The sequence below is a fragment of the Micromonospora sp. RV43 genome (genome assembly GCF_001029515.1).
Taxonomy (GTDB): Bacteria; Actinomycetota; Actinomycetes; order Mycobacteriales; family Micromonosporaceae; genus Micromonospora; species Micromonospora aurantiaca.
On sequence record NZ_LEKG01000045.1, the window covers coordinates 1 to 41,903 of the forward strand.

Sequence of the window (41,903 nt, forward strand, 5' to 3'; positions counted from 1 at the left end):
CCCCCGCGCCCGCCGAATACCGGGAGCCGGATCTCGCTGCGGCGGACCCGCTCGCGGCCGGCGCGGCGCCGTCGCGGGAGGTCGGCCGTCCGGCGCACCGCGAGGTGACGCCGCCCCGGCAGCGCACGCCGGAACGCCGGAACCGGCCGACCAAGCCGGTCCGGGTCCGCGCCCCGAAGATCAAGTTCGGCGACCGGGATCCGTCGGTCGAGCTGGCCATCACCGAGATCGCCGGGCACCTCACCTTCACCCCCAACACCGTCACCGCCTGGTACTGGCTGCCCGAGGTGCGGTGGGCGTTCCGGCCGGACGCCGAACGCGAGGCCCTGCTCTCGGCGATCTCCGAGCAGTACGCCGGGCTCGCCGGGTTCCGGCTGCACCTGCGCCGCACCACCCGGCCCTTCCCGGCCGACGAGTGGGCCCGCACCATCGACGCGCACACCGCCGCCCCGCTGCCCGACGTACCGGGCACCACCGGCTGGGCCGACCACCTGGTCGCCGCCCAGCGGCACCTCATGGCGGTCAACCACGCCGAGGGCCAGACCTACCTCGGTGTCACGTTCGCCCGCCGGTCGCTCGGCGACTCGCTCACCGAACGACTCCTGCGCACGTTCGGCCGGGGCACCGCCGACGGCGAGCGGCGTCGGCTGAGCCGTACCGTCGAGCAGTTCGACGAGGTCCTCGGCGCGTTCGGCATGCGCGGGCGCCGGGTCACCGCACCCGAGCTGGAATGGCTGCTCTACCGCTCGGTGGCGCTGTGCATGGCCCCGCCCGGCGTCCTGTCCCCGATCACCAACGGCCGGTGGGAACGCGGCGACCTGCTGGCCCTCACCGAGCAGGTCGAGCGCTACCGCACCCCGTACGGCTCGACGGTGAAGCTGGTCAACCGGATGACCGGCGAGGAACGCCACGTCGCCGTGCTCGCGGTCGGCCGGATGGAGCCGCTGGAGATCCCCGAGCGGCACGAGCCCTGGCTGCACTTCCACGAGCGCCTGCCGTGGCCGATGGAGCTGTCCACCCGGGTCGACATCCTCGGCCCCAACGACTCCTTCCGGAACCTCGAACACCGGCTCCGGATGATCCGCTCCCAGCAGCTCGACTACGCCGAGCACGGCATCGACGCCCCGCCCGAGCTGGAACGGCTGGCCAAGCGCGCGCTGGTGATCGGCGACGAGATGACCACCGGTCTGCCCGTCGACTCGGCCCGGGCACACGGCTGGCACCGGATCGCGGTCGGCGGGCGTACCCGGGAGGAGTGCCTGGAACGGGCCCGGCGGCTCATCCAGCTCTACTCCCGGGAGCTGCGGATCTCGCTCCAGCACCCGAAGAACCAGGACTGGCTGGCCCGCGAGTTCATCCCCGGCGAGCCGATCGCCAACACCGGCTACGTCCGGCGGATGCCGGTCAACCTGCTCGCTGCCGCGCTGCCCCAGGCCGCGTCCACAGTCGGCGACCGGCGCGGCGACCTGATCGGGCGCACCGCCGGCACCTGCCGCCGGCCGGTCTTCCTCGACCTGCACTTCCCGATGGAGGTACGCGAGCGCTCCGGCCTCGCCGTCTTCGTCGCCGAACCCGGCGGCGGCAAGTCGACGCTGCTCGGCGCGCTCGGCTACCTGGCCGCGCGCCGCGGCGTGCAGGTGACGCTGCTCGACCCGTCCGGCCCGCTGGCCCGCCTCTGCGCCATGCCCGAACTGGCTCCGTACTCCCGGGTGCTCAACCTGACCGGCTCGGAACAGGGCACGCTCGCGCCGTACGCGCTGATCCCGACGCCGCTGCGCAGCGAGTTCGGCGCCGGTCCGGCGGGCGACCGCGAGTTCGAGATCGCCGTGTCGAACGCCCGCGCCGAGCGCCGGATGCTGGTGCAGGACATCTGCATGATGCTGGTGCCGCCGCAGGTGGCCCGGGAGGCGTCCACCGCCACGCTGTTCCGGCACGCCGTACGCCAGGTGCCCGCCGAGGAGACCTCCACGCTCGACGACGTGGTGACCTGCCTCCAGGGGCTCGACGACGACGCCGGCCGCGAACTGGCACACCTGCTGCTCGACACCGCCGAGATGCCGCTGGCCATGCTCTTCTTCGGCCGGCCGCCGGAAGGGCTGCTCGGCGCCGACGCCGCGCTCACCGTCATCACCATGGCCGGTCTGCGGCTCCCCGACCTCAAGATCGAGCGGGAGTACTGGTCGGCCGAGGAGGCGCTCGCGCTGCCGATGCTGCACACCGCGCACCGGCTCGCCGTACGCCGCTGCTACGGCGGGTCGATGTCCTCCCGGAAGCTGGTCGGCCTCGACGAGGCGCACTTCATGGAGGGCTGGCGGTCCGGGCGCTCGTTCCTGGTCCGGCTCGCCCGCGACTCCCGTAAGTGGAACCTGGCAGCGCTCGTCGCGTCGCAGAACCCGAAGGACATCCTCGGCCTCGACGTGCAGAACCTCGTCTCCACCGTCTTCGTCGGCCGGATCGCCGAGGACAGCGAGATCGCCTCCGAGGCGCTGCGACTGCTGCGGGTGCCTGTCGACGACGGTTACGAAGCGACACTCGCCTCGCTCTCCCAGGCGGACAGCGGATCGGCCAACCGGCTCGGCTTCCGCGAGTTCGTCATGCGCGACGTCGACGGGCGCGTGCAGAAGGTCCGGGTCGACGTGTCGTACGTCGACGGGCTGCTGGAGCACCTGGACACCACCCCCGCCGCGGTCGCCCAGGCCGCCGGGATACTGCCGACCGTCCTGGCTGATCTGGAGGCGTGACATGGCGAGGGCCCGGGCACGGATCGCGGCGCTCCTCCTCACGCTCGGCGTACTCGCCGGGGCCACGATCTCCTGGCCGGTGATCGGGGCGGCCACACCCGCGTACGCCGCCGCGCCGGTCACCCAGGCGCGGGCCGAGCTGTGCAGCACCAAGGAGTGGCAGGCCGACTTCCGGTCCTGCGTCGGCAGGCTCAAGGCGGTCAGCGAGGACCAGGTCGAGTGCCGCAACGCGCCGGTGCCCGCCGCGCCGGACTCGGGCCTGGCCGGCTGGTTCGCGTCCCGGCCCGACTCGGCGAAGGAGCCCGGCCCGAAGGGCCTCTACAGCGACTACGGGTACGCCGGGTACAGCTACAACACGTACGACATCGACGGCGGCTGCGCTTCCTCCGTGCTGCATCCGGACTACCGCTTCACGACGATGGTCGCCAACGGCGAGTTCATGTTCGCCAACGCGGTGATCGGTGCCTCGAACGCGCTGCGCGAGCGCGCCTGGGATCCGCGGACGATGTGGAGCTGGGCCGACCCGCTGGTGGAGCAGGCCACGAAGGCCGTCTACCAGAAGGTGTTCAGCGTCTTCGGCATCATCACCGTCTGCGTGGTCGGCCTCTACCTGCTCTGGCGGTCCCGCCAGTCGGACATGAGCAACGCGATGACCACCGCGGGCTGGGCGCTGCTGGTGATGGTGGCGGTGACCGCGCTGGCCGCATGGCCGGTCAAGTCCGCGAACATCGCCGACAACACGCTGATCAGCACGCTGGGCGTGGTGCACGACGCGGTCGGCCCGTCTACCAAGGACACCCCGCCAGGCCAGTGTGACGACCCAAATCCGCAGGCGTGCAAGGATCACCGTCCCCCCGCCGTGCGCGCGAGCGACACGGCGACCGAGACGATGCTCTACCGGAACTGGCTGCGCGGTGTGCTCGGTTCGGCGGACAGCGAGACCGCGAAGAAGTACGGCCAAGCGCTCTACGACGCGAAGTCGCTCACCTGGGACGAGGCCGCGTCGATCCGGTCCAACCCGGCCACCCGCGACGTGGTCATCAAGGCCAAGCAGCAGCAGTGGGCCAAGGTCGCCGAGCAGATCAAGACCGAGGACCCGGAGGCGTACGAGTACCTCCAGGGCACCCGGGACATGGACCGGATCGGCGCCGGGTTCATCGCGGTGCTGGCCTCGGTGCTGTTCGCCATGTTCGACCTCACGGCGTCGCTGCTGGTGCTGCTCGGCTTCCTGATCTTCCGCTGGGCGGTGATCGCCGCGCCGATCCTCGGCACTGTCGGCCTGATGCGCCCGGCCAGCGCCGGCCTCCGGCGGCTGGCGAACGCGGTGGTCGCCGCCGTCTTCAACATCGCCATCTTCGGCACCGGCGCGGCCATCTACCTCTTCGCCGTCGACCTGATCATGAACACCGCCACGCTGCCCGGCTGGCTCCAGGTGGTCCTGGTCTGGCTCTGCGGTGTGGTCGGCTGGTTGCTGCTGCGGCCGTACCGCCGGATCACCCAGCTCGGCGGCAAGGACAGCAGCGAGGCGGTCAGCTCGGCCGGCTCCTGGCACCGCCGGTTCTTCCGGGACATGCGGATCGCCGCACGGCTGGACGTGGCCGAGCCCGGCGGCACCAACGAACCGGCGATCGGCAAGCGCCGCACCGTCACGGCCGACCAGCGCAGCCTCCGGCCGGAGGCCCGGCACGAGGATCCGGCGCACAGCGCCACACCCGCCGAGCGGGAACGGCCGGACGGGCGGGAAAGGCCGGAGGAGGAGCCCGCGAGCGGACGGCCGGGTGAGCGTCCCGGTGGCACTCCCCGCCCCCGGCGCGCACCGTCGACCTGGACCGAGCCGGACGTGCCGGAGGAGGCGCCCTCCTACGCCGTCTACCGGCCGGACTCGGCGGGCCGCGGCACCGCACCGGCCCGGCCGGCGCCGCGCATCCGCTCCGAGGCCCGGTGAGTCCGGTGCGACGCGCGCTGGAATTCCTCTTCACCCGGGTCCTCCGGTCCCGGATCGGGGTCGCTCTCATGATCGCCGTGCTGGTCTTCGGGGTGATCGGCGCGGCCCGCCTCGTCGCCGGACCCGGCGATCCGGGCCTCGGCCTGACCAGCCGCCCCACCCAGCCGATCAGCACCGCGGACCCGGAGGCCGGTGACGACGGCGTACTCGCCAGCCCGCCGACTGCGGTCGCCCCGAAGACCCGGCCGGGCGAGGACACGCCGGAGCAGGTCGCCGGTCGGTTCACCACCGCGTGGCTGAGCGGCCCGGGCAGCAGCGGCGACGCGTGGCAGGCCCGCCTGCGGCCGCTCTCCACCCCGGCGCTGGCCGAGAAGATGACTGATGCCGACCCGGAGACAGTGCCCGCACGGAAGACCACAGGCACCCCGGCGCTCCGGCCCCGAACCGAGTCCTTCGTGGAGGCGGTGGTTCCGCTGGACAACGGCACGCTCCGGCTCGAACTCGTCGCACCGGACGGACCCTGGCTGGTGGACGCGATCGACTGGGAGCGGTCGTGACCGCCGGCCCGGCCGTCGCCGGACAGGTCCGCCGGAAGCTGCGCCTGGGCGTGGTCGCCACCGCCGTCACGAGCGTGCTCGCCCTGCTCTGCTGCGTCGGCGGGGCCGGCGCCTTCCTCCTCACCGAACTCGGCGGCGACGAGGACGACCCGAAGCTCGCGGCCCTGAACTGCGACCCCACCTACCAGGTGAACCTGACCGGCGACATGCCGCGCTTCGCCGAGTACGGCGAGCGTCAGCTGCGCAACGCCGCGGTCATCATCAAGGTCGGCCAGGACATGAAGCTTCCCGCCCGCGGCTGGGTGATCGCGCTGGCCACCGCGATGCAGGAATCAGCACTGCGCAACCTCGCCAACAGCACGGTGCCGGCGTCGCTCGCGCTGCCGCACGAGGGGGTCGGCGCCGACCACGACTCGCTGGGCCTGTTCCAGCAGCGGCCCGGGTGGGGCAGCGTCGAGCAGCGGATGACGCCCTCGTACGCGGCCCGCAAGTTCTACCAGAAGATGGAGAAGGTGCCGGACTGGCAGCAGCGCCCGCTCACTGTGGTCGCCCAGAAAGTCCAGGTCAGCGCCTACCCCGACGCCTACGCCAAGCACGAGGAACTGGCCGGAGCCATCGTCGACGCGCTGGCCGGCGGCGCCGCCCGGACCGTGGAGATCGCCGGCAAGGCGGTGTGCGACGCCGCGGCTGGAGACCGGATAGCCGCCTCCGGCTGGACCGCGCCGCTGCCCGGCGGCGTGGTCTCCGGTTTCCGCACCACGGCCCGCCCCAGCCACCACGGCGTGGACCTGGCCGCCTCGAAGGGCACGCCGATCCACGCCGCCTCGGCGGGCCGGGTGCTGGTGGCCCGCTGCGACCCCGACCGCTCCGGGCGGCGGGACTGCGACCGGGACGGCTGGCCGAACAAGGGCGGCTGCGGATGGTTCGTGGACATCCTGCATGCCGGCGGATTCATCACCCGCTACTGCCACATGGTCGAACGACCTCGCGTGGTGCCGGGTCAGGCGGTCGAGGCGGGCGAGGTCATCGGGATCTCCGGCAGCAGCGGCAACTCGTCCGGCCCGCACCTGCACTTCGAGGTGCACAAGAACGGCGACCGGTCCAGCAACGGGGCGGAGAACCCGGTGCCCTTCATGCGCAAGCGGGGCGCGCCCCTCGGCGAGACCGGGTGAGGCCGGGCGGATGAGCAACCCCCTGCCCGACCCGTTCGCCGACCGGCCCGACTGGGCGCCGCTGCCGCCCCGGCCGGTGGAGACCGTGCCTGCCACCGGCGGCACCGAGCTGCGCGGCCGCCGCGTGCTCGTCGGCCTGCCCGGCCTCGGCTGGCGTGGCGACCTGCGGGCCGACGAGCGGGTGGTGCAGGGCAGCCGCACCTACGTACCGGTGATCCCGGAACACGAGTGGTACCGGGCCGAGGCCGAGCAGGTGGAGGTGTTCGCGCCGCTGGTACCTGTGGAACGGGTCTGGGTGGAGACCATCGGTGAGCGGCGGCCGGCTGCCGGGGCGAGCGCCCCGGGTCTCCGGCTGGTCTCGCTGGACGTGCCGGAACGCCGGCCACCCACGCCGGTGTTCGAGGCCGACGCGGTGACCGGGCGGCGCGTGGTGCACGTGGACAACGGCGTGGAACGACGCGACCTGCGTGCCGTCACCGAGACCTACTCCGGCGCGGACGGCGACATCTGCGTGCGGGTGGCCCCGGAACTGGAGTGGTACCGATGGGCCTGGCGCGGCCAGGCGCCGACCACGTTGGAGGTGCCGGTGCACCTGCTCTGGCTTGAGTAGGCCTCAGCCGACCTTACTCGCACCGCAGACGCGCCAGCCGTCCTTGTTGTCCGTCAAGTCGAATCGCCACATTTCCCGACGACTACTTACCGATTGGCCATCTTTTGAGCTGGAGATGGCAAGTGTCGTGGTAACCGATTCGCCCGATCCATTGTCGGCTTGAAGCAATGGGCCCCAGCTCACTTTGATCGAGACGCCGAAGTTGGCCTCGCGCTGCTCAAGCTCGGTCCTGAGATCACGCATGCCACCGATCCCGTCACTGTCATTACAAGTGAATTCCTGGGCCTTCGTGTCGTTCCGGTCGATAAGGTAGGCCCGGATGTAGTTGGCCACCACGACGTCGGGGGCGCTTCGGTCCGGGGCGGTCGCGCGGTCGTACAGCACGAACCCGACCACACCGCCCACGGTGCACAGCACCGCCAGCACCCCCGCGACGACAGCGAGCACTGTGCGCACCGGGCGCTTGGGGCGTACCGGGGCGGGAGCGGGCGCGAGGGGCGCCAACTGCTCCGGCGGGGTCCGCTGCGCCGGTACTCGGGACACCTGGGAACCGGCGGGGGGCTGCACTGATTCCACCTCCTGAGGCTATCGGCTGCGCGTCGCGTACCCAATGCCTGGAACCGGCGGATCGTGGCGAACCGCCGGGCGGACGCCGACCGGCGGCGGGGTGAGGCTGCTCACCGCCGACCAGCTCACCGCGCCGACCGACATCCCGGTGGACGGCCGCCGCCTGGGTTACCGTCACACCTCGGGGAGGACATGTCGGCCTCGGAAAGAGAGGTGGACGCGGTGGCGACTCCGAAGGCGCGCGCCGGCCGGGCCGCCGCGCTGCACCGCCGGGCCGAGGCCGCCGCGACGGCGGCGGCGGGCATCCTCGACGAGATCCGGCCCGCGCCGGCCGACCACCACCGGCAGTACGAGCTGGCCGAGCGCCTGCGGGCGGCTGCAGAAGTAGCTGCGCCGGGTTGGGCCGGCGGGCCGCTGGAGTCGCTGAGCGCGACGACGCCTCCCGGTGACGGCCTGCCGCCGCTGGTCCGGGTGGGCACCGCGGCGCCGCTCGACGACGCCCGCTTCCCCGCGCTGGTGCCGTTGCTCGGCAGCGGCCATGTGAGCCTCGACGCCGACGCCTCCGACGCCCGGGTGGCCGGGCTGCTCCGCGCGCTGCTGCTGCGCGTGTTCGCCGCGACCCCGGCGGGCGCGCTACTGGCCCGCGCGGTCGACGACGGTTCCGGTGCGACGTTCGCCGGGTACGCGCCGCTCGCCGACGCCGGCCTGCTGCCACCGCCCGCCACCGACCTCGCCGGGATGCGTGCGGTGCTGGCCGAGGCGGAGCAGTGGGTGGCGGCCGGAACGGCCCGGCAGCGCGGGCACGACCGGACGCTGCTGCTCGTGGTGGCCGCGCTGCCCGACGGTACGACCACCGCCGACCTGGACCGGCTCGCCGGACTGGCCGAGGGCGGGCCGCGCGCCGGGCTGCATCTGGTGCTCGCCGGCTGGCCGGACGGCAGTCCGCTGCCGCGCGCCACCCCGGTCACGGTCCGCACCGCGTACGCGCTGGTCGGCGACCCGCCCGGCGCCGGCTTCAGCAGTCCCGGCGCCGAGCCGCCGGTCGGCTTGAACTCGCCCGTGTTCCTCGACGAGGATCCGCCCGCCGATCTGGTCGCGGACGTGTGCGCGCGGTTGGCCCGGCAGATCGAGGACGGCTCCCGCCTCTCGCTGCGTGACCTGCTGCCGGCCGACGGCTTCTGGACGGCCGGCTCGGCCGACGGACTGAGCACCACTGTGGGTGACGCCGCCGGGCGCCCGGTCAGCCTGGGCTTCACCGAGCTGACGCCGCACTGGCTGGTGAGCGGCCGGGGTCAGGCGGGCCGGTCGGCGTTCCTGACCGACGCACTGTTCGGCCTCGCCGCCCGGTACGGCCCGGACGAGCTGGCGCTCTACCTCGCCGACCTGGCCGACGGCGAGTCGTTCGTGGAGTTCCTCCAGACCGAGCGGGACCGTTCCTGGGTGCCGCAGGTGCGCGCCACCGGGATGGCGGCCGACCGGGAGTACGTGGCCGACCTGTTCGGCGAGCTGGAGGCGGAGCTGCGCCGCCGCGAGGAGGCGTCCCGGCGGGCCGGTGGGCAGCGCTACGCCGAGCTGCGCCAGCACCAGCCGCTCCCACGCATCGTCTGCGTGGTCGACAACTTCCCGCTGGCGCTGCGCGAGCGGGACCGGCTCGCCGCCGACCTGCTGGCCCGGCTGGACGCGCTCGCCCGCGCCGGCCGGTCGTACGGGATCCACCTGGTGCTGGCCGGCGAGGGTGACCTGGGCATCGGCGGCCCACGTGACCCGCTGCTCGGCCAGTTCCCGGTGCGGGTGGCGCTGCCCGGCGGCTCGGCGGTGCTGGAACCGGCGAACGACTCGGCCGCCGGGCTGCCGGTGGGCAGCGCGGTGGTGAACACGGCGGGTGGCCTGGGCGGTCCGCGCGGCGCGACCCGGGGGCACGAGCGGATGATCCGTTTCCCGGATCCGTACGAGGATCCCGCGGTCCTGACCGACCTGCGGCGACGGCTCTGGGAGGCGCGGGACGAGTCGGCGACCCCGCCGGTGGTCTTCGCCGGGTACGCCCGCCCGCTGCTCGCCAACGATCCGCGGCACCGGGCCGCACTCGCCGGCCGGGCCCACGCGCCCGCCGCGTTGCTGGGCCGGGCGGTGGACGTGCGGCGGTCCACCGTGACGGTGCCGCTGGGGCCGGGCGCGGGGCGGAACCTGGCCGTCCTGGGGCGGGACGAGGAGGCCGAGCGGCTGCTGGTCACGGCGGTACGCAGCGCGGCGGCAGCGCATCCGGGCGCGGCCCGGTTCGTGCTGGCGCCGCTGGCGAACGGCTCGGCCGAGCCGGCCGGGGTGCTCGCCGCCGAGCTGGCCGGACGCCACCGGGTGGAGACGGTCGACGCGGCCGGGCTGCGGACCGCCATGGAGTCGGATGAGCCGGGCTACCTGGTGGTGTTCGGGCTGGACGTGCCGGACGCCACCGAGCTGCCGCCCGACCTGCTGCGGACGCTGCTGCTGGAAGGCCCGCCCGCCGGCCGGCACCTGCTCGGCTGGTGGCGGACACCGGCTCCGCTGGCCGGACTGCTCGGCCCGGAGGGCGAGGTGGACAAGCTCACCGCCGTGGCGGTCACCGACGTTCCGGGCGGCCGGCTGGAGCAGCTCTTCGACCGCCCGGTCTGGTGGCGGCCCCGGCCGGGACGCGCGGTGCTCTGGGACGGCCCTGATGAGCAGGGCACGGTCTTCGTGCCGTTCGGCACGGCCGAGGTGGCGACCGCGCGGGTCGAGCCGGACCCGCGGGCGACTGACCGCGCCGGGGAGGGGGCGGCATGAGCGAGACCGGCACGGCCGTACCGGGGCCCCGTGCGGGTGGCCCGACCACAGTGGCGGACCCCGCCGAGTCGGCCTGGGCGGAGTACGTCGCTGCCGCGCGGGCGCTCGACGGCGTACGCCGGGCGGCGGCCACCGCTGCCGGGGAGCAGGCACGGTCGGTGGCCGCGGCCCGCGAGGAGCTGACAGCGGTACGCGAACGACTGGCGCCGCAGCAGTCCCGGCTGCGTGATCTGGGCGTACCGGCGATGTCGCTGGTCCCGACGCCGCCGGAGGTGACCGAGGCGGCCCGGTCGATGGCGGGTGGGCCGTCGGCGGTGCTGGCGGTGCTGCGCGCGGCCGGGGACTGGGCGGACGCGGCGGACGACACGCTGAGCGCGCGTGGCCTGCCGCGGCTGGCCCGGTGGCCGTCCCGCCCCCGCAACCTGCTGGTGTACGGGCCGCTGGCGCTCGTGGTGCCGCTGCTCCAGTTGCTGCTCTACGCGGTCGCCGGTCCGGGGCCGGTGACAGTGCTGGCGCTGCTCGTGGGGCTGCCGCTGCCGGCTGTCGCGTTCATGCTGGGCTGGCTCGCGGTGGGGCGTGTCTTCCGCCCGCGGCCCACCGACCGGGTGGACCGGACACCCCGCTTCGGCGCCCTGGTCTGTCTGGTCCCGGCGGTGCTCACCGCCGCCGGCCTGCTGCTCGCCATGCTGCCCGACTGACGACGGCCGCGCCCTCCCGGGCGGGAGTACGCGGCCGTCGATGTCGGTCGGGAGTCAGCGGGCCATGATCAGCGCCATCGCCTCGGCCCGCGACTTCGCGTCGTTCTGGAGGCCGCCGCGCACGGCGGACGTGATGGTCTTCGCGCCGGACTTCTGGATGCCGCGCATCGCCATGCACATGTGCTCGCACTCCAGCACCACGATCACGCCGCGCGGGGCGAGGCTGGACATCAGCAGGTCGGCGATCTGCGAGGTCAGCCGCTCCTGCACCTGCGGCCGGCGGGCGAACACCTCGACCAGCCGGGCCAGCTTGGACAGGCCGGTGATCCGGCCGTCCGGGCCGGGGATGTAGCCGATGTGCGCGCTACCCCGGAACGGCAGCAGGTGGTGCTCGCAGAGGCTCATCACGTCGATGTCCCGGACGAGCACCAGCTCCTCGTGGTTGGCCTCGAACGTGGTGCGGAGCACCTGCGCGGGGTCGACCCGCAGGCCGGCGAAGAGTTCGGCGTACGCGCGGGCGACCCGGGCGGGCGTCTGCTGGAGGCCGTCACGGTCCGGGTCCTCGCCGACAGCGATGAGGATCTCGCGGACCGCCTTCTCGATCCGGGCGAGGTCGACGCTGTCCTCCACCGGGCCACCGGTGAGCTTGCCGCTGATCAGGCGCGCGGCCACGTAGTCGAGCGCGTCGTCCCCGTCGGGCTCGGTCGCGGAGACGGCCGACTCCCTGTGGTGGGAGCCGGCCGTCGTCGGATCGCTGTTCAGTGCGTACCGTCCGAGTTGTTGCTGGAACCACCGATCGAGGCGGCGGCGTCGGCGCGGGACTGCGCCGCCAGCGCCTCCTTCTCGGCCGGCGTGAGCACCGGCGGCTCGGTGGAGGGCAGACGCTTGCCGAAGCCGTGGTACGGCGCCATCGGCGGGCGCTTGACCACCCGCGCGCAGATCCGGGCCATGTCGGCGGTGGAGAGCGTCTCCTTCTCCATCAGCTCCAGGACCATGTTGTCCAGGACGTCCCGGTATTCCACCAGGATCTCCCAGGCCTCGTCGTGGGCCAGCTCGATCAGCGCGCGCATCTCGCCGTCGATCTCGGCGGCCACCGCGTCGGAGTAGTCCCGCTCGTGGCCCATGTTGCGGCCGAGGAACGGCTCGTCGCCGCTGGTGCCGTACTTGATCGCACCGAGCTTGGAACTCATGCCGTACTGCGTGATCATCGCGCGGGCCAGCTGCGTGGCCTTCTCGATGTCGTTGCCGGCGCCGGTGGTCGGCTCGTGGAAGACCAGTTCCTCGGCCGCCCGGCCACCCAGCGCGTACGCCAGGGTGTCGATCATCTCGGCCCGGGTCTGGGTGTACTTGTCCTCCGTCGGGAGGACGAGCGTGTGACCCAGCGAGCGGCCCCGGGACAGGATGGTCACCTTGTGCACCGGCGCGGCGTGCGGCAGCGCCCAGGCGACCAGCGCGTGCCCACCCTCGTGGTACGCGGTGATCTTCTTCTCCTGGTCGCTCATCACCCGGGTCCGGCGCTGCGGGCCGGCGATCACCCGGTCGATCGACTCCTCCAGGGAGTCGTTGGTGATCGCCCGCTGCTCCTTACGAGCGGTGAGCAGCGCGGCCTCGTTGATCACGTTGGCCAGGTCGGCGCCGCTGAAGCCCGGGGTACGCCGGGCGACCGCGTCGAGGTCGACGTCGGGCGTGAACGGCTTGCCCTTGGCGTGCACCCGCAGGATGGCCTTGCGGCCCTCCATGTCGGGGGCGTCGACCGGGATCTGCCTGTCGAACCGGCCCGGGCGCAGCAGCGCCGGGTCGAGGATGTCCGGCCGGTTGGTGGCGGCGATCAGGATGACGCCGCCCTTGGTGTCGAAGCCGTCCATCTCGACAAGCAGCTGGTTGAGCGTCTGCTCCCGCTCGTCGTGACCGCCGCCCATGCCGGCGCCACGGTGGCGGCCGACCGCGTCGATCTCGTCGACGAAGACGATCGCCGGGGCGTTCGACTTGGCCTGCTCGAACAGGTCGCGGACGCGGCTGGCGCCGACACCGACGAACATCTCGACGAAGTCGGAGCCGGAGATGGAGTAGAAGGGCACCCCGGCCTCGCCGGCGACCGCGCGGGCCAGCAGCGTCTTACCGGTACCGGGCGGGCCGAACAGCAGCACGCCCTTCGGGATCTTGGCGCCCAGGGCCTGGTATTTCGCCGGGTTCTGCAGGAAGTCCTTGATCTCGTGCAGTTCCTCGACGGCCTCGTCCGCACCCGCGACATCAGCGAAGGTGGTCTTCGGCGTGTCCTTGGTGATCATCTTCGCCTTGGACTTGCCGAAGTTGAGCACCCGGGAGCCGCCGCCCTGCATCTGCGACATGAAGAACAGCAGCAGGAGCACGAGCAGCGCGATGGGAAGCAGGTTGACCAGCAGGCTGACCCAGATGCTGTCCGACGACACCTTGGTGTCGACCGGGCCGGTGATGCGGTCCGCCGCCTCGGCCTCGCGTACCTGGTTCCAGACCTGGCCGCCGACCTCGTACGGGAACTGCGCCTCGATCTTGTCAGTGGTGGTGTCGCCGTCGAACTTGGCCTTGTCCTTCAGGTCGAGCTGGAGCGTCTGCTCCTTGTCCTGGAAGACGACCTTCTCGATGCCACCCTTGTTGAGCTGGTCGAGCGCGACGGACGTGTCCACCCGGTGGTAGCTGGGACCAGCGGTGAACAGTTGACTGAGCACAACGGCGCCGAGGATGACCAGGATGATCCAGACCACCGGTCGGCGGAAGAAACGCGTACGTTCCATGCTGTAGTCGGGTGCCGAGGCGCCCGCATCCTCCTGATCGACGTCCTGACCGTCTGAATGGTGTCGCCGCCTTGAGCGGCGGCCGGGGCCGCCGTGCGGGCCGGCCCGACCCCCGGGGCACGCAAACTGCCGCACCACGGTCATTCGACGGTACACCGTACGCGCGACGAGTGAGCTTGCGAGCCCGGCACTTACGCGTAGGGCGAACCCGGGTTTGAGCCGGCGTGGCGGGGAGCTCCCACCCGGCCCGCCCACACCGCACGGTCACGCGGTTCGAGGGGCCGGGCGTGGAGGGTGCCTCCACGTCACCGGTCCCTACCGTAGACCGGAAGACTGAGAGCCCGCTGAATGTCAGCTGACGAAGGGCTCGGCAAACCCTCAGGCCCGCGCGTACACCTCGGGCTTGAGCACCCCGACGTAGGGCACCTCGCGGTACCGCTCGCCGAAGTCGAGCCCGTAGCCCACGACGAACTCGGTGGGGATGTCGAACCCGACGTACTTGACCGGGACCTGCACCTTGACCGCGTCCGGCTTGCGGAACAGCGCGACCACCTCGACGCTCGCCGCGGAGCGCGACTCCAGGTAGCGCAGCAGCCAGGACAGCGTCAGGCCGGAGTCGACGATGTCCTCGACGACCACCACGTGGCGGCCGGCGATGTCCCGGTCCAGGTCCTTGAGGATGCGGACCACGCCGGACGAGGTGGTGCCCTGGCCGTAGGACGAGACGGCCATGAACTCCAGCTCGGCGGGCGGGCCCTGGCGGCCCAGCGCGCGGGCGAAGTCGGCCATGAACATGACCGCTCCCTTGAGCACACACACGAGCAGCAGGCCGTCCTCGACGTGGGCGTAGTCCGCCGAGACCTGCTTGGCCAGCTCCGCGGTCTTGTCGCGGATCTGCGCCTCCGAGATGATCACGTGGTCGATGTCGGCGTCGTACCAGGAGCCGTCAGCCATGCTCCTAGCCTGCCGTACGCCCCCGCGCCGCCGTCGGCGGGGCCGCCCCTTTTGGCGCGGTCCCGCCGGGGATTTTCGGCGCGAACTGAATAAATCACCTCAGCAGGTACGGGAGCGCCAGCGCTGCCCGTCGTCGCTCGGCTTCCAGTCGGCCGAGTCGCGGGTGTCGGCGGTGAACCCGAAGGCGCTGGCGCCGACGAGAAGGAGCAGGAAGAGCAGGAGCAGCAGAACGGTCATGGCGGCGCTCGCTTTCGCATGGTTGAGACTGTTTTCGCCGCCGGTGCGCACCGGACACCATTGATTCTGCGGGCCACCGACCGATCCGGACAGTGGCAGGAATGTCATCGGGCATCGATTTCCTGCCACCTGTCGGGTTACCCTCGTCACATGCTCCGCTCGGTCGCCGTCATCGCCATGGACCACGTCGCCGCCTTCGAACTCGGCGTGCTCGCCGAGGTCTTCGGCACCGACCGCACCGCCGACGGCTTCCCCGGATACCGGTTCGACGTCTGCACCGCCGACGGCGGCGCGGTCCGCAGCCGCTCCGGGTTCCTGCTCACCCCCACCGCCGGCCTGGGCCCGGTCGAGGACGCCGACCTGGTGGCGGTCCCCGCGCACGCCGACGGCACCCCGGTCCCCGAGCCGGTGCTCGCCGCGCTGCGCCGCGCCGCCGACCGGGGCGCCTGGCTGCTCAGCGTCTGCGCCGGCGCGTTCGTCCTCGGCGAGGCGGGCGTACTAGACGGGCGCGACTGCACCACCCACTGGCGGTACACCGACGAACTCCAGCAGCGCTTCCCGGCCGCCCGGGTCCAGTGCGACTCGCTCTACGTGCAGGACGACCGGCTGCTCACCAGCGCCGGCACCGCCGCCGGCATCGACGCCTGCCTGCATCTGGTACGCCAGGAGCACGGCTCCGCGGTGGCGACCCGGCTGGCCCGCCGGATGGTGGTGCCGCCGCACCGCGACGGCGGCCAGTCGCAGTACGTCGAGGCGCCGATCCCCAAGGCGCCGGAGGCACCCACGCTGGAACCGGTGCTGGAATGGTTGATGGGACACCTGCGGCGACAGGTGACAGTGGACGAGCTGGCGGCGCGCGCCGGGATGGCCCCACGTACGTTCGCCCGCAGGTTCCGCGCCGAGACCGGCACCACCCCGCACGACTGGGTGACCAACCAGCGGGTGCTGCTGGCCCGGCACCTGCTGGAGGACACGTCACTGAGCGTGGAGGGCGTCGCCGAGCAGGCCGGTTTCGGCGACGCGGCGGCGCTGCGGCACCACTTCACCCGCCGGGTGGGCACCACCCCGCTCGCCTACCGCACCACTTTCCGAGACCGCCAGACCACCTGACCCGCCCCACACCGCCGGCGCCTCTGGAGCGGTGATCAAGGAGTTTGCGGGCTGGGGAGGGCCGGAACGTGACCAGAAAGCCTTGATCAACGGGGGGCAAGGGGGGCCGTCCGCTCGGGTCAGGGCAGGAGGTGACCCGCGTGGCGGCGTACCTGGTGGTTGCCGGGTAGGTGCACCGGGCCCTGTCCGCGCCACGCCGTGACCAGGGCGTCCAGCGCGGCCACGTGCCTGTGGGACAGCGCGGCCGGCGCGGCGCCCAGCTCGCGGGCCCAGGTGTGCAGCACCCGGGTACGGACGGCGGCCGGCAACTCGGCGAGCCCGGCTACGGACAGCCCGCCCTCCCTGGTCCGGACGTCGGCGAGCGCGGCGTCGGCGAGCGCGTCGAGCGCGGCGTTGTCGGCCGCGAGCAGTCCGGCGGTCCGGGCCAGGTTCGCCACCACCCCCGGCCCGAGCGCGTCGACGAGCGCCGGCAGCGCGTCGGCCCGGACCCGCGCCCGGGCGTACGCGGGGTCGGCGTTGTGCGGGTCCGCCCACGGGTCGAGCCCGAGCGCTTCGCAGGCGGCCCGGGTGTCGGCGCGCGGGACGTCGAGCAGTGGGCGCAGCAGGGGTACCCCGTCGACGTCGCGCCGCTCCGGCATCCCGGACAGCCCGCGCGGTCCGGCGCCCCGGGCCAGCGCCAGCAGGACTGTCTCGGCCTGCTCGTCGCGCGTGTGCCCGAGCAGCACACCGACTGCGTCGAATCGGTGGGCGGCCGCGATCAGCGCCTCGTACCGGGCCTCGCGGGCGGCCGCCTCCGGACCGCCGGGCCGGCCGTCCACGCGTACCGGAAGCACCTCGACCGGGTCGAGCCCTTCGGCGCGGGCCCAGTCGGCGACCGCCTCGGCCCGTTCCGCCGACCCGGCTTGCAGGCCGTGGTCGACCGTCACCAGGCCGGCCTGCCGTCCGAGCCGGGGGGCCACGAACGCGGTGGCGGCGGCGAGCGCGAGCGAGTCGGCCCCACCGGAGCAGGCCACCAGCACCGGGCCGCCGCCGGGCAGGCCGGTCAGCACCCGGCGGACGGCGAGCCGCACGGCGGCGACGGCGGGAGCAGGCGACGGCGAGCGACGCGACCGGGCGCCGGAATCCGCCCGGCCCGCGGAGGAAGCCCGACCGAGCGGACCAGCCGAACCGGCCGGATCAGCCGACGGGCGGGGTGGCACCGGCGGGCCCGTGTACGCGTGACACCCAGGCGTCCGGGTCGCCCAGCTCGTCCAGGCGGGGCAGCGTCAGCGGGGACGAGAAGATCTTGTTGAAGCCCTGCATGCCCACCCGGTCGACGACGCCGTGCACGAACTTGCGGCCCTCGGCGTACTGGCGCATCTTGACCTCGATGCCGAGCAGCCGCCGGATCGCCTTCTCCAGCGGGTTGCCGGACTCGCGGCGGCGGTTGAACGCCGCCCGGATCGACTCGACGCTGGGGATGACCTGCGGGCCGACGCCGTCCATCACGAACTCGGCGTGGCCCTCCAGCAGCGTCATCAGCGCGGTCAGCCGGTCCAGCACCGCGCGCTGCGCCGGGGTCTGCACGATGTCCAGCACGCTGGCCCGGCTCTCCGGGTCCTTGACCGCGTCGGAGAGCGTGGCCACGCCGCGGCGGAGCCGTTCCAGCAGGTGCTCGCCGCCCTGGGAGGCGTCCACGAACGCCTGCACCTCGCCGAGGAAGTACGCGCGCATCCACGGCACGGCGGTGAACTGGGTGCGGTGGGTCACCTCGTGCAGGCACACCCAGAGCCGGAAGTCACGCGAGTCGGCGCCGAGCTTCCGCTCGACCTCCAGAATGTTTGGGGCCACCAGCAGCAGCTGGCCGGGGTCGCCGGCGAAGACCTCGTACTGGCCGAGCACGCGGCCGGAGAGGTACGCCAGCACGGTGCCGGCCTGCACACCCGTGACCCGGGAGCCGATCGCCTCGGTGAGCGCGCCCGGCCGCTTGTCCCCGGAGAGACGCTCGACCAGCGGGGAGACCACCTCACGCAGCCCGGCGATGTTCGCCGCCGCCCAGTCCCGGCGGTCGACCACGCGTACCGGCGGGTGCGCGACCTGCGCACGCAGGCCGGTGTAGTCGGCGACGTGACCGGCCGCCTCCTCGGTCAGCCGGCGCAGGTCGCCGACCACGTCGGTGGCCTCGGCGTACGACACCCGGGGGCCCGACTTGCTCAGCGCCCCCGCTGTCGCGGCGGCCAGATCCCAGTCCACGAACTGCGCCATGAACCCACCGTACCCGCGCCGGAACACCCCCACCCGGGCTCGCGCCGGCCTATCGACGCCCGTCGGTCAGCGGCAGCCGCACCCGGCCAGCGCGGAGCTGATCCGGTCCAGCGCCGCCCGGGTGTCGTCCAGCGAGCCCTGGGTCCGGTCGGTGAGCACGGCGAACGTGAGCAGCCGGCCGTCGGCTGTGGTCACCGTGCCGGCGATCGCGTTGACGCCGCTCAGCGTGCCGGTCTTGGCCCGGACGACGCCCGCTCCGGCGCGGGTCGCCGCCGCGCGGTAGCGCTCGTCGAGCGTGCCGGACCAGCCGCCGACCGGCAGACCGCCGAAGATCGCGGCGAGTTCGGGGTGGCTGCCGTTGCCGGCGAGCGTGATCAGGTCGGTGAGCAGCGAGGGGCTGATCCGGTTGGTGCGGGACAGCCCGCTGCCGTCGGCCAGGCTGATCTCGCCGGCGGGCAGGCCCAGCTCGCCGAGCACCTGGTCGGTGGCGGCCGCGCCGCCGGCGAACGAGCCGGGCTTGCCCTTGGCGAGCGCCACCTGGCGGGCCATCGCCTCGGCGATCACGTTGTCGCTGTCGCTGATCATGATGTCGACCAGCCGGATCATCGGCAGTGATTCGACCTTTCCGAGCTCGGCGCCGGGGGCCGTACCCGTGGCGCCGGACGCGGCCGGCGCGGTGCCCCGGGTCACCTGGGCGGCGCCGCCGGTCAGGCCGAGCAGCTTGGCGAACTGCCGGCCGGCGGTCAGGTCGGGCTGCGGCACCCGCTCGGCGGCGTGATTGGTCTGCTCGGCGGTGCGCCGCGCCTCAGCCGCGTTCTTCCGGGCACCGTCGGTCATCAACGCGGTGATCGCCGCGCCGAAACCGCCGGTGGGGATGTCGGCGTCCCAGCCGGGCTCGAAGACCGGGCCGCTGAACAGCGACGAGTCGACGATCACCTTGGTCGGCGCGGTGCCACCGAGCGCGTCGCGCACCTGGGCGGCGAGGTCGTCCAGCCGGGCCGCGCCCGGGTAGAAGCCGTTCTTGTCCACGGCGAGCGTGGGGTCACCGCCGCCGACCAGGACCACCTCGCCCGGGTTCGCCCCGACCACGGCCCGGGTCGGGATCCGGTAGGCCGGGCCGCGTGCGGCGAGCACCGCCACGCCGGTCGCCAGCTTGGTCACCGAGGCGGGCACTGTGGGCGTGTCCTGACCGCTGCCGTAGAGCGCCTGGCCGGTGCTCACGTCGGCCACCGACACGTGCACCCGGTCGCCGAGCGCGGCGGCGCGGACCAGCGGGTCCAGCGCGGAGCGGATACCGGCCTCGGTGGGCAGCGGGGCGTTGCCGTCCGGCCCGGCCAGCACGGCCTCCGGGGAGGGCTCGGGCGGCGCGGCGACCGCCGTACCCGTGCTGTCGTCGTCGCCCAGCCACCCGGCGACCGGGCCGGGGCGCAGCACGGCGAGCCCGGCCACCGCCAGGGCCAGCACGAGCACGCAGGCGAGCGCCGCGACGAGCCGCCGGCCGCGTCGCGGCCGGCCCGGGGGCGGCCCGGAGGGTACGGGCGGCGCGGCGCCGATCGGCGGGACCGGCGGGCTGACCGGGATCGAGTCCTGCGCGCCGGGCCAGTTCAGGGGAGCCGTCGGGTCGTGGGACGGGCCGACGCGGGCCGAGCCGCTCGCCGGGCCGGAGCCGTGGTGCGGCGGGCCGACGCGGGCGGACCCGGTGGCCGGAGCCGGACGATGGGGGACGTTCGCACCAGGGACGGACACCCGCCCGGTGGCCCCGCCGGAACCGGAACCGGCGGACCCGCGCCCGTCAACCCTCTCGGGGCGGTAGTGTGAATCTTCCCTCCCCACGGCCCCCTCCTCCCCGCTCGAAATCGCCTTGGGCGACACTACTTCGGTCCGAACACTATGCGGCGGCCGGAGCCGACGGGGGGCGTTCACCCCGCGCCGGGGGTGAGCCGCTGGTTGCCGTTAGCCAGCGTGGGCAAACGAGGGAGCGTGGAAGATGGATTTCGACGTCACGGTTGAGATCCCCAAGGGTCACCGGAACAAGTACGAGGTAGACCACGCGACCGGCCGCATCCGGCTGGACCGCACCCTCTTCACCTCCACGCAGTACCCGGCCGACTACGGGTTCATCGAGGGCACCCTGGGCGAGGACGGCGACCCGCTGGACGCGCTGGTGCTGGTGCCGGAGCCGACGTTCCCGGGCTGCCTGATCCGCTGCCGCACCATCGGCATGTTCCGGATGACGGACGAGAAGGGCGGCGACGACAAGGTCCTCTGCGTGCCCTACGAGGACCCGCGTCAGGAGCACCTGCGCGACATCCACCACCTGGGCGAGTTCGACCGGCTGGAGATCCAGCACTTCTTCGAGGTCTACAAGGACCTGGAGCCGGGCAAGTCGGTCGAGGGCGCGACCTGGGTGGGCCGGGTCGAGGCCGAGGCGGAGATCGCCGCGTCGTACCGGCGCGCCAAGGAGGCCGAGGAGCGCGGCGAGACGCTGCACTGACGCTCACGCTTTCACCGGAGGCCCGGGTCGCGCGTCGCGACCCGGGCCTTGCGCGTGTTCAGGCGAGCAGGTCGCGGGCCCGGTCGTAGAGGTCGAGCACCGCGCAGGCCACCGGCACGACCGCGACCACGAGCGCGGTGTCGGTCAGGTCGGCCAGCCGGCCGAGGTACGGGGAGACCGGGCGCCGGGCGTACGTGGCGCCGGCGGTGACCGCCGTGAGTGCCAGGGCCAGCCCGCCCACTGTCAGCGCCAGGCGGCCACCGGGACCGGCCCGCTCGGCCAGCACCACGCCGAGCAGGGCGAACCCGGCCAGCCCGGCGATGACAGCGGGCACCCGGTGCCGTACCGCCACGAACAGGCGGGAGCGCAGCAGCAGCACCCCGCAGGCGACGGCGGCGAGCAGCAGCCCGGCGGTACGCCCGACGGAGACGAGCACCGCGACCGCGCCGACTGCGAGCACCGCGTGGCCGAGCAGCATGCCGGTGAGCACCTCCTCGGCGCGGGCCACCGCCGCGTGCACCCGGCCCCGGTCCGGCAGGTCCCGGGTGCCGGCCGGGCTGGGCAGGGTGAGCGGTGGCAGCGGCAGCTTGCCGACCCGGATGGCCAGCAACGGCAGCCCGCCGAGCGCGAACACCAGCACGGCGAGCAGGACCGCGGCGGTGCCGTCCGGGTCGAGCAGCAGCCCGCCGAGCGCGGCCGCCACGCCTGCCACGCCGACAGTCACCCCGGCCACGGAGACGCGGGACCAGCTGGCCACGCCGAGCAGGCCGAGCACCGCCACCAGCAGCAGCGCCACCGAGCCGACCAGCAGTTCGGGGGCGCCGACCCAGCGCAGGCCGGGGATCGGGCCGACCGGGTCGCCGGAGGTGACCGCCAGCGCACCGGCCGCCGCGGCCCAGGGCAGCGCGTACCCGCCGAGCGTGGCGCCGACCGGGCCGTCCCCGTACGCCCGGGACGCCGCGGTGGCGGTGAGCACCAGGATCAGGGCGACCGCCGCGGCGACCGGCCAGCCGCGCGCGCCCGGCCCGCCCGCGACCACGGCGACCAGGCCGACGGCCAGGGGTACGGCGGCACCGGCGAGCGCCGCGGCCCGGGTGGCCCGGCCCGACCAGGCGGCACCCCGGCGCCGGGCGCCGTCCACGATCGCCTCGACCACGTCGTCGTACTCCAGTTCGGGCCACTGCGCGCGGGCCGGCACCAGGTGCAGCACCTCGCCGTCGCGCACTCCCTGCGGCAGCAGCGCCTGGGCGGTGGCGAGCACCGCCCCGTCGGTCCGGCGCAGCACCCACCCGCCGTGCCGTTCCCCGTCGTCGGCCAGCCCCTCACCGGCGTGCCGGAGCACCTCGGGCAACAGCTCGGCCAGGGGCACCTGCTCCGGGAGGGCCACGTCGACCCGCCGCCTGGGCGCGCTGATCGTGACCCGGGCGAGCCCGCTTGTCATCGAGGCATCTCCATATCGAGCGGAGGGAGTGGGCTGACGGACGAGAGGACTTTACCTACGATGAGCCAGGCTCGGGTTACCCAGAGCCACTTCCGGGGAGGGTGAGTGTCCACTGTCGTCATCAAGCGGCCGCCACGCCGCCCGGCACCGGAGATCCCGGTCGGTGAGCTGCCCGTCGAGGCGCCGCCGGAGATCCCCGCCGCGACCGGTGGGCGCTGGCAGCAGGCGCTGATGGTGCTGCCGATGCTCGGCGGGACGGTGGCCATGGCGATGATGTTCGGCCGCGGCGGCGGGGCCTACTCGTACGTGGTGGGCGGCATGTTCGGCCTCTCCTCGCTGGCGATGCTGGTCACCACCTGGGGCAGCGCCGGGCCGAAGAAGTCCGAGCTGATGGCCGCCCGCCGGGAGTACCTGCGCCACCTCGCCACGCTCCGGCGCCGGGTCCGGGAGACCGCCGGCGCCCAGCGGGCCGGGCTGTCCTACCGCCATCCCGAGCCGGGGCGGCTCTGGTCGACAGTCGACAGTCACCGGGTGTGGGAGCGCCGGCCGGGCGACCCGGACTTCGCCGTGGTCCGGGTCGGTGTGGGCCCGCAGACGCTCGCCACCCCGCTGGTCCCGCCGGTCGCCCGCCCGCTGGAGGAGCTGGAGCCGATGACGGCCGGGGCGCTGCGGCGCTTCCTGGACGCGTACTCGGTGGTGCCGGACCTGCCGGTGGCGCTGTCGCTGCGCAGTTTCGCCCGGGTCTTCGTGCGCGGCCCGGCCGGCCCGGTACGCGGCGCCGGCTCGCCCGCCGCGCAGGCGCTGGCCCGGGCGGTGCTCACCCAGCTCGCCGTCTTCCACGCGCCGGACGAGCTGCTGATCGCGGTCTGCGCCGGGCCGGAACGCCGGACCGCCTGGGAGTGGGTGAAGTGGCTGCCGCACGCCCACCATCCGGCGCGCACCGACGCGCTGGGCCCGGTGCGGCTGGTCACCAGCTCCGCCGCCGACCTGGAACGGCTGCTCGACGACGTGCTCGGCGTCCGGTCCCGGTTCAGCCCGCACGGCACCGCCACCGACGGGCCGCACGTCGTGGTGGTGCTCGACGGCGGTGACCTGACCGGCGCGACCGACCTGGCCGGTGACGGCGGCATCGACGCGGTCACAGTGCTCGACCTGGACACTCCGCCGCCCCGGCTGCTCGACCGGTACGCGCTCCTGCTCGACCTGGTCGACGGCCGGCTGCACTCGCACTCCGCGGAGGGGCACGCCGAGGTGGGCGCCGCCGACGCGCTGGCGCCCGCCGACGCGGAGGCGGTGGCCCGGCGGCTCGCGCCGCTGCGGCTGGCCGGCACGGTACGCGGACCGGACGCGCCGCCCGGCGCCGAGCTGGGTCTGCCCGAGCTGCTGGGTCTCGGCGACCCGGAGAGCTTCACCGCCGAGCAGGGCTGGGCGCCCCGGGCCGCGCGGGACCGGCTGCGGGTGCCGATCGGCGTGGGCGCCGACGGCGGGGCGATCGACCTCGACCTGAAGGAGTCGGCGCAGGACGGCATGGGCCCGCACGGCCTGCTGATCGGCGCGACCGGCTCGGGCAAGTCGGAGCTGCTGCGCACGCTCGTGCTCGGGCTGGCCGCCACGCACAGCTCGGAACAGCTCAACTTCGTCCTCGTCGACTTCAAGGGCGGCGCCACGTTCGCGCCGTTCGAGCGGCTGCCGCACACCGCCGCCGTGATCACCAACCTGGCCGACGCGCTGCCGCTGGTGGACCGGATGGTGGACGCGATCAACGGGGAGCTGATGCGCCGGCAGGAGCTGCTGCGCCGGGCCGGCAACTTCGCGAGCGTGCGCGACTACGAGCGGGCCCGGGCGGCCGGTTCGCCGCTGGCCCCGCTGCCGTCGCTGCTGCTGATCTGCGACGAGTTCTCCGAGCTGCTGTCCGCCAAGCCCGACTTCATCGACCTGTTCGTGCAGATCGGCCGGCTGGGCCGGTCGCTCGGGGTGCACCTGCTGCTTGCGAGCCAGCGGCTGGAGGAGGGGCGGCTGCGCGGGCTGGACACGCACCTGTCGTACCGGATCGGTTTGCGGACGTTCTCGGCGCTGGAGTCCCGGACGGTGCTGGGCGTGCCGGACGCGCACGAGCTGCCGCGCAGCCCGGGGCACGGTTACCTGCGCTCGGGCACCGATCCGCTGGTCCGGTTCAAGGCCGCGTACGTCTCCGGCGCGGTCCGCCGCCGCGGCGGCGGGGCGGGCGCGTCCGGCGCCGGTGAGGCGCGTGTGCTCGCGTTCTCCACCCACCTGGTCCCGGTGCCCGAGCCGCCCGCGCCCGTCGCCCCGCCCGCCGAGGACGACAGCGGCGAGACGTTGCTGGACCTGCTCGTGGACCGGCTGACCGGGCAGGGCCCACCGGCGCATCAGGTGTGGCTGCCACCGCTGGACGCCTCGCCCGCCCTGGACGAGCTGCTCGGCCCGGTCGGCGCCGACCCGGTACGCGGGCTCACGGTGGCGAATCCGGAGCTGCACGGGGCGCTCCAGGTGCCGGTGGCGGTGGTGGACAAGCCGTTCGAGCAGCGGCGTGACCTGCTCTGGCTGGCGCTGGACGGCGCGGCCGGGCACGTCGCTGTGGTCGGCACCACCCGCAGCGGCCGGTCCAGCCTGCTGCGCACCCTGGTCTGCGCGCTCGCGCTCACCCACACCCCGGCCGAGGTGCAGGTCTACTGCCTCGACTTCGGCAGCGGGACGCTGGGCACGCTGCGCGACCTGCCGCACGTGGGCGGTGTCAGCGGGCGGACCGACGGCACCGCGGTGCGCCGTACCGTCGGCGAGGTCGCCGGCCTGCTGGCCGAGCGGGAGCGGCGTTTCGCCGAGGCCGGTGTGGAGTCGATGGCCGCATGGCGACGGCGGCGGGCGGCGGGCGCGCCGGAGGAGTTCGGGGACGTGTTCCTTGTGGTGGACGGCTGGAACACGCTGCGCGGCGAGTACGAGGATCTGGAACCGCTGGTCACCGAGCTCGCCACCCGGGGCCTGGCGTACGGGGTGCACGTGGTGGCGAGCGCGCTGCGCTGGTCGGACTTCCGCCCGGCGATCCGTGACCTGTTCGGCTCCCGGCTGGAGTTGCGTCTCGGCGACCCGGCCGACTCGGTGGTGGTCAAGCGCGCGCTGGCGGCAACCGTGCCGGAGGAGCGTCCGGGACGCGGCATCACGGCGGGAGGACTGCACTTCCTCACCGCCGAACCCCGCGTCGAGGCACTGGGCGCGGAGACCGCCGACATGGTCAAGGCGGTCGCCGGCGCCTGGACCGGTCCGCCGGCGCCCCGGGTGCGGCTGCTTCCGCCGGTGCTGCCGTACGCCGAGCTGGACCAGAGCGCGACGAGCGGGCTGGCGTTCCCGATCGGCGTGGCCGAGGCGGACCTGTCCCAGGTGGTGCTGGACTTCGCCACCGAGCCGAACTTCCTGGTCTTCGGCGACGCCGAGTGCGGCAAGTCGTCGTTCCTGCGGGCGCTCGCCACCTCGATCGTCAACCGGTTCACCCCGGAGCAGGCCCGGGTGATGCTCGTGGACTACCGGCGCAGCCTGATGGGCGTGATCGAGACGCCGCACCTGATCGGGTACGGGACCGCGGCGCCGCACACCGCCGAGCTGATCGAGTCGGCCGCCGGCTATCTCCAGGGGCGGCAGCCGGGGCCGGAGGTGACCCCGGCGCAGCTGCGCAGCCGGTCGTGGTGGCAGGGACCGGAACTGTTCGTGCTCGTCGACGACTACGACCTGGTGGCCGGTGGCCCGACGAACCCGTTGCGGGCGTTGGAGGAGCATCTGCCGCACGCGCGGGACGTCGGGCTGCACCTGGTGCTGGCGCGGCGTACCGGCGGTGCCGGGCGGACCGCGTACGAGCCGATCGTGCAGCGGCTGCGCGAGCTGTCCACGGCCGGGCTGGTGATGTCGGGTGGCCCGGAGGAGGGCGCGCTCGTCGGTCAGGTCAAGGCCGGGCCGCTGCCCCCGGGGCGGGCGCGTCTGGTCACGCGCCGGGAGGGGGTGCGCCTGGTGCAGTTGGCGCATCTCCCGCCCGGGTGATCCGCCTCGCGGAGTTGCCCCGTGACGGTCGGGACAACCGGTAATCTCCGTGCAGCATGTGTCTGACGCGACCGAACGGCTGGGGAATGTGACAGGGGATCGGCAGGGACCGCCCGGTGGGCCGCCCCGGCGTCGCGCCGGACGCGCGCTGCTCGCCGCCGTGTCGGCGCTGGCCACCGTCGCCGGTCCGCTGGCGCCGCCGGCCCACGCCGCGCCCGCCGCCCCGGCCACAGTGGCGCGTCCCTGGGTGTCCCCCGACCGCCTGCTGCGCACCGATCAGGTACGCGACGAGCAGTGGCAGCTGGAGGAGTTGCGGGCGAAGACCGCGTGGCGCACCTCGACCGGGCGCGGCGTGGTGGTCGCGGTGATCGACTCCGGTGTGGACGGCACCCACCCCGACCTGGCGGGCCAGGTGCTGCCCGGCCTCGATCTGGTTACGCCGGACGGCTCGGACGGCCCGGACCCGGTGGGGCACGGCACCACGGTGGCCGGGCTTATCGCCGGGCGGGCCGACGACGACCGGGGCGTGCTGGGGCTCGCGCCGGACGCCAAGATCCTTCCGGTCCGGGTCCTCGACGCCGAGAACCGCTACGACGACGCGCTGATCATCGCCAAGGCGGTGCGCTGGGCGGTCGACAACGGCGCCCGGGTGGTCAACCTGTCGCTCGGCGGCGGCAGCGACAACCCGGCCCTGGCCGCGGCGCTCGACTACGCGTTCGCCCGGGACGTGGTGGTGGTGGCCTGCACCGGCAATCTGGCCACCTCGACGACCACCGAGGTCTGGTACCCGGCCCGGGAACCGGGTGTGCTCGCGGTCGCCGGGCTGGAGCGGACCAGCGAGAACCTCTGGTCCGGCTCGATCACGGGTCACGAGACGGTGCTCAGCGCCCCGGCCACCGGGCTCTACGGCGCCCGGCCGGAGGGCTACTGGCGGGTGCAGGGTACGAGCTTCGCCGCGCCGCTCGTCGCTGCGACGGCTGCCCTGGTCCGCGCGCGGTATCCGAAGATGTCAGCCGGGGACGTGGTGAACCGGCTGATCGCCACCGCCCGGGATCTCGGCCCGACCGGCCGGGACGACCGGTTCGGCTACGGCCTTGTCGATCCGGTGGCCGCGCTCACCGCCGACGTCCCGGCGGTGGGCCACAACCCGCTCGACGACAACGGCTCCCCCGGCGTGGTGGGCTTCGGGCCGGCGCCCGGCGACACGCGGGACACCCGGGCCGCCGCGGCGGGCCGGGGCGGTGACCCGCTGGGGCGTTCCTCGGAGGGCTGGAACGCCCGGCCGGCGGGCCAGACGGACGCCTCCGCCCCGGAACGGCTCTGGACCGGCCTGGCCCTGTTCGTCGCACTCGTCACCGGCACCGCGTTGATGGTTCGCCGGTTCCGGCAGACCCGTCGCTGAACCGGTCTGATCCCGCCCTCGGATGGGTAGGGAGAGCCCCATGGACACCACCGGGGCCACTGTCACGCGGCAGCGGTCGTGGCGGAGCCGCCGCCTCGACCCCGAGCACTCGCTGGGCCTGCGGCTCACCCTGGCCGCGGTCGCGGCGTTCCTGGTGCTGGTGCCGTTCGCCCTGATCGCACTGCTGGTGCTCGGCGCGTGGCCGCCTCTGCTGCGGCTGGACGCCTCGATCGCCGACGCGTTCCACGGGTACGCACAGGACCATTCCGTCTGGGTCGGTGTGATGACGGTCTGGACGCACGTGTTCGGGCCCGGGCCGCTGCGGGTGGCCGCGGTCGTTGTGGTGGTCTGGCTGGTCCGGCGCGGCGCGCCCCGGCTCGCGATCTGGGTGGTCGTCACAATGGCCGCCGGCGGGCTGCTCGGCGCGCTGCTCAAGCTGCTCGTCGGCCGGGACCGGCCGGATCTGCTCGACCCGGTGGCCCGGGCCGCCGGTTACTCGTTTCCGTCCGGTCACGCGCTCAACGCCACGCTGGCGGCGGGTGTGCTGCTGCTGGTGTTCCTGCCGTTCGTGCGGGACAGCCGCCGGGGCCGGGTCGCGCTGTGGACCGCCGCCGTGCTGGTCGCAGTGGTGACCGGGCTCAGCCGGATCGCGCTGGGCGTGCACTGGACCAGCGACGTGGTGGGCGGCTGGGTGCTCGGGGCGGCGGTGGTGGCCGCGACAGCGGCCGGCTTCGCCACCTGGCGCAGCGGATCCGGGCGGCCGTCCGCCCGTGCGCTCCGTGAGGGGGTCGAGCCGGAGCTGGCCGACCAGCGGCCGGAGGGCGGCCGGGCGTAACCGGACCCGCGCCGGGGTACAGGCGTGCCCATGTCCGATGTCGTGATCCGAGTCACCCGGCGTGTCCTGCTGCCGCTGGCCCTGCTCTTCGCGCTGATGGTGGGCCTGGGCCTGCTGGTGACCCGGGTGCTGGCCCGTACCTGGCCGTTCACCGTGGAGGACACGGTCAACCGTGAGCTGGCCGGCGACCGGACGCCGGGGTGGAACGACGTCTCGCTGGTGTTCAGCACGCTGGCCAGCACCCAGATGATCGTCGTGGTGACGGTGCTGGCGGCGCTGGTGCTGCGGCTGGTGCTGCACCGCTGGCGGGAGCCGCTGTTCCTGTGCGCGGCGGTGACCGCGCAGGCGCTGATCTTCCTGTTCACCACCATGGCCATCGACCGGAACCGCCCGGCCGTCGCGCACATGGACGCCTCCCCGCCCACGTCCAGCTTCCCGTCCGGGCACACCTCGGCGGCCACGGCGCTCTACGTCGGTCTCGCGGTGCTGCTGGCGCTGCGGGCGCGCAGCACCCCGGCCAAGGTCGGCTGGTGGACGCTGCTGGTGCTGGTGCCGATCGGCGTGGCGCTCACCCGGATGTACCGGGGCATGCACCACCCGAGCGACGTGGTCGCCTCGTTCCTCAACGGCGGCGCCTGCGTGGCGATCATGGCGCGGGCGGTACTCGACCGCACGCTCACCTGGGGCCGCGCCCGGCTGCCGCTGTCCCGCTCGGGCGACGAGGCGACACCGGCGGGAGCACCGGCGGGTGGCTGAGCGCCGCCGGCCGGCTCAGGTGCAGTCGCCGGTCGCCACTCCCCGGGTACGCTCCGCGCCCGCGAGCGCCACCGGTCGCGCCTCGGCGGCGGTCACCGCGAAACCGGTGTTCGGGTCGTCCGCCGCCGCCGCGAAGATCACGCCGAGCACCAGACCGTTCGAGGAGACCAGCGGGCCGCCGGAGTTGCCGCTGCGCACCAGCGCCCGGATCGTGTAGATCTCCCGGTTGACGTCACCGGCCGAGTAGATGTCCGGGCCGGTGATCCGGTCGACGTCCCGGATCCGGGCCGGGCGGGCGTCGTACGGGCCGTCGAGCGGGAAGCCGAGCACGATCGCGTCAGCGCCGGTGGCGGCCGGGCCGGCAGCGAAACGCAGCGACGGGCCGGGCAGCCCCGGTACGTAGAGCACCGCCAGATCCCGGTCCGGGTCGTAGACGACGACCTCGCCGTCGTACCGCTCGCCGCGCAGTTCCACAGCCACCGAGCGGGTGCCGGCCACCACGTGCGCGTTGGTCATCACCCGGTCGTCGGCGTACACGAAACCGGAGCCCTCGATGCGGCGCGAGCAGCTCGGCGCGGAGCCGAGCACCTTCACCACCGACCGCCTGCTGTTCTGCACCACCTGGGAGTTGGCGAGCGCCGGGTCGGGCGGTGCCACCTGCCGGGCCCGGGTCGGCGCGAGGTCGCCGAACACGTCCGGGAAGCCGTTGGTGTCGACCGTGTCGCGCAGCGCTGTGGACAGGTCCTGCGCCTTGTCCGGCAGCACCTGGTCGACGACGGTGAGCAGCGCGCTGTTGCGGACCGAGGAGGCCAGCCACGGCACCGAGGAGGAGCCGAGCGGCACGGCGACCAGCCACGCCACGAGCATGACCGCGATGACCGAGATGAACGCGCCGCCGACGTCGTCGATCTTCCGGCCGGCCGGGCCGGTGATGGCGGCCCGCAGGTTCGAGCCGAGCCAGCCCGCCAGCGCCTGCCCCAGCACCGCTAGCCCGAAGATCGCCACCAGGGAGATCAGCACGCGTGTGCCGCTCGCCGCGAACTGCTGCGCGATCAGCGGCCCGACCTGGAGGCCGAGCAGCGCTCCGAGGAAGAAGCCGGAGAACGACAGGGCTCCGATGACGAAACCCTGACGGTATCCGCTGATCGCGAACACGAGCATGAGCAGAAGAAGGACGAGATCCACGGCGGACACGCCCCAAGGGTACGGGCACGGGGCCCGTGCTCGGCTCAGCGCTCGCGGAACGTGACCCGGGGATGCGTACGGGTGATCACCGCACCGGGCTCTCGTCGGCCGCCTCGGTGCCCGCCGACGGAGCGGGCGTGGCGTCCACGGGCGGCAGGTCCACCACACGCGAGTGCGGCCAGGGCCGGGACCAGCCGCCCATCTCCAGCAGCCGGTCGATCACGCCTGCGGTGAAGCCCCAGACGAGCATGCCGCGTGCGGAGAAGGCGGGACCGATCCAGCCGCTCGGGTGGCGTACCCGCATGCGGTTGTCCGGGTCGACCAGCTCGGTGACCGGCAGCCGGGCCACGTGCGCGACCTCGGCCGGCTCACGCGGGTGCACCGGGTGCGGGTCGTGCCACCAGGCGAGCACCGGGGTGACCACGAAGTCGCTGACCGGGATCCAGAGCCGGGGCAGCTCGGCGAGCACTGTGACGCTGCCGGGGTCGAGGCCGACCTCCTCGTTCGCCTCGCGCAGCGCGGTGGCGCGGGCGTCGGCGTCCTCCGGGTCGGCCGCCCCGCCCGGGAAGGCCGGCTGCCCGGCGTGGTTGCGCAGCGTCGCGGCGCGCTGGAGGACGAGCACGTCCGGCCCGGCGCCGGGCTCCTCGCCGAGCAGCACCAGCACGGCGCTCTCCCGGCCGCCGCTGGACGGCGTGACGATGCGGGTGAAGTCCTCCGCCCGCGCGGTGCCGAGCCGGCCCAGCAGCGGGTCGAACCACAGCGGCGGCCGTCGGGTCATACCCGCACCCCGAGGTGACGTTCGAGCAGCGCGGCGAGGCGGGCGTCGTCGAGCGCGCCGGTCGCGTCGGTGTGCCGGATCCGGCCGTCGGCGTCGACGAGCACTGTGAGCGGGAACGCGTTGCGTTCGAGCGCGCGCTGAAACGCGTCGCCCTGGTCGAGCAGCATCGGGAAGTCGACGCCGTAGTCCTCGCCGATGGACTGCGCGCCGCCGCGGCTGTCCCGGCTGTTCACGCCGATCACCTGGAACCGGCCGTCGGCCCGCTCGCTGAGCCGCTGGAACGCGGGCAGCTCCTTGCGGCACGGCGGGCACCAGGAGGCCCACACGTTGATCACCGCCGGGCCCTTGACGTCGCGCAGGTTCACCGGCGCGCCGCCGGTAAAGCAGTTGAGCGTCAGGTCGGGGAGCTGGTCCCCGGCCTTCCCTGCAAGCGTCGGGGACGCGGCCTTCCCGGCGGACGTCGGGGACGCGGCGGCGGGCGCGACGGTCAGCGGGGCGCAGTCGGCGAACGGCGAGGGGCGCTCGGCCCGGGTCGCCGGCGCGGGACGTTCCGGCTCCTCGGCGGTGGCGGTACAGCCCGCCGTCGCCAGCAGCAGCGGGACGAGAAGGTACGCGAGCCGGCGCATCACGGCACGTCCGCCGCTGCCGCCTGCTGCGGCACCAGGTCGGGATCGAGGCCGACGGCCACCGCCAGGTCACGGGCGCGGGGGCCCTTGAGCAGCTTGGCCGCGGCGGCCGGCTCGGTCGGCCCGGTGCCGTACGCGGGACACAGCTTCGCCAGCGTGCACGCGCCGCAGGCCGGCTTGCGGGCGTGGCAGACCCGGCGGCCGTGGAAGATGACCCGGTGCGACAGCATCGTCCAGTCGCGCTTGGGGTAGAGCGCGCCGATCGCGTGCTCGATCTTCACCGGATCGGTCTCGGTGGTGAGCTGCCACCGGTGCACCAGCCGCTGGAAGTGGGTGTCGACGGTGATGCCGGGGACGCCGAAGGCGTTGCCGAGGATGACGTTGGCGGTCTTGCGGCCGATCCCCGGCAGGGTCACCAGGTCGTCGAGCCGCCCGGGCACCTCGCCGTCGTACCGCTCGCAGAGCGCCCGCCCGAGGTTGATCAGGGAGATGGTCTTGTTGCGGTAGAACCCGGTGGGCCGGATCAGCTCCTCCAGCTCGGCGCGGTCCGCTGCGGCGTAGTCGGCGGCGGTGCGGTAGCGGGCGAACAGCTTCGGCGTGACCTCGTTGACCTTCTTGTCGGTGCACTGGGCGGACAGGATCGTCGCCACTGCGAGCTCCAGCGCGTTGGCGTGGTCGAGTTCACAGTGCGCGTCGGGGTGCGTCTCGGTCAGCACGCGGCCGATGCGCCGGGCGCGGCGCGTACGACCGAGGTCGGTCTCGGGGGAGCGCGTGGTCACGTCGGCCAGCCTACGTCGCGGGGCCGACGCTCCGGCAGCTCGGCGCGGCGGGCGTGCGCTCAGCCACCCGCCGGTGCGGTGATCTTGCCGGTCCCGTCGAGCTTCGCGCCGGTGTCCGGGAAGTCGGAACGGTTCAGGTCACGGACCAGTCCGAGGCCGCGGTTCTGCCGGTCCACCGAGGGACGGCCCACGCCGTTCATCACGGTGGAGGTGAACGTGCCACCGGCGAACGTCCCGTCGGCGGTGAGCGACACCTTGAGCACGCCGCCCCAGCCGAGCCGGCCGGAGCTGTTCAGCGACTTCCCGCCACCGGCGAAGTTGCCGAGGCTGTACGCGATCAGCCGCCCCTTGTAGAACTCCATCCCGCGCAGCACGTGCGGGCCGTGCCCGATGACCAGGTCGGCGCCGGCGTCGATGACGGTCCGGGAGAAGCGGATCGGGTCGCCGCGGTTCTCGCCGAAGAACATCTCGGTGCCCGGCTTCACCCGGGTCTTGTCCGCCCCCTCGGCGCCCATGTGCACCTGCACCACCACGATCTGGGCCTGCTCCTTGGCCATCTCGACCACCTGCTTGGCGGCGTTCAGGTCGACCAGGCTGTTGGACCAGGGGTACGACGAGAAGCCCACCACGGCGACCTTGATGCCCTTGACGTCCACCACGGTGATCTCGCCCGGCGCGCCGGTGTGCTTGAGCCCGTGCGCCTCCAGCGCCGACTGGGTGTTCTCGTAGCCTTGGCGGCCGTAGTCGTAGCCGTGGTTGTTGGCCTGGTTGAGCAGCTGGAACCCCGCCGAGCGCAGGTGTGCGGCATAGCCGGGCGGCGCGCGGAACTGGTAGCAGTTCTTCGGCTCCGGGCCGCACTTGCCGGCGCCGGTGTCGTCGGTGAGCGGCTCCTCCAGGTTGCCCATCACCAGGTCGCCCTTGAGCGCCGACTTCACGTCGTCGAAGAAGCCCTTGCCGCCGTTCGGGGGCAGCCGGTCCGGCGCGTTGCCCATGATCACGTCACCGGTCGCGGTGAGCGAGATCGACGGCTCCTTCGACGCATCAGGCGCGGCCGGCTGGTCACCGGTGGCCGGCCCGGCCGAGCCGGTCGATCCGCCGCCCTGTCCCGTCTGCCACCTGGGGTCGCCGCCGGACCCGCCGGCGTCGCCGCCGCAGCCGGCGACGAACAGGACGGCGACGAGCGCGGCGAACGCGGCCAGGCGTCGGCCGAGCACCGCACGACGCGGGCCGGGCACGGCGGCTGGCGGTCCGGCGACGGCGGCGCGGAGGGTACGGGGCACAGAGCGGGCGGAAGCGTACATCGTCGGCGACGCTACCGTCCCCGGAACGCCGCGACGAGGGCCGATCGGTCGGAAAACCCGGCGTGTCGCGTGTGCCGGGCCCACGTCAGCCCGCCCGCCGGTCGGACCAGGGCACCACGGTCCCGGCGCCGCCGGAGCGCACGGCAGCGTGCACGGCCCGCGCCAGCGGTGCGCCCCAGGACGACCGGGGACCGCCGTACAGGGCCGGATCGCCGTCGGCCGGGCAGAGCACCGTCACCGCGTCGGTGGGGGTGCCCGTGGCGGGCAGTCCGAGTTCCCAGATCGCCTGGGCCTTCGCCTCGGTGGCGGTGGCCACGGCGTTGACCAGTGCAGCGTCGCCGAGCCGCACCGGGACGTACACGACGATGTTGACGGTGCCGACGTGCTGCGCGGGCCGGGCCGGCTCGCTCGCGGCCGACGGCGCCGGCTCGGGCACGGCGGACGGCTCGGGGGCGACGGTGGCCGGCTCGGGGGCGGCGGCCCAGACCGGCGTGCCCAGGCCGACAGTCGCCCAGACGCGGACGCCGCCGTCCGTGCGGCGGACCACCTCGCTCACGTCCACGCCGGTCAGCAGCCCGACCCCGGGGCCGTCCAGGTCGAGGCCGTGCGCCAGCTCGGCCAGGTGCGCGGCGGGGTCGTCCCGGTCGTACGACATGGGCACCGTCGCGTTCAGCACCCACCGGCGGACGCCGATCCCCCCGCCCAGCGGCGCGGAGCCGACCGCCAGCAGCGGGGCCTCGGCCCGCCAGGCCAGCATCGGGATGTCCCACCCGGATTCGGACCGGCTGGTCAGGAACGGCTCACACAGCACGCCGGTCACCCTACGATCACAGGTGGGAACGGGTGGCGCCGGCCCGTGCCGGGGGCGGGATCTTAGCCGCTCCCCAGGTCGGGTGGGTTACGCCCAACGATCAAGATTCCAGGGGTGCACCTCTGATTCCTGCTCATGTGCGCCTAGACTGGCGGCGCGCGAGGGATCAGCGGACGGCAGACCCGGCCGACGGACGGCACGCGCAGGCGGAGGTGCGCGATGGACGAGGTACTGGCCCGCAGCGGGATCTTCCAGGGTGTCGACCCGGAGGCTGCCGAGGCGCTCGCCAAGGAGATGGAGACGATCGAGGTCCGCAAGGGCGAGATCGTGTTCAACGAGGGCGAGCCCGGCGACAGTCTCTACATCCTCCTGTCCGGCAAGATCAAGGTGGGTCGCCGCGCGGCGGACGGCCGGCAGAACCTGATCGCCGTGATGGGCCCGTCGGACATGGTCGGTGAGCTGTCGCTCTTCGACCCCGGTCCGCGTACGGCGACGGCCACGGCGGTCACCGACACCCGCCTGGTCCGGCTGCGCAAGCAGGCGCTGCGGCCGTGGCTGAACAACCGGCCCGAGATCGCCGAGCAGCTGCTGCGGGTGCTCGCCCGCCGGCTGCGCCGGACCAACGACTCGCTCGCCGACCTGATCTTCACCGACGTACCGGGCCGGGTCGCCAAGAACCTGCTCCAGATGGCCGGCCGGTTCGGCACCCGCGACGGCGGCGTGCTGCGCGTGACGCACGACCTCACCCAGGAGGAGATCGCCCAGCTGGTCGGCGCCTCCCGGGAGACCGTCAACAAGGCGCTGGCCGACTTCGCCTCGCGCGGCTGGCTGCGGCTGGACGGCAAGAGCATCATCATCCTCGACCCGGAGCGCCTGGCTCGCCGCGCGCGGGTCTGACCCTCCGTACCGGCTTCCCGGCCCGGCCCGCCACCGCGCGGAGCCGGGCCGATGCCGTCTTCTGCTGCCGTCTTCTGCGCAGGCCGGGCCGATGCCGTCTCTGCCCAAGCCGGGGCCGTTGCCGCCTCTGAGCGGGCCGGTGCCGTCAGGGCGCGGGACGGCCAGCGCCGGCTCTGCCCGCCGCAGAATCGCTTGGTGCTCCCGCAACGGGGTCGCCAGGCTGGGACGATGCCTGATCGCGTCGCCGTCCTCTCCGACATCCACGGTGTGCTGCCCGCGCTGGAAGCAGTGCTGGCCGAGCCGGACGTGGCAGCCGCCGACCTGATCGTCCTCACCGGTGACCTGGCGGCCGGTCCGCAGCCGGTCGAGGTGCTGGACCGGCTGGCCGCGCTCGGTGACCGGGCCTGCTGGGTCGGCGGGAACGCCGACCGGGAGCTGGTGCAGGCGCGGGCCGGCAGGTCCTCCCCGATCGCCGTCTCGAACTGGGCCGCCGGGCAGCTCCGCGACGACCAGGTGGCCCGGCTGGCGGCGCTGCCGCCGTACGTCACGCTGCCGGTCACCGGTCTGGGCGACGTGCTGTTCTGCCACGCCACCCCGCGCGACGACGAGGAGGTCGTACTCGTGGACTCGCGGCTCGACCGCTGGGCCGAGGTCTTCGCCGGCCTGCCGGCCGAGATCGGCACGGTGGTCTGCGGACACACGCACATGCCGTTCACCCGGCTGGCCGATCGCCGCCTGGTGGTGAACCCGGGCAGCGTCGGCATGCCGTACGGGGGCGCCGGTGCCTGGTGGGCGCTGCTCGGCCCGGGCGTGCAGTTGCGCCGGACCCGCTTCGACGTGGACGCCGCCTGTGCCCGGGTCGCCGCCGAGTCCACGTTCCCTGATGCGGCGGCCTGGGCCGACGAGTACGTCCGCTCCCGCCACTCCGACGCCGACGCGCTCACGGTCTTCGCTCCGCGCGACGGCCGCTGAGGCGTTAACAAGGGGCCCTTCCTCTACCGCAGGCGTTAACAAGGGCCCCCTCCTTTCAGAAAAAGTCAGGCTTGACTGTTTGTTTTGGGCGGGGCACGCTGTCTGCGTGTCGAGCCGAGTTCCGCAGCAGGAGCGCAGCCGTGCCACCCAGGCCCGGCTGCTGGAGGCGACTGTCGAGTGCCTGGTGGAGCACGGCTGGTCCGGCACCACGACGACAGTGGTGGCAGCCCACGCCGGCGTCTCCCGGGGCGCCCAGCTGCACCACTACCCCACCAAGGCCGCCCTGGTGACCGCCGCCGTCACGCACCTGACCGAGCGCCGGGCGGCCGAGCTGCGCGCCGAGGCGGCGCACCTGCCGGTCGGCCCGAAGCGGCTCGACGGCGTGGTCGACCTGCTCGCCGCCTCGTTCACCGGCCCGCTGTTCGTGGCCGCGCTGGAACTGTGGGTGGCCGCGCGTACCGACGCCGAGCTGCGCGCCGCGCTGGTGCCGCTGGAGGCGCGGATCGGCCGCGAGATGCACCGGCTCACCGTCGAGCTGCTCGGTGTGGACGAGCGCAAGCCGGGCGTACGCGAGTCGGTGCAGGCCACCCTCGACCTGCTCCGCGGCCTCGGCGTGGCCAACCTGCTCAGCGACGACTCGCCCCGCCGCGCCGCCCTGCTGCACACCTGGAAACGCCAGCTCGCCGCGCTGCTCACCCCCGAGAGCGAGCGGCACTGATCCCCTGACGCCCCACCCCCGCCCGGAGGCACAATGGTCGACCTGACAGCCCTGCTCGCGGATCTGGCCGCCGAGTCCGAACAGCTCGACGCGCTCGTCGCGGACCTGCCGCCGGAAGGATGGGAGCGGCCGACACCGGCCCCGGGCTGGACCGTCGCGCACCAGGTCGCGCACCTGGCATGGACCGACCACGTCGCCTACCTGGCGGCCACCGACGAGTCCGCGTTCTTCGCCTCGGTGATGGCCGCACCGGACCCGTCGCGCCTGGTCGAGGACGGTGCCGAGTCCTTCCTGGCGCCACCGCCCGCGCTGCTGGCCCGGTGGCGTGCCGGCCGGTCGGCGCTCGCCGGGGCGCTCGCCGCCGTACCGGCCGGGCAGAAGATCCCCTGGTACGGCACCAGCATGTCGCCCACGTCGATGGTCACGGCACGGCTGATGGAGACGTGGGCGCACGGCGAGGACGTAGCAGACGCGCTGGGCGTCAGCCGTACTCCGACCGCGCGCCTGCGGCACATCGCGCACCTCGGCTTCCGTACCCTCGGGCACGGCTTCTCCGCCCACGGCCGCGACGTGCCCACGGCGCCGGTGCGGGTCGAGCTGACCGCGCCCGCGGACGGCGAGGTGTGGGAGTTCGGACCGGCCGACGCGACCGACCGGGTGACCGGCCCGGCGCTCGACTTCTGCCTGCTCGTCACGCAGCGCCGGCACCGCGCGGACCTGGTCCTGACCGCCACCGGGCCGGTGGCCGACGAGTGGCTGGACGTGGCCCAGGCGTTCGCCGGGCCGCCCGGCGACAAGCGCGAGCCGGCGAACGGAACCTCCTCATGAGCGTGCTGCGGATCGGGAACGCGTCGGGCTTCTACGGCGACCGCTTCACCGCCTGGCGGGAGATGCTCGACGGCGGCGAGCTGGACGTGCTGACCGGTGACTACCTGGCCGAGCTGACCATGCTCATCCTCGGCCGGGACCGGATGCGCGACCCGTCGCTCGGCTACGCCAAGACGTTCCTGCGTCAGGCGGAGGACGTGCTCGGCACCGCGCTGGAGCGCGGCGTCACGCTGGTCACCAACGCGGGCGGCCTCAACCCGGCGGGGCTGGCCGACGCGATCCGGTCACTCGGCGACCGGCTCGGCCTCCAGGTCCGGGTCGGGTACGTCGAGGGCGACGCGATCCAGCGGCCGGACGCGCTGACCGCGAACGCCTACCTGGGCGCGTTCGGGATCGCGGCCTGCCTCGACGCGGGCGCGGACGTGGTGGTCACCGGGCGGGTCACCGACGCCTCGCTGGCTGTCGGCCCGGCGATCGCCCGCTTCGGGTGGACCCGCGACGACCTCGACGCGCTGGCCGGCGCGACTGTCGCCGGACACCTGATCGAGTGCGGCGCGCAGGTCACCGGCGGCAACTTCAGCTTCTTCACCGAGTTGCCGGACGGCGGGCACCGGCCCGGCTTCCCGATCGCCGAACTGCACGCGGACGGCTCGTCGGTGCTCACCAAGCACGCCGGCACCGGCGGCGCGGTGACGGTCGAGACGGTCACCGCCCAGCTGCTGTACGAGGTGGGCGGACCGGACTACCTCGGGCCGGACGTGGTGACCCGGCTGGACACGGTACGGCTGGAGCAGGAGGGCCCGGACCGGGTACGCGTGTCCGGGGTGCGCGGCACGCCCCCGCCGGCCACGCTCAAGGTGGGCGTCAACAACCTGGGCGGCTTCCGCAACTCGATGACGTTCGTGCTGTGCGGGCTGGACATCCCGGCCAAGGCGGCACTGGTCCGGGGCCAGATCGAGGAGTCGGTCGGCACGGAGGGGCTGGAGTTCACGCTGGCCCGTACCGACCACCCGGACACCGGCGACACCGAGGCGGCGAGCGCGCTGCTGCACGTACACCTGCGGGACGGTGACAAGTCGCGGGCCGGGCGGGCGTTCTCGGCGGCGGCGGTGGAGCTGGCGCTGGCCTCCTACCCGGGCTGCACGCTGACCACGCTGCCCGGCGACGCGACGCCGTACGGGGTGTTCACCGCCGACACGATCGCGCAGGACGCTGTCGAGCACGTCGCGGTGCTGCCCTCCGGGGAGCGGGTGGCGATCGCGCCGCCGACGGTGACGGGCGGTTTGCAGGGGGCCCCTGTACAACACGAGGCGTTAACAAGGGGCCCTTCCTTGCACGGCACCCGGCGGGGGCCGCTCGGTGAGCTGGTCGGGGCGCGGTCGGGCGACAAGGGTGGCGACGCCAACCTGGGCGTCTGGGCCCGCACCGACGCGACCTGGCCGTGGCTGCGCGACTGGCTGACGGTGGAGCGGCTGGCCGAGCTGCTGCCGGAGACGGCGGCGCTGGCCGTCGAGCGGTACGAGCTGCCGAACCTGCGCGCTGTCAACTTCGTGATCCGAGGGCTGCTGGGGCAGGGCGTGGCCGCGTCCACCCGGTTCGACCCCCAGGCCAAGGCGCTCGGCGAGCTGCTGCGCTCGCGAGTGGTCGATCTTCCGACGGAGGTTCCGGCATGACCATCGTGGACACGCCGGAACGCCGGCAACTGCGCGAGCTGACCCGTTCGTTCGTGACCCGGGAGGTGCTGCCGCACCTGTCCGACTGGGAGCGGGCGGGCGAGGTACCCCGGTCGCTGCACGAGACCGCCGCCAAGATCGGCCTGCTCGGCATCGGCTTCCCGGAGTCGGTCGGCGGCAGCGGCGGCGACCTGCTCGACTCGATGGTGGTCACCGAGGAGATCATCCGCTCGGGCGGGTCGTCCGGGCTGGTCGCCGCGTTGTTCACGCACGGGATCGCGCTGCCGCACATGGTCGAGACCCAGGACGAAGGGCTGATCGACAAGTACGTGCGGCCCGTGCTCGCCGGGACGATGATCGGCGCGCTGGCGATCACCGAACCGGACGGCGGCTCGGACGTGGCGGGCATCCGCACCTGCGCGGTCCGCGACGGTGACCACTACGTCGTCAACGGGTCCAAGACGTACATCACCAGCGGGGTCCGCGCCGACTTCGTCACCACTGCTGTCTGCACCGAGTTCCCCGGTTCGGGCTCGGTCAGCCTGCTGGTCATCGACAAGGGCACGCCCGGGTTCACGGTGGGGCGGCGGCTGGAGAAGCTGGGCTGGCACTGCTCGGACACCGCCGAGCTGTCCTTCGTCGACGTGCGGGTGCCGGTGACGAACCGGGTCGGCCCGGAGGACACCGGCTTCCTCGCCATCATGCAGCAGTTCGCCAACGAGCGGCTGTCGCTCGCCACCCAGGCGTACGCGACCGCGCAGCGCTGCGTGGACCTGGCCGTGCAGTGGTGCCGGGACCGCCAGACGTTCGGCCGGCCGCTCGTCGGGCGCCAGGTCGTCCGGCACAAGCTGGCCGAGATGCACAGCCGCACCGACGCGGCGCGGGCGTACGTGCACGACGTCGCCGAGCGGGTGGCCGCCGGGCAGCCGGTGGTGACCGAGGTGGCGATGGCGAAGAACGTGGCGGTGGCCACCTGCGACTGGGTGGTCGACGCGGCGCTGCAACTGCACGGCGGCTTCGGCTACATGCGCGACGCCGAGGTGGAGCGGCACTACCGCGACGCCCGTCTGCTCGGCATCGGCGGCGGCACCACCGAGATCATGAACGAGATCATCGCGAAGGGCATGGGCCTATGAGCACGACTGTCCTGCAGAGCACCATCGACCCGTCCGCGCCCGCCTTCACCGCCAACCGGGAGGCGCTGCTGGAACGCCTGGCGGAGCTGGAGGAGGCGCTCGACCAGGCCCGGGGCGGTGGCGGCGAGAAGTACGTGACCCGGCACCACGGTCGCGGCAAGCTGCTCCCCCGGGAGCGGATCGAGCTGCTGCTCGACCCGGACAGCCCGTTCCTGGAGTTGTCGTCGGTGGCCGCGTACGGCACGGACTTCCCGGTCGGTGCCAGCACCGTGACGGGCATCGGCGTGGTCGAGGGCGTCGAGTGCCTGATCGTGGCGAACGACCCGACGGTACGCGGCGGCGCGATCAACCCGTGGTCACTGGCGAAGACCCGGCGGGCCGGTGAGATCGCGGCGGCCAACCGGCTGCCGATGGTGAACCTGGTCGAGTCGGCTGGCGCCGACCTACCCACCCAGGCGGAGATCTTCATTCCCGGCGGCCGGGTGTTCCGCGACCTGACCCGGATGTCCGCGCAGCGGATCCCGACCGTGAGCGTGGTCTTCGGCAACGCCACAGCAGGTGGCGCATACGTGCCGGGCATGTCGGACTACACCGTCATGATCCGCGACCGTTCGCAGGTCTACCTGGCCGGACCGCCGCTGGTGAAGATGGCCACCGGCGAGGTCACCGACGACGAGTCGCTCGGCGGCGCGGCGATGCACGCCACCACGTCCGGCCTGGCCGACTTCCTCGCCGAGGACGAGCGCGACGGCATCCGGCTGGCCCGGCAGTGCGTCCGCCGGCTCAACTGGCGCAAGCACGGCCCCCCGCCGCGCAACCCCCACC

General features: G+C 73.9%; 35 protein-coding genes. 20 read left to right on the forward strand and 15 right to left on the reverse strand.

Translation table 11 applies throughout. From position 1 onward, the window contains the following. The 5 genes from ABD52_RS13660 to ABD52_RS13680 all read left to right on the forward strand — a co-directional run. A partial coding sequence (locus ABD52_RS13660) for an ATP-binding protein (protein WP_047892060.1) occupies nt 1–2,741 on the forward strand: 2,741 nt, incomplete at its 5' end. Nucleotide 2,742: 1 nt separating this feature from the next. Further along, nucleotides 2,743–4,686, forward strand: a complete 1,944-nt coding sequence (locus tag ABD52_RS13665) for a hypothetical protein (protein WP_047892061.1) — start codon at nt 2,743–2,745, stop codon at nt 4,684–4,686. Further along, the gene (locus tag ABD52_RS13670) at nt 4,683–5,243 is read left to right on the forward strand and encodes a hypothetical protein (protein WP_047892062.1); all 561 of its coding nucleotides are present in this window, start codon (nt 4,683–4,685) and stop codon (nt 5,241–5,243) included. The genes ABD52_RS13665 and ABD52_RS13670 overlap by 4 nt, the downstream gene beginning before the upstream one ends. After that, a complete protein-coding gene (locus ABD52_RS13675; protein ID WP_047892063.1) occupies nt 5,240–6,415 on the forward strand; it encodes a M23 family metallopeptidase in 1,176 nt (391 codons plus the stop codon). Before ABD52_RS13670 ends, ABD52_RS13675 begins: the two co-directional genes overlap by 4 nt. 10 nt (nt 6,416–6,425) lie before the next feature. Next, a complete protein-coding gene (locus tag ABD52_RS13680; protein WP_047892064.1) occupies nt 6,426–7,025 on the forward strand; it encodes a hypothetical protein in 600 nt (199 codons plus the stop codon). 3 nt (nt 7,026–7,028) lie between these two features. On the opposite strand, the gene ABD52_RS13685 is transcribed toward ABD52_RS13680, so the two are convergent. After that, nucleotides 7,029–7,592, reverse strand: coding sequence for a hypothetical protein (locus ABD52_RS13685; RefSeq protein WP_047892065.1), 564 nt, complete (start codon nt 7,590–7,592; stop codon nt 7,029–7,031). 213 nt (nt 7,593–7,805) lie between these two features. Here ABD52_RS13685 and ABD52_RS13690 point away from each other — a divergent pair, with 213 nt between their 5' ends. Together ABD52_RS13690 and ABD52_RS13695 are read left to right on the forward strand one after the other, a co-directional pair. Beyond that, the gene (locus tag ABD52_RS13690) at nt 7,806–10,388 is read left to right on the forward strand and encodes an FtsK/SpoIIIE domain-containing protein (RefSeq protein WP_200905188.1); all 2,583 of its coding nucleotides are present in this window, start codon (nt 7,806–7,808) and stop codon (nt 10,386–10,388) included. Next, nucleotides 10,385–11,086: a hypothetical protein gene (locus ABD52_RS13695; RefSeq protein WP_047892067.1), complete on the forward strand. Its 702-nt coding sequence runs from the start codon at nt 10,385–10,387 to the stop codon at nt 11,084–11,086. The genes ABD52_RS13690 and ABD52_RS13695 overlap by 4 nt, the downstream gene beginning before the upstream one ends. Nucleotides 11,087–11,140: 54 nt before the next feature. On the opposite strand, the gene folE is transcribed toward ABD52_RS13695, so the two are convergent. The 4 genes from folE to ABD52_RS40185 all read right to left on the reverse strand — a co-directional run bounded on the left by folE (nt 11,141) and on the right by ABD52_RS40185 (nt 15,048). After that, nucleotides 11,141–11,758, reverse strand: a complete 618-nt coding sequence (gene folE, locus ABD52_RS13700) for a GTP cyclohydrolase I FolE (protein ID WP_013288986.1) — start codon at nt 11,756–11,758, stop codon at nt 11,141–11,143. Nucleotides 11,759–11,844: 86 nt separating this feature from the next. Then, the gene (gene ftsH / locus ABD52_RS13705) at nt 11,845–13,857 is read right to left on the reverse strand and encodes an ATP-dependent zinc metalloprotease FtsH (protein ID WP_013288987.1); all 2,013 of its coding nucleotides are present in this window, start codon (nt 13,855–13,857) and stop codon (nt 11,845–11,847) included. 378 nt (nt 13,858–14,235) lie between these two features. Continuing rightward, the gene (gene hpt, locus ABD52_RS13710) at nt 14,236–14,811 is read right to left on the reverse strand and encodes a hypoxanthine phosphoribosyltransferase (protein ID WP_013288988.1); all 576 of its coding nucleotides are present in this window, start codon (nt 14,809–14,811) and stop codon (nt 14,236–14,238) included. Between the two features lie 99 nt (nt 14,812–14,910). After that, complete coding sequence (locus ABD52_RS40185) at nt 14,911–15,048, reverse strand: hypothetical protein (protein ID WP_018786602.1); 138 nt, start codon at nt 15,046–15,048, stop codon at nt 14,911–14,913. 150 nt (nt 15,049–15,198) lie between these two features. Between ABD52_RS40185 and ABD52_RS13715 the strand changes: the two genes are divergently transcribed. Beyond that, nucleotides 15,199–16,158, forward strand: a complete 960-nt coding sequence (locus ABD52_RS13715) for a GlxA family transcriptional regulator (RefSeq protein WP_013474994.1) — start codon at nt 15,199–15,201, stop codon at nt 16,156–16,158. A gap of 119 nt (nt 16,159–16,277) precedes the next feature. On the opposite strand, the gene tilS is transcribed toward ABD52_RS13715, so the two are convergent. The 3 genes from tilS to dacB all read right to left on the reverse strand — a co-directional run bounded on the left by tilS (nt 16,278) and on the right by dacB (nt 19,956). Further along, entirely contained in the window at nt 16,278–17,228 is a 951-nt protein-coding gene (gene tilS, locus ABD52_RS13720; RefSeq protein WP_047892068.1) for a tRNA lysidine(34) synthetase TilS, read from the reverse strand. 106 nt (nt 17,229–17,334) lie between these two features. Next, nucleotides 17,335–18,402, reverse strand: coding sequence for a zinc-dependent metalloprotease (locus ABD52_RS13725; RefSeq protein ID WP_013288992.1), 1,068 nt, complete (start codon nt 18,400–18,402; stop codon nt 17,335–17,337). Nucleotides 18,403–18,468: 66 nt separating this feature from the next. Next, nucleotides 18,469–19,956 (reverse strand): D-alanyl-D-alanine carboxypeptidase/D-alanyl-D-alanine-endopeptidase, encoded by a 1,488-nt coding sequence (gene dacB / locus ABD52_RS13730; RefSeq protein WP_200905189.1) that lies wholly within the window; start codon nt 19,954–19,956, stop codon nt 18,469–18,471. 433 nt (nt 19,957–20,389) lie between these two features. Here dacB and ABD52_RS13735 point away from each other — a divergent pair, with 433 nt between their 5' ends. After that, a complete protein-coding gene (locus ABD52_RS13735) occupies nt 20,390–20,896 on the forward strand; it encodes an inorganic diphosphatase (protein WP_013288994.1) in 507 nt (168 codons plus the stop codon). A 58-nt stretch (nt 20,897–20,954) separates the two neighbouring features. Here the strand turns inward: ABD52_RS13735 and eccD are convergent, their stop codons facing one another. Continuing rightward, nucleotides 20,955–22,337, reverse strand: a complete 1,383-nt coding sequence (eccD, locus tag ABD52_RS13740; RefSeq protein ID WP_047892070.1) for a type VII secretion integral membrane protein EccD — start codon at nt 22,335–22,337, stop codon at nt 20,955–20,957. Nucleotides 22,338–22,442: 105 nt separating this feature from the next. Here eccD and eccCa point away from each other — a divergent pair, with 105 nt between their 5' ends. The 4 genes from eccCa (at nt 22,443) to ABD52_RS13760 (ending at nt 29,374) form a co-directional block, all read left to right on the forward strand. Next, nucleotides 22,443–26,381 carry a type VII secretion protein EccCa gene (eccCa, locus tag ABD52_RS13745; protein ID WP_047892071.1) on the forward strand — a complete coding sequence of 1,313 codons (3,939 nt, stop codon included), beginning with the start codon at nt 22,443–22,445 and terminating at the stop codon, nt 26,379–26,381. Between the two features lie 88 nt (nt 26,382–26,469). Continuing rightward, nucleotides 26,470–27,783, forward strand: coding sequence for a type VII secretion-associated serine protease mycosin (gene mycP, locus ABD52_RS13750; RefSeq protein ID WP_200905187.1), 1,314 nt, complete (start codon nt 26,470–26,472; stop codon nt 27,781–27,783). A 40-nt stretch (nt 27,784–27,823) separates the two neighbouring features. Beyond that, nucleotides 27,824–28,618 (forward strand): phosphatase PAP2 family protein, encoded by a 795-nt coding sequence (locus ABD52_RS13755; protein ID WP_047892073.1) that lies wholly within the window; start codon nt 27,824–27,826, stop codon nt 28,616–28,618. 30 nt (nt 28,619–28,648) lie between these two features. Beyond that, nucleotides 28,649–29,374: a phosphatase PAP2 family protein gene (locus ABD52_RS13760; RefSeq protein WP_030273753.1), complete on the forward strand. Its 726-nt coding sequence runs from the start codon at nt 28,649–28,651 to the stop codon at nt 29,372–29,374. 15 nt (nt 29,375–29,389) lie between these two features. Here ABD52_RS13760 and ABD52_RS13765 read toward each other — a convergent pair whose 3' ends face one another. The 6 genes from ABD52_RS13765 to ABD52_RS13790 all read right to left on the reverse strand — a co-directional run bounded on the left by ABD52_RS13765 (nt 29,390) and on the right by ABD52_RS13790 (nt 34,854). Further along, a complete protein-coding gene (locus tag ABD52_RS13765) occupies nt 29,390–30,568 on the reverse strand; it encodes a MarP family serine protease (protein WP_013289000.1) in 1,179 nt (392 codons plus the stop codon). A gap of 76 nt (nt 30,569–30,644) precedes the next feature. After that, entirely contained in the window at nt 30,645–31,337 is a 693-nt protein-coding gene (locus ABD52_RS13770; RefSeq protein ID WP_013474985.1) for a CoA pyrophosphatase, read from the reverse strand. Further along, a complete protein-coding gene (locus tag ABD52_RS13775) occupies nt 31,334–31,963 on the reverse strand; it encodes a TlpA disulfide reductase family protein (protein WP_047892074.1) in 630 nt (209 codons plus the stop codon). The genes ABD52_RS13770 and ABD52_RS13775 overlap by 4 nt, the downstream gene beginning before the upstream one ends. Beyond that, entirely contained in the window at nt 31,963–32,742 is a 780-nt protein-coding gene (nth, locus tag ABD52_RS13780) for an endonuclease III (protein WP_047892075.1), read from the reverse strand. The genes ABD52_RS13775 and nth overlap by 1 nt, the downstream gene beginning before the upstream one ends. Before the next feature lie 59 nt (nt 32,743–32,801). Beyond that, a complete protein-coding gene (locus tag ABD52_RS13785; protein WP_222947413.1) occupies nt 32,802–33,941 on the reverse strand; it encodes a CapA family protein in 1,140 nt (379 codons plus the stop codon). A gap of 187 nt (nt 33,942–34,128) precedes the next feature. Beyond that, complete coding sequence (locus tag ABD52_RS13790; protein ID WP_047892081.1) at nt 34,129–34,854, reverse strand: adenosylcobinamide amidohydrolase; 726 nt, start codon at nt 34,852–34,854, stop codon at nt 34,129–34,131. Between the two features lie 219 nt (nt 34,855–35,073). On the opposite strand from ABD52_RS13790, the gene ABD52_RS13795 reads away from it, so the two are divergent. The 7 genes from ABD52_RS13795 to ABD52_RS13825 all read left to right on the forward strand — a co-directional run. Further along, complete coding sequence (locus ABD52_RS13795; protein WP_007466162.1) at nt 35,074–35,751, forward strand: Crp/Fnr family transcriptional regulator; 678 nt, start codon at nt 35,074–35,076, stop codon at nt 35,749–35,751. Nucleotides 35,752–35,979: 228 nt separating this feature from the next. Further along, entirely contained in the window at nt 35,980–36,723 is a 744-nt protein-coding gene (locus ABD52_RS13800; RefSeq protein WP_047892076.1) for a metallophosphoesterase, read from the forward strand. Between the two features lie 106 nt (nt 36,724–36,829). Next, nucleotides 36,830–37,441, forward strand: a complete 612-nt coding sequence (locus ABD52_RS13805; RefSeq protein WP_013289007.1) for a TetR/AcrR family transcriptional regulator — start codon at nt 36,830–36,832, stop codon at nt 37,439–37,441. Between the two features lie 33 nt (nt 37,442–37,474). Further along, nucleotides 37,475–38,269: a TIGR03084 family metal-binding protein gene (locus ABD52_RS13810; RefSeq protein ID WP_047892077.1), complete on the forward strand. Its 795-nt coding sequence runs from the start codon at nt 37,475–37,477 to the stop codon at nt 38,267–38,269. Then, nucleotides 38,266–39,942: an acyclic terpene utilization AtuA family protein gene (locus ABD52_RS13815; protein WP_047892078.1), complete on the forward strand. Its 1,677-nt coding sequence runs from the start codon at nt 38,266–38,268 to the stop codon at nt 39,940–39,942. The genes ABD52_RS13810 and ABD52_RS13815 overlap by 4 nt, the downstream gene beginning before the upstream one ends. Further along, nucleotides 39,939–41,078, forward strand: coding sequence for an acyl-CoA dehydrogenase family protein (locus ABD52_RS13820; RefSeq protein WP_013474978.1), 1,140 nt, complete (start codon nt 39,939–39,941; stop codon nt 41,076–41,078). Before ABD52_RS13815 ends, ABD52_RS13820 begins: the two co-directional genes overlap by 4 nt. After that, nucleotides 41,075–41,903 (forward strand): carboxyl transferase domain-containing protein (locus tag ABD52_RS13825; protein WP_047892079.1); only part of this gene is annotated, 829 nt, incomplete at its 3' end. The genes ABD52_RS13820 and ABD52_RS13825, both read left to right, overlap by 4 nt.

Coding starts and splice junctions, on each gene's coding strand:
- ABD52_RS13665 (WP_047892061.1), top strand. CDS start 2,743: ATGGCGAGGGCCCGGGCACGGATCGCGGCGCTCCTCCTCACGCTCGGC.
- ABD52_RS13680 (WP_047892064.1), top strand. CDS start 6,426: ATGAGCAACCCCCTGCCCGACCCGTTCGCCGACCGGCCCGACTGGGCG.
- ABD52_RS13695 (WP_047892067.1), top strand. CDS start 10,385: ATGAGCGAGACCGGCACGGCCGTACCGGGGCCCCGTGCGGGTGGCCCG.
- ftsH (WP_013288987.1), bottom strand. CDS start 13,857: ATGGAACGTACGCGTTTCTTCCGCCGACCGGTGGTCTGGATCATCCTG.
- hpt (WP_013288988.1), bottom strand. CDS start 14,811: ATGGCTGACGGCTCCTGGTACGACGCCGACATCGACCACGTGATCATC.
- ABD52_RS40185 (WP_018786602.1), bottom strand. CDS start 15,048: ATGACCGTTCTGCTGCTCCTGCTCTTCCTGCTCCTTCTCGTCGGCGCC.
- ABD52_RS13715 (WP_013474994.1), top strand. CDS start 15,199: ATGCTCCGCTCGGTCGCCGTCATCGCCATGGACCACGTCGCCGCCTTC.
- ABD52_RS13725 (WP_013288992.1), bottom strand. CDS start 18,402: ATGGCGCAGTTCGTGGACTGGGATCTGGCCGCCGCGACAGCGGGGGCG.
- ABD52_RS13735 (WP_013288994.1), top strand. CDS start 20,390: ATGGATTTCGACGTCACGGTTGAGATCCCCAAGGGTCACCGGAACAAG.
- eccD (WP_047892070.1), bottom strand. CDS start 22,337: ATGACAAGCGGGCTCGCCCGGGTCACGATCAGCGCGCCCAGGCGGCGG.
- ABD52_RS13755 (WP_047892073.1), top strand. CDS start 27,824: ATGGACACCACCGGGGCCACTGTCACGCGGCAGCGGTCGTGGCGGAGC.
- ABD52_RS13760 (WP_030273753.1), top strand. CDS start 28,649: ATGTCCGATGTCGTGATCCGAGTCACCCGGCGTGTCCTGCTGCCGCTG.
- ABD52_RS13770 (WP_013474985.1), bottom strand. CDS start 31,337: ATGACCCGACGGCCGCCGCTGTGGTTCGACCCGCTGCTGGGCCGGCTC.
- ABD52_RS13775 (WP_047892074.1), bottom strand. CDS start 31,963: ATGCGCCGGCTCGCGTACCTTCTCGTCCCGCTGCTGCTGGCGACGGCG.
- ABD52_RS13795 (WP_007466162.1), top strand. CDS start 35,074: ATGGACGAGGTACTGGCCCGCAGCGGGATCTTCCAGGGTGTCGACCCG.
- ABD52_RS13800 (WP_047892076.1), top strand. CDS start 35,980: ATGCCTGATCGCGTCGCCGTCCTCTCCGACATCCACGGTGTGCTGCCC.
- ABD52_RS13810 (WP_047892077.1), top strand. CDS start 37,475: ATGGTCGACCTGACAGCCCTGCTCGCGGATCTGGCCGCCGAGTCCGAA.
- ABD52_RS13815 (WP_047892078.1), top strand. CDS start 38,266: ATGAGCGTGCTGCGGATCGGGAACGCGTCGGGCTTCTACGGCGACCGC.
- ABD52_RS13820 (WP_013474978.1), top strand. CDS start 39,939: ATGACCATCGTGGACACGCCGGAACGCCGGCAACTGCGCGAGCTGACC.